Origin of the sequence: Nocardia puris (assembly GCF_036051655.1) — a bacterium.
GTDB lineage: Bacteria > Actinomycetota > Actinomycetes > Mycobacteriales > Mycobacteriaceae > Nocardia > Nocardia puris.
This window is the reverse complement of the sequence record NZ_CP107943.1, coordinates 5784187-5840401: the sequence shown is the minus strand read 5'-3', so window position 1 is coordinate 5840401 and position 56215 is coordinate 5784187. Positions and strand designations below refer to the sequence as shown.

The following is a 56215-nucleotide window of genomic DNA, read 5'->3' as shown; positions in this document are numbered from 1 at the left end:
TCCTCCAGCAGCCGGTAGCAGGGCTCTTCGGCGCCCAGGGTGGCGACCGCGGCGGGCGCGGTGCCCTCGTCGGATTCGCGGGTGCCCACGTCGAGCGAGGTGCTCTGGTAGGCGTTGCCGGCGATGAGCGCCTGGGTGATCTCCTCGAGGTCCACCTTCAGCTCCTCGGCCAGTTCGCGCGCGGTGGGCATGCGACCCAGGCGCTGCGAGAGGGTCTCCGTGGCGGGGCCGATCTGCTGGCGCACCTCTTTGAGGCGGCGCGGCACCCGCACCGACCAGGTGCGGTCGCGGAAGTGGCGGCGCACCTCGCCCATGATCGTGGGCACGGCGAAGGCCAGGAAGGAGTTGCCGCGCGCGACGTCGAAGCGATCCACGGCCTGCACCAAGCCGAGCCTGGCGATTTGGTGCAGGTCGTCGAACGCCTCGCCGCGCCCGGCGAAGCGCCGCGCGACGTGTTCGGCCAGCGGCAGGCAGATCCGCACGATCTCCTCGCGCAGTCCGGCGCGGTGCGGGTCGCGCTCGTCGAGCGCGGCGAGCTTCTCGAACCACGGTTCGACCGACTCGTAGGTGTCATCGCTCACGGTGGTTTCCGTCGATTCGCGATTCATCCGAAGGACCTCGTTTCCACTGAATTCGACTTCCCCCGGGATACCCGGCCGGGCCGTTACCGAAACGTGATCAGAGGTTCGTTATCGGGCGAAACGGACACCGGAGCGCCCACTACCTGCGCGAACACCGGCTCAAAATTTTTGCGACCCCACGGTTTCATACCGCCGAAACGGGCGATGCCCCGCGATTCGGGGTACCGAACCACGGGGCATCGCACCGGTCACCGTTTGCCGCTGCGGGCCCGCCTGCGCGCCTCCTGCATTTCCTGGAGTTCGCGCTCGAGCGCGTCGGCGATGCGGAACTGTCCGGTGTCGTAGATGCCGGTGGAGCGCACCACCTCGTGGTAGGCGCCACCCGGATCCGGCGGCGGCACCGTGCGCTCCTTGCCCGCGCGCGCCGGTTCGGCCGGGGCCTCGCGGCCGGGCGCCTCCGTCCGCGCGGTCTTCGCCGCGGACGTGCGAGCGGACACCTTCGCGACGGTATCCTCCGCGCGAGGAGCGGGTTCGGGCGTCACCGCGGTGCGGGTCGCGACCTTCGCGGCGGGCTTCGGCGCGGAGCGCACGGGTTCGGTCACCGCCGCCGAAACAGGCTCGGACGCCGCGGACTTCACCGGGGTGGGTTCGAACACCTTCTCTGGCACCGGCTTCGCAGTGATCGGTTCGGGCGCGATCGGTTCGGGCGCTACCGGTTTCGGCGCGGCGGGCTTCGGGGTGGCCGCGACGGGCTCGGCGGCCGCCGCAACACGCTTCGCGGCCGGCGCGACGGACTTCGCGGTCTTCGAGGCGGCGACGGGCTTCGGCGTGGCCGATTTCGCGGCCACCGTCTTCACGCTCTTCGCCGCCACCGTCCGCACCGGCTCGGGGTCCACGAATTCGGGCTCCACCGGCTCACTCTCGGCGACGGTCGGCCGGGTGGCGGCCGAAACCCGGCGCGGCTCTTCGGCTTCCACCTCGCGCCGCCCGGATTCGGCTGCCACGACGCGCTTCTCGGCGACCGGCGCCGGGTCGGGCATCTCTTCGGCGAAGTCCTCGACGGCGTCGTCGACCTCGTCCGGCACCTCCTCGTCGAGCACCTCGACGTGATCCTCGGCCGCGGCGAGCGCCTGGCGCGGTTCGGGTGGCGCGACGAGTTCCGGCGGCGGGGTCGGCCGTAACGAGATCAGCCTGCGCCGGATCTCCTCGGCCGGGTCGGGCAGATCGCGAATCTGCTCGGTGGCGCGGGCGATGGCCAAACCGTAACGGGCGCTTGCCGCGTCGTGGATGAGCAGCGCCACGCCGATCATCACCGGCGCGATGGCATGCGTGCCGACCTCGTACCACTCCCCCGCGCGCACATACGGGTAGGTGTTCAGACCGACCGTCAGGCCCAGCAGCGCGATCTCGGCCGCGGCGACCTGGCCGCGGTTGTCCATGACGCCCCACTCGGCCACCTTGTTGGTGCCGATCATGATGATGATCAGGCAGACGCTGATCATGCCCTCGAGCAGGTAGCTGAACCAGAACAGCGGATCGCTGGGCCCGCCCGGCGCGATGTTCTGCTGCACGTTGACCGCCGACCACAGCATGCCCGCGCCGACCACGCCGGCCAGTGCCCGCAGCGACCACGCGCGATGCCGGTAGAGGGAGGCCAGTTTGGCGTGGGGGCTGGATTCGCGCCGCTGAGCGGCGATCGCCTTGCGGGCGACCAGCAAATCTCGCATATCGGCCTTCGCGATCTCCTCCGCGGTGAGCCTGGACCGGTCCGAGGCGGACGCGGCGGCCTGCACCTCTTTCCAGCGCTGCGCGCGTTCCTGCTCCCTGATCCGTTCGGCGAGTTCGCGCTCGGCGTGGAGTTCGTCCTCCGACAGCGCCTCGGTCAGGGCCGGGTCGAATTGGTAGGCGAGCCGGCCGCGCGCCTTCTCGACCCGGCGCGCCAGCTGCGTGACCTCGTCCTCGATGGGGTGCTCGATGGTCACAACGACCTCCGCCCCGGGAGATCCGATGGCAGGCAAGTGATCACGAGTGTGAGCAGCACCCCACATTCATAGTCCATGGGGGCGTGTCGGCAAAACTGTAGGTTTGCCGAATTTCGAATCGCCCCGGCGCGTCGGCCCCGCCGGACCCCGCGAACGGCACGCGAGGGTGAAACGATGCGTCCCGCGAGACCGACAGAGGGGTTGACAGACGGAAAGGGGCTCCACCATGGTCCGACGTGTTCTCGGCGGTGCTTTCGCCACGGCGCTCGCCGCCACCGCCCTCACCCTGGCGGCGGGTACGGCCGAGGCCCGTCCCGCCGACTGCCGCACCACCAACACCGGCACCGGCGGCACTTCCGAATGTTTCGGCGGCGACGGCAGGCACCGCGTCCAGGTCGACTGCTTCGGCCTCACCGGTCTGGCCATCGCCCAGGGCATCACGTTGCCCTGGATCGGCGGCTGGAGCCAGCTCGGCCCCGTCTCCCCGGTCGGCACCCCCTCCCACCAACCCTGCGCGGGCGGCGGCATCCCCTGGGAACTCGGCGTCTCCACCGACGTCCGCGGCCTCTGCGAATCCCGCGACCCCAGCTGGCCCGAACACTACGTCCACTGGCTCCCCTGCTGAAGGTCGCAGATGATCCTGCCGCGCAACGACTTCCGCGTCAGTCGAGGTCCACGCCGGGGAGGCGGCGGGTGCCGGTGCGGATTTCGGCGATGAGATCGTCGTAGGCCCAGCTCAATTCGTGGAGGCGCTGCTGGGAGTCGGCGAGGCGATCGTCGCAGCCGCGGGCCAGGGCCAGGTAGGTGAGGACGGCGAGTTGGGCGAGGCGGTCGACGACGGTGCCGACGCTTTCGGTGTGCAGGGGCGCTTCCGGGCTCGGGGGTGGGGTGAGCAGGCCGACCCAGCGGTCGATCTCGCAGACGAGCCGGGCGCGCTGCCAATCGATATCGGACGTCTCGGCGGTGCCGGCCTCGCGCTGCTCGTGCAGCCGGGACAACTGGTGGGCGGCCGCCAGCAGCGGATCGTCCTCGTCGAGAACGCCACACACGGCCCGCAACACCAGTTCTCGTGACGGCAGCGCTGTTCCGCCGCCCTCGCTCGTCACCACCCGCACCACCGTTCTGCCGACCGACGACCCCGACATCGCACCTGCACTCCACGTATACGCGCCGCCTGCGTCCGGCGGCGAACCTCGCGTCGACTCCCCCTGACATTCGTCCCAGGAGTCGCGCTGGATAGGTCCCCGCCGCGCGCATCCCCATTGCCGCCCAGTCACTTCCGGCCGCGCGGCCACCTGCGGCGTGTCGGCCGGAAGCGACCTCCGGCCGGGGCGTACGATGTGAGGTCACGTCCGACGGCCCGTCCCCCGGCGGGCCCGTGGTTCGCCAGAAGCGGAGGTGATCGCCAGTGGCCGACCGGATCCGCGTCCGCCCACTCGACCGTTCCACTCCGGTGCGCCCGTGCTGAGGGCGCCGGTCGTCGTCGGCATCGACGCCTCGGAGGATGCCCTGCACGCCACCCGGTGGGCGGCGATCGACGCGGCGCTGCACGACGTCCCGCTGCGCATCGTGCGCGCGGTCGGCGAGCCCGACGAGGCCGACGCCGAGGAGTTGCGCGCCCACCGCGAGCGCTACCTGGAGAACGCGCGCGACGCGCTGGCGATCGCCGCGGAGGTGGCGACGGCCGCCGCCGAACCGATCACCGAGATCGAGGTGACCGCCGACCTCGTGGACGACGCCCCCATTCCCACACTGTGCGCCGCGGCGACCACGGCCCGGCTCGTAGTGGTCGGTTCCCGCGGACTGGGCGCCTACCACCGCAGCCTGCTCGGTTCGGTGAGCACCGCGCTGGCCAGGCACGCACCCGGTCCGGTCGCGATCGTCACCGGTCCGCCGCCGGACCGGACGGCTCCCGTGGTGGTGGGCGTGGACGCGTCACCCCAGAGCGCGCGGGCGGTCGCGCTCGCCTTCGACGAGGCCGCGCGCCGCGGCGTCGAACTGGTCGCCGTGCACGCGTGGACCCGCTACCTGCGCCACGCCGAGGTCGCCGACTCCCAGCGCGAGGGCGCGCGACTCCTCGAGGAGAGCATCGCGCCCGCGCTCGCCGAGAACCCCGAGGTGCGGGTGCGGCGGGTGGTGGCCGAGGACCGCCCGGCGCGGCGGCTGCTCACCGAATCGGCGCACGCGCAGCTCGTGGTGGTGGGCAGTCACGGCAAGGGCGGGTTCGCGGGGATGACGCTCGGCTCGACGTCGCAAGCCCTGTTGCACAGCATCGACTGCCCGCTCATCATCGCCCGCCCGGAGCACTGAGACCGAAGGCTCAGGCGGCGATCCGCCCGGACGCGGCGGACACGCGCACCGCGGCCGCCTCCGATCGGTGCCGGGACCGGAGGAACTCCACCCGCTGACCCTCGACGAGGGTGCGGTAGCCGGCCATCTCGATGCACGAGAAGTCGACGTAGACGAGGGCGCGCGGGTCCCCGTCGGCGGTGATGAATCCGAAACCCTTCGGTGCGTCGAACCACGCGACCGTGCCGCGTGACCAGCTCACCGTTCCCGACCGTGCCGGCGTCATGGGCTCACCTCCGGTTGCGGGCCGCCCCGGTTCGAGCAGCCGGTGCCAGCGGGTTTCCCACTCACCGGAGATTGAAACAAAAATAGCCTCTGACCTGGGGTGATCAGTCCAGCACCGCGGTGGCCTCCACCTCGACCAGCAGATCGGGCTCGCCGAGCGCGGCGACGCCGAGCAGGGTGATCGGTTTGACCGGGTCCACGCCCAGTTTCGCGGCGGCGCGCGCGACGCCCTCGCCGAGCAGCGGGTACTTCTCGGCGTTCCAGTCGACCACGTAGATGGTGAGTTTGGCGACGTCGTCGAACGAGCCGCCGACCTCGGCCAGCGCGGTCGCCACGTTCAGGTACGCCTGCTCCACCTGGGCGGCGAAATCGCCCTCGCCGACCTTGTTGCCCTCGGCGTCGCGGGCGACCTGCCCGGCCAGGAACACCAGCCGCGACCCCTGAGCGATCGAAAGCTGGCGGTACACATCGGGTTTCGGCAATCCCTCGGGATTGACCAGGGTGACGGCCATGACCGCTCCTTCATGTCGGATCGATCCGCTTCACGCGGCTCGTTCTATAGCATAGCTATGTTATGTATCATCGGTCCATGCCTCGGGCGAGAAATCCGGAGATCCGCGCGCTGCTGCTGGAGCGGGCCGCGGCGATGTTGCGGCGTCGCGAGGCGGTCACCCTGCGCGGGCTGGTCGCGGGCACGACGGTGTCGACCATGGCCGTCTACACCTACTTCGACGGCATGGACGGGCTGTGGAAAGCGTTGCGGCAGGAGGGTTTCGTGCGCCTCTCGGCGAAACTGAGCGAGGTGCCCGAGACCGCCGATCCGGTGCGCGATCTGGCCGCGCTGGGGGCCGCGTATCTGGACAACGCACTGGAGAATCCGGACCTGTACCGCGTGATGTTCGACGCGGGTTTCGAATTGGAGGACACGGCGGCCGCCGACGCGAGCTTGCACAAGCTCGTGGTCGCGGTCGGCCGGGCGACGGCGGCCGGACGATTCCGCGAGGACGTGGACGCGCTCGAACTCGCCACGCAGACCTGGGTGGTCGGCCACGGCCTGGCCTCGCTCACCGCCACCGGCCCGCTCCCCCACGAGGCGCTCGGACTCGCGGTGCCGATGCTCACAGCCCTGTTCGTCGCGGCGGGCGACGATCCGGAGTGCAGCCGGGCATCGGTGGAGTCGGGGTGGGTGCTCGGCGCGACGGCCGACGCTCACCCGCCTGGAGGGTGAGCGACCGGGCGTCGAACCGTCAGTCCCCGAACAGGATTCGGCGCGCCACCGCCCGCGCCTCTTCCGGCGTGGTGGTCGACAGCACCGCTTCCCCCGCGCGGCGGCAGGCGTCCTGCGTCACCGTGGCCAGCGTCGCCCCGACGGCGGCGACGGCCGGCGCCGCGGCCGACAGCGACGTGACGCCCAAACCGGTGAGGACGCAAGCCAATACGGGATCGGCGGCGGCCTCGCCGCAGACGCCGACCGGCTTGCCCTCGGCGCGTCCGGCCGCCGCCGTGCGGGCGACGAGTGCGAGCACGGCGGGCTGCCACGGATCGGTGAGCGCCGCCAGCTCGGGCGACATGCGGTCGGCCGCCATCGTGTACTGGGCCAGGTCGTTGGTGCCGATCGAGACGAAATCGACGCGGGCCAGGATTGCCTCGGCCAGCAGGGCGGCGGCGGGCACCTCGATCATCACGCCCGCCACCAGATTCCGCGCCCGCGCCCGCGCGGCGAAATCCTCGGCCTCGGCCGGGGTCGCGATCATCGGGGCCATCACCCACGGCCGGGCGGTCCGGCCGGCGCCGGCGGCCGCGACGGCGTCGAGCTGGCGGTCCAATATCCCGGCGTCGCGGGCGGCGATACGGATGCCGCGCACGCCCAGGGCCGGGTTGGCCTCGTCGGGGTGGGTGGCGAAGCGCAGCGGCTTGTCCGACCCGGCGTCGAGCGTGCGCACCACCACCTTCCCGTCGGGGTAGGCGTCGAGGACCTCGCGGTAGATCGCCTCCTGTTCGGCCACGGTGGGTTCGGAATCCCGGTCCAGGAAACACAATTCGGTGCGAAACAGGCCGATGCCCTCGGCGGCGGTCTCCCCCGCCGCGCGGGCGCCCGCCCCGTCCTGCACGTTCGCCAGCACCTCCACCCGGTGGCCGTCGGAGGTGGCCCCGGGCCCGGTCCACGCGGCGTTGCGCACGACGATCGCGCGATACTCCGCGACGAGGCGCGCGGCCTCGCGCGGGTCGGGCCCGACGGTCACCGAGCCCGCGCCGCCGTCCACCAGGACCTCGGCCCCCACGGGCACGTCGTCGAGCCCGGCGACGCCGACCACGCAGGGGATGCCGAGCTGGCGGGCGATGATGGCGGTGTGGCTGGTCGCGCCGCCGAGCGAGGTGGCGATGCCGACGACCAGCGCGGGATCGAGCCCGGCGGTGTCGGCGGGGGCCAGATCCTCGGCCAGCAGCACGGACGGCCGCTCGGGCGTGGGCACGCCGGGCTCGGGCGCGCCCGCCAGCTCCGCCACCACGCGGTCGCACACGTCGCGCAGGTCGGTGACGCGTTCGGCCATCAGGCCGCCGAGGCGGGTGAACAGCGTGGCGAACTCCTCGGTGGCGGCCGACGCGGCGGCCGGGGCCGGGTCGCCCGCGTCGATGCGTTTGCGCGCGGCCGCGAGCCAGCCCGGATCGGCGGCCATCGCGGCGTTCGCGGCGAGCACCTCGGCGGCGGCTCCGCTCGCGGCGGCGGCCCGTTCCCGCAGGCGGGCGGCGACGGTGGCGGCCGCGGCGCGCAGGGCCTCCGCCTCGGCGTCGCGATCGGATTCCGGAATCGGGCCCGTTCGGACATCCGCGGACACGCGGGGCGCGGGCCGCACGACCGGGCCCACGGCGATGCCCGCGACCGCCGGAATACCGGTCAGCACCATCTCCACCTGCTGAGATTCCATCGTCATCGTTCTCCTCCACACCGCTGTCGAGCGAGCCGGGCGGTCATGCGACCACATCACCGTTGTGATCCAGACTACGCCAAACCCTTGACAAAGCAACACACACGGGCATAAAACAACATGAAACAACATCTACCTCGGAGGCTCGGATGTACGCGGAGGAACGGCAACAGGCCATCGCCACCCTGGTGGGCCACCGTGGCCGCATTGCGGTCGCCGAACTCGCCGAGCTCTACGGCGTCACCACCGAGACCGTGCGCCGCGACCTCGCCGTCCTCGACCGCATGGGCCTGGTGCGCCGCGTGCACGGGGGCGCGGTGCCCGCCGCCGCGCTCACCGCGATCGAACTCGGCACCACCGAGCGCGAGCACTCGCAGACCGCGGAGAAGGAGCGCATCGCCAAAGCGGCGCTGGACTACCTGCCACCCACCGGCGGCAGCGTCCTGTTCGACGCGGGCACCACCACCGCGCGCATCGCGGCGCTGCTGCCCGCCGATCGTGACCTGGTCGCCGTCACGAACTCGATCCCGATCGCCGCTCGGCTCGGCGCGCACACCGGCATGCAGTTGCACCTGCTCGGCGGCCGGGTCCGCGGCGTCACGCAGGCCGCGGTCGGCCCGGAGACGCTGCGCATGATCGCCGACCTGCGGGTGGACACCCTGTTCCTGGGCACCAACGCGCTCACCACCGCGCACGGCCTGTCCACCCCCGATTTCGACGAGGCCGCCGTCAAGCGCGCGATGGTCGCGGGGGCGCACCGCGTGGTGGTGGTCGCCGACTCCACAAAGATCGGGCGCGAGGATTTCGTGCGCTTCGCTTCGATCGACGAGGTCGACGTGCTGGTCACCGATTCGGGGCTGCCGTCCTCGGTGCACAGCGAACTGGAACAGTGCGGCATCGAGGTGGTGGCGGCATGATCGTCACCCTCACCGCCAATCCCAGCATCGACCGCACGGTCACGCTGTCCGAACCGCTGCGGCGCGGGGCCGTGCACCGCGCGACCACGGTCAGCACCCACCCGGGCGGCAAGGGTGTGAACGTGTCGCGCGTGGTCGCGGCCGCGGGCGCCGCAACGGTGGCGGTGCTGCCGGGCAACGCGGGCGACCCGCTGCCCCGCGCGCTGACCGACGCGGGCATCGACCACCGTCTGGTCCCGTCCGACGGGCCGGTCCGGGTGAACCTCACCCTCGCCGAACTCGACGGCACCACGACGAAGATCAACGAACCTGGCGCGACCCTGGACGCCGAGCGCCTGGACGAACTCGCCGCAACACTCGAGACGCTGGCCGGCACGGCCGAGTGGGTGGTGCTCTCCGGCTCCCTGCCGCCCGGCGTCGATCCGGCCTGGTACGTCTCGCTGGTGCGCCGCCTGCGCGGCACGCGCGTGGCCGTAGACACCTCCGACGCCCCGCTGCGCGCGATGGCCGGCGAGTTCGACCGTGCCGCACCGGATCTCCTCAAGCCCAACGCCGAGGAGCTCGCGCAGCTCACCGGCGGCGACCCGCACGCGCTGGAGGACCCGGCCGCCGCCGCCCGCGCCGCGCTCGCCCTCGTGGCACGCGGGGTCGGCGCCGTGCTGGCGACGCTGGGCGGCGCGGGCGCGGTGCTCGCCGACGCGCACGGCGCCTGGTACGCCACCGCGCCCGCCATCACCCCGCGCAGCACCGTGGGCGCGGGCGATTCGGCGCTGGCCGGGTACCTGCTCGCCGATCTGGCGGGCGCGGGTCCCGCCGACCGGCTCCGCCACGCCGTCGCCTACGGCAGCGCCGCCGCCGCGCTGCCGGGCACGGAACTGCCCGCACCGCGCCACACCGACCCCGGCGCCGTTTCCGTGACGGCGCTTCATCCCCTGCCCCACCTCTGAAGGACACTGCCATGAGCGAACGCAGAGAGCGAATCATGTGCCAGCGTGCGTCACGCATGCCGAAGCCGAGCGCTAGCGAGGCGCAGACATGAGCGATCCGATCATCACCGCCGATCTCGTGACGCTCGACGCCGATCTCGGCGCCACGAAAGACTCGGTCATCACCGCGCTCGCCGCGCGGCTGACCGAGGCCGGACGCGCCGGGGACGCGTCCGCGCTCACCGCCGCCGCCCTGGCGCGCGAGGCGCAATCGGCGACCGGGCTACCCGGCGGGATCGCCATCCCGCACTGCCGCGCCGAGACCGTCACCGCCGCCTCGCTGGGCTTCGCCCGGCTGGCGCCGAAGGTCGATTTCGGGGCGCCCGACGGCCCGGCCGATCTGGTCTTCCTGATCGCCGCGCCGGAAGGGGCGGGGGCCGAGCACATGAAGCTGCTGTCGAGCCTGGCGCGGGCGCTGGTCCGTCCCGAATTCGTGAGCCAGTTGCGTGCGGCGGCAGTACCTTCCGAGATTGTCGCGCTGGTGGAGGGCGTGATCGCGCCCGCTCCGGCGCCCGCGCAGGCCGCGGCGCCCGTTGCCGAGCCCGCCGAAAAGGCCGCCACCACAACGACTCCGGCCACGGAACGCACGGTCGTCGCGGTCACCGCCTGCCCGACCGGCATCGCCCACACCTACATGGCCGCCGACTCCCTCGTCGCCGCCGGCTCGCGCGCGGGCGTGAAAGTCCTGGTGGAGACCCAGGGTTCGAGCGGGAGCACGCCCCTGCCCGCCGACGCCATCGCCTCCGCCGACGCGGTCGTGTTCGCCACCGACGTGGGCGTGCGGGGCCGCGAACGGTTCGCGGGCAAACCCGTGATCGAGTCCGGCGTCAAACGCGCCATCAACGAACCCGACGCCATGATCGCCGAGGCCGTGCGGGCGAGCGAGAACCCTTCGGCGGCCAAGGTTTCCGGCGACGCGCCGGCCGAGGGCGAGGAGGGCGCCGAGACCCTCGGCTGGGGCACGCGCCTGCGGCAGGTCCTGCTCACGGGCGTGAGCTACATGATCCCGTTCGTCGCGGCGGGCGGCCTGCTCATCGCGCTCGGCTTCCTGCTCGGCGGTTACGAGATCTCCGAATCCGCGGGCACCATCGTGCTGGACAATTCGCTCACCGAGCTGCCCGCGGGCGGGCTGGCCACCTACTTCGGCGCGGTGCTGTTCCAGCTCGGATCCCTGGCCTTCGGCTTCCTGGTGCCCGCGCTGGCCGGCTACATCGCCTTCGCGATCGCCGACCGGCCCGGTCTCGCACCGGGATTCACGGCGGGCGCGGTCGCGGTGTTCGTCGGCGCGGGCTTCCTCGGCGGCCTGGTGGGCGGTCTCATCGCCGGATTCACGGCGCTGTGGATCGCGCGACGGCCGGTGCCGCAGTGGGCGCGCGGGCTGATGCCGGTGGTCGTGGTGCCGCTGTTCGCTTCGCTGATCGTCGGCGTGATCATGTTCGCGCTGCTCGGCAAGCCGCTGGCGGCCGTCACCAGCGGGCTCACCGACTGGCTGAACGGGCTGTCGGGCACCTCGGCGGTCGCGCTCGGCGTCATCCTCGGCCTGATGATGTGCTTCGACCTGGGCGGCCCGGTCAACAAGGCGGCCTACGCCTTCGCCGTCGCAGGCCTGTCGGTCACCGATCCGGCCACCCTGAGGATCATGGCGGCCGTGATGGCCGCGGGCATGGTGCCGCCGCTGGCCATGGCGCTGTCCACCCTGCTGCGCCCCAAGCTGTACACGCCGGCCGAGCGGGAGAACGGCAAGGCCGCCTGGCTGCTGGGCGCATCGTTCATCTCCGAGGGCGCCATCCCCTTCGCCGCCGCCGACCCGCTGCGGGTGATCCCGTCGATGATGGCGGGCGGCGCGGTGACCGGGGCGCTGATCATGGCCACCGGCACCACCCTCAGCGCGCCGCACGGCGGCATCTTCGTCTTCTTCGCGGTCGGCGGCATCGCCTGGTTCGTGCTGGCCCTGGCGGCGGGCACACTGGTCGGCGCGCTGTGCGTCACCGCCGCCAAGGAGTTCGCCAAGCCCCGCCCGGTCGCGCAGCCCGCGCTCACCACCGTCTGACCCCGCCCACCCCGCAACCCACAGGAGAACACCATGCCGAGCACCACCGTCACCGTCGGCTCGTCCATCGGACTGCACGCCCGTCCGGCCGCGCTCATCGCCGAGGCCGCCACCGCCGCGGGGGTCCCCGTGACCCTGTCGCTCGTCGGCGGCGAACCCGTCGACGCCAACTCGGCGCTGATGATCATGACGCTGGGCGCCACCCAGGGCACCGAGGTCGTCGTCGCCAGCGATGATCAGGCCGCCCTGGACAAGATCGCCGAGCTGGTCGCCGCCGACCTCGACGCCTGACCCACCCCCGCGAGCCCCGCCGCCTCCGCCCTGGGGCGGCGGGGCCTTCTCGTTTCGCCCTCTCCCGCCTCTCCTCGGGCCGCACTGGATCGGTTTCCTCGGCACCCGAGGTCCTGAGCCCGACCGGCGTCAAGGTGACCTTCGCGCGGCGATCTGCAGGCCGGGCAGGGCCACCCAGCGAATCCGCCTGCAATCGCGGTGATCGTAAGGACTTCTTGGACGATCCGGCGCCGAACACGGCCGCGCCGACCAGGAACCGGTCCTCGCGGAAGCTCGCGATCACCAAGTGCTCGGTGCTCCAGCCGACCGCCTTGGCGGCGAGCACCATGGTGTTGCCGTTGACCAGGGCCGACCCCACGGCCACCGCCGTCGCGCCGGGGTGGCGCAGGCAGCCGCGCGTCATGATCGCCAGGCCGGAGCGCAGGGTGCGTCCGTCGCGTCGCGTGTCGTCGGCCCCCGCCAGCGGTGCGCCCCTGCCGAAACTCATCGGACTCGACACCCGGAGGTCGATCTGTCCCCGCTCGCCACCATGCCTCCTCCGGACCAGTGTCATTACCTTCGGCAACGACCCGGAGCAGCATGATTCCAATCCCTGACCGATTTGTCCGATATCGCGCGGTGTCCGGTGACGAATCGGGGGCCACATCGTTCGTGCCCGGAGTGCGAATTCGCCGATCCGGGCGTTTTCTGTGACTTCGAGGTTCAGGAATAGCCGGTATGTTCCGTATCGTTGAACGAGGATCGGGTCCCGAAAACAGAACCCGATCGCTGGTCAACGGTGACTTGTGAGGTGTGATCGTGGTGTCGAAACCTGTGGAAAGCCCCGAGGGCGGACCGATTGTCCACGGCGTCGCCGACGCGCGCTACGAGCGTGTCGTCACGGCGTTCTCCCGCCTGTTCGGCCAGAACCGCGGCGGCGGCGCCCTCGCCGTCTACCGGCACGGCGAGCCGCTGCTCGACATCTGGACCGGCACCGCCGACAACACCGGCGAAACCCCGTGGACGGAGAACACGGCCGCGCTGTCGTACTCCACCTCCAAGGGCATCACTTCGACCGTGATCCACCTGCTGGCCGCGCGCGGGCTCATCGACTACCAGGCGCCGGTGGCGGAGTACTGGCCCGAGTTCGGCGCGAACGGCAAGAAGTCGATCACCGTCGCCGAGATGATGAGCCACCGCGCGGGCCTGTCCCGGGTGGGTCCGCTGGCCAAGAACCTCGAGGAAATGCTCGACCATCACCTGATGGAGGAGCGCCTCGCCGCCGCCAAACCCGACCGCTTCCGCGGCCTGCCCGCCTACCACGCGATCAGCTTCGGCTGGCTGGCCGCGGGCTTGGCGCGCGCGGTGACCGGCAAGGGCATGGGCGAGCTGTACCGCACCGAACTGGCCGAACCGCTGGGCGTGGACGGCCTGCACTTGGGCACCCCGCCCCCGACTTCCCCGACCACGGTGGCCGGATCGCACGGTTCCCCGGTGCCGTTCGGCATCCCGCGCGCCGAGGACGTGCTGCGCGCCGCGTCGCTGGGACCGGTGCCCGGCCTCGGTTTCGTGCGCGCGATCTACACCCCCGGCGTCGGCAACCTGTCGTCCGGTGAGGCCCCCGCCATCCTCCGCGGGGAGATGCCCGGCGCCAACGGCGTGTTCACCGCGCGCGGCATCGCGGCCGTGTACAGCCTGCTGGCCGGTGAGAACCCGCGGATCTCGCGGGGCCGCGTGCGGGCGCTGTCGCGTATCCAGACCATCCTGCCCGACCGCAACCTGTTCCTGCCGATGGGCTGGCGGCTCGGCTACCACTCGCTGCCGGTGTTGGGCGCGCCCCGCGCGTTCGGGCACATCGGTTTCGTCGGGTCGGCCGGCTGGGCCGATCCGGAGAGCGGCCTGTCGGTCGGGTTCGTGCACAACTGGCTGCCCGAGGCCGCGCGGCTGCCCCGCGACCAGTTCATCATCGCGAGGCTGTTGACGCCGATCGTGAAGTCGGCGGCGAGCGAGGCGGACGCGGGTCCGGCGGATCTGCGCAAGGCCGGTTGAGTTGCGTGTGAGGGCCCGGCGAGCGCCGGGCCCTCACAGCATCGACCGATGGATCGAGATTACCTGCGCACCAAGGTTTCCCGCTCCTCGACCGTCCGGCTCATTTGACGTTCACTCGGATATGCACCGCGCCTTCGGGTTCGGTGGCCTGCAACGCCTGACTGATCAGCGCGCTGATATCGACCTGCGGGATCGAATACACGGCGGCGTCGGCCAGCGGTTGCAGCATGGGCGCCAGCGGCGCGAGATCCGGTCCCACCACGTCGATCCAGGCCTTCAGCCGCTGGAGGAACGGCACCAGCCCGTTGCCCTCCAAGTACATCTCCGGGGATTCGCCCGTGCGGGCGAGCCGGCCGACGGCTTCGGCGATCTCGTCCACCCGGCGGCCGAACTCGATGAAATCCGGTGTCGCCGCGCGGAAGGCAGGGTCGGCCCACGACATATCGGTCGCGATCGACTGGAGATCGGTGAGCATGGTGCCGATGGCGGGTGAGCGGCTCATGATCACGGCGGCGAGCAGATCGGTGGAGCGCGCCAGGCCGGGCGTGATCGATTCGGTGCCCTCCAGCGCGAGGCCGAAGGTCTGGATGAACTCGCCGATCGCTTCCGGGTCGAGCTGGTTCATCGCCTGCGTCACCAGCCGCGCGACTTCCGGGGTGGAGATAGGTGCCTGGATCCGAAGCCCTTGCAACACTTGACCATCCGACACGACAGGCCCGCCGCCCGAGGTGGGCCGGAATTCGATATAGGGCTCGCCGAGCGCCGACAGCGCCTCGATGGTGATATCGCTGTCCACCGGCAGATCACTGTCGCGGCCGACCCGGAACTCGACCCGCACCTCCCCGGCGCCGCGCCGCACGCCGGTCACCTCCCCGACCTCGACACCCCGGTACAGGATCGGTGAACCCGTTTCCAGCCCACTGGAATTGGGCAGCACCAGCGTGGCGTGCACGTCCTCGCGCAGCGGGTCGACCCGCACCACGCCGAAGGTGAGGTACGCGATCCCGAGCACCGTGATGAGGCCGATGGCCGAGAAGGACAGCGCCGACGACAGTTTCACCGCACCGCTCCGATCATGCGCAGTGTCCGGACGATCTGATCCACCTGATCGTCGGTGGACACCTGCCCGTCGGTGGACACACCGACCACGTTCACCTTCGGCCCGCGCTCGACGAACGGGATGATGCGATCCCGGATCAGGGCCACCAGCGCGTTCAGGTTCGACGGCGCGTCCAGGTCCAGCGGCCGGGAGGTGAAGGCCAGCGGCACGAACGCGCGCGCCGCCGCGTCACCGGACTGCGCCAGCGGGGCCAGCCACACCAGCGAGTGCGCGACATTGCCCAGCGCGCCGAGCACGCCGACCACGTTGACGATGGACTCCACCGAGGCCGAGATCTGTTGCACGGCGGGCTCGGTCAGCATCTCCGCGGTGCGCTCCCCCATCCCGTGCACCACGGCGGCATCGGTGCTCAACCCGTTCAGGAAGGCGTCCACCTCGGCCAGGTTGGCCGCCAGGTCCAACGCGTTCGCGCCGACCACGCCCGAGATGCGCGCCGTCTCCTTCGAATCCGGCGGCAGCACCGCGTTCAGGCTGTTGATGATGTCCTGGAACTGGCCGATCGCGCCGCCCTGGACGAAGGTGGCGATGCCCGCCATGGTGTCCTCGATCTGGGTGGCGGGAATGGTCTGGGCGCGCGGGAGCGTGTCACCGTCGGCGAGCGTGTCGGCGAACCCGTCGGGCGGGGTGAGCAGCGCGATGTGGATGTCGCCGAGCACCGTCTCCTGCCGCAGCTGCGCGATCGTGGTGCGCGGCAACCGCACCGAGTCCTCGATCTCGGTGTCCACCATCACGTATCCGCCGCCACCGGAGGCCTCGCCCGGGTCCACGACCGACACCGTCGTCACCGTGCCGACCTGCGCGCCGTTGGCCATCACCCGGGCGCGCGCGGGCAGGTTCAGCGCGTTCGCGAACTCGATGCGCACCTGATAGGTCGGGCCCGAGACACCGGCGCCCGGCACCGGGACCGACGAAGGATCGAACGCGCAGCCACCGGTCAGCAACACCGCCGTGAGCAGCATCGCCCCCGCGCCGCGCCGCAGTCGCCGGGTCATACCCATCACCTCGCCCCCGTCATCGCCAGCACCCACTGCGCGAGGTCGACCTGGGGCCTGCCGTCCGCGCCGGGCGCACACCGCCCCGGCGAGACCGCGTTGATCAGCGCGCACATCTGGTTCGCATCCTGTTCGGGTAGCGCCACCCGCGGCGGCGCGTAGGTCAGTCCCGGCGCACCGGGCCCGGCGACGGTGGTGAACGCACCGGTCAGCGCCGGTATCTTGGTGATGATGTCGCGCAGCGCGTCGACGTTGTCGCCCAGCAGCCGCACCAGCGGCACCGCCGCGTCCAGCACGTCCAGGATCGGATCGCCGAACAGCGTGGTGATGTCGTTGAGCATCGGCAACAGCTTCTGGAAGCTGTCGATGATCTCCACCGTCCGGTTGAACAGCTCGTTGTTCACGTTGTCCAGCACGTCCGACAGGCGCAGCATCATGGACTTGATATCGCCCCAGCGCCCCGCCACCGTGCTCGACAGCGCGGCCAGCGAATCGAGCAGCCCGGCCAGGTGCCCGATGGCGGCGTCCGGGGAGTGCAGCGCGGTGCCGAGTTTGCGGATGATCTCGTTGAGCTGCGGCCCGGTGCCCGCGGTCGCCGAGTTCAGCGCGCCGATGCCGCGCGCGAGCGCGTTCTGCTCGGAGTCCTGCGGACCGAGGAGTTCGCTGGAGAGTTCGGCGAGCGCGCCCAGGGTTTCGGTGAGGCTCTTGGGCGTCAGCGTTTTGGTGATGCACTCCGCGGGGTCGCGCAGTTGTTCGGAGGGGTCGACGTTCACCAGCGCCAGGTCGCGGTCGGCGACCACGGTGTCGGACACGGTGGTCGCCGAGGCGGCGGCCGGCAGGGAATAGGCGGCGTCGACGGTGAATTCGACGCGCACGTGCTCCGGCGACGGCGTGATGGCGGTGACCTCGCCGACCGGCATGCCGCGCATCGTCACGTGATTGCCCACGTACAAGCCGATGGTGTCGGGCATGAGCGCGCAATAGGTTTCGGTCTTCTTGAACGGCTGGAACGCGACGACGTAGCCCACCACGACCAGCACACCGATCGCGAGCGCACCCGCCACCGACATGAATCCGCGGGATCCGAGGAAACGCAGCAACATCAGCAGACCCTCCCCGGCACCGGCACGCACACACCCTCGGGCACCTCGATCGTCGCGCCCGAATGATCCACGCGCACACCGCCTTCGGGCGGCAAGTACGTCCCGACACGTTCGCCGAGCGCGTGCACGTCGTCGATCAGCGGCTGCAACTGCTGCCCGAGCCGCTCCAGCTCCGGAACCGCCGCCGCGAGTTGCTGGGCCATCGGCTTCAGCGTCGTCTCCCACGCCGGTTGCAGCGCGGCGAGCCTGCTGATCACCCGATCCAGTGCTTCGACGGCGGTGCGCACCTCGGTGCGCTTGTCGGCGAGCACCGTCTCCAGCACGTTGATCCGCTCGACCAACCTGCCCAGCTCCCCCTTGGCCTGGTACACCGCGCCCAGGTATTCGTCGGCGAGCGCGATCGCCCGCGACACGTCGGCGCGCTGCTGATCCAGCACATCCACGAAATGCTCGACGCCGTCGAGCGTGCGGCGCAAGCTGTCGGGGCTGGCCTCGAGCGAGTCGGCCATGGCGGTCAGATTGTCGCGCAACGTGTTTCCGTCGATCTCGCGCAGCGGCTGGGCGGCGTCCTGGAAGGCCTGGACGAGGCTGTAGGGCAGGCGGATCCGGTCGGCGGTGATCATCCGGTCGCCGAGCGGCTCCTCGCCCGCCGGGAACAGCGCCACGTAGTGCCCGCCCACGATGGTGAGCATGCGGATGTCGAGGGAGGTCTCGCTGCCGAGGAACACCGACGAGTCCACCGAGAACGTCATCAGCACCCGTTCCGGTTGCAGCTCCAGCGATTCCACCTTGCCGACCGAGATGCCGGCCAGGCGCACATCGTCGCCGACCCGCACCGACTGCGCTTCGGTGAGCTCCGCGGTATAGGTCTCGCGCCCGAACGGCACCGTGTACAGCACCGCCACCGCGACCATGCCGAGCACCACGAGCACCGCGCCGAGAATGCCGAGCCGCAGATCGTGGCGCAGCTTCGCCTGCTCTGTGCGGCGAGGGCGATCACCGCCGAAGGCCTTGCGCACCTTGGTCATCGGTTGCATACCGACACCTTCTGCCCCGCGACGAGCACCGCGAACGCGGCGGGCAGCTCGGCCGAGCCCCGGCTGCACGAGAGCTCGGTGCCGGTCTTGGCGGGCAGCGACTCCCGCAAGCCCGCGATCAGTCCGGGCAGGCTGCTCAGGATCTCCACCAACTCCTGCGGATTCGGGAACAGCTTCCGAACGATGTTGTCCACGTCGGGGTTCGCGTCCTCGGTCAACCCCAGCGTCGCCAGCAGCGAATCGACGGGATCGAGCACCGGCGGCGCGGTGAGCGCGAAGTCGATGAGGCCCTCGACCTTGATCTGCAACGAGGTGAACACGTCGGCGACCTTGCCCAGCAGGGTGACCAGATGCGGTGAGCGCCCGCCGATCTGGTCGGAGATCTCGGCCAGATTGCGCATCAGCACCGAGATCACCTGCTGGCGATCGGTGGCGTAGGTGCTCAGCATGCCGATGGCGTCCAGCGCCGGGCCGATGCCGGTGCCGTCGCCCTCGATGACGGCGAGCATGCTCTCCCCGAACTGGTTCAGCGATTCTGGGGAGAGCGTCGCCAGCACCGGCTTCAGCCCGTTGAACAGACCGGTCACGTCGAAGGACGGGATGCTGCGGTCGGTGCCGATGGTCGAACCCGCGGGCGTGCGCCCGGTGGGCGTGCTCTCCTGCTGGAGATCGACATACCGCTGCCCCGTGAGGTTCTGGTAGCGGATGGCGAAGCGGCTGTTCTCGTAGACGGGCGAGGACCGGCGCACCGTGATGCCGACGCGCGCCTGGTTCCCGTCGAGGTCGATGGACTCGACCTTGCCCACCTGCACGCCGAACATGCGCACGTCGTCGCCGGTCTTCAGGCCGTTCGCGTCGGTGAACAGCACGTCGTAGGAGTCGGAGGCACCGCCCACCGGCCGTTGGATCGCACTGATGATCAACACCAGCACACCCACCATCGCGGCGGCGAACACGGCGAGCCGCCACGCCGCTCCGCGCACCGAGGTCATCGCACACCTCCACCGAGAACCGGGGCCAGCACGGGGAAACCGTTCAGGTCCACATCGACATTGAGCACGGGGCCGTCCGGCGTGTCCGGCATCGCCGCGCGCAGCCGGTCGATCAGCGCGCGCAGTTCCGCGCTGGACCGCTGCGGGTCCGACACGGTGCCCGCGGCCGCGTTCAGGATCGGCGCCAGCAGCGCCGTGTAGCCGCCGAATCCGGCGTCGGCGCTGTACATCGCGTTCTCCAGCGACGGGAAGATGTCCTCGATCACGGCCGTGATGGTGGCGTCGATATCGGGCCGGTCCTCGCGCAGCGTCTGGATCCGGTACACCTGATCGATCACCTGCAGGACCGCACCGATGAACACGCCGCCCCCGTCCAGCGCGCGCCCGTACTGGCCGAGCTGCAACGACATCGGCAGCGTCTGGACGTCGGCGACCGTGCGCGACAGCACCACCATCGACTGCAACAGCGGGGTGTAGGCGCGGATGTCGCCCGCCAGCTGCGCGAGCACCGACGCCAACTGCGGGGTGAGCACTTCGCCGCTCACCTGCGAGAGGCTGCGCAGCAGACTGCCCATCGTGGCGTCGTAGGCGCGATCGGCCTGCCCGCCGGTCATATCGATGACCTTGCCCGAGCGCAGCGGCGCACCGCCCGAGCCCGGCCGCAGCGCGATCTCGCTGATACCGAACAGGTTTCCGGTCGCGTAGTCGACGCGCAGGCTGTCGTCCAGCCCCTCGAGCAGGTCGGGGTCGAGCAGCAGACTGATCCGCTGCGTGCCCGCCTCGGCGGGCGCGACCTCGGTGACCTCACCGACCAATACGCCGTCGGCGCGGACCAGCGTCCCGGCGACGATGCCGTCGCCGATCTGCTCGGTGTGCAAGGCCAGGCGCATGCCCTCCTCTTCACGGGTACCGCTGTACACGCGCCAGCCGACGATCACGAGCGCCAGCACGAGCAGCAGCGCGAGTGCGGTGCGCGTCGACTGCTTCTTGTCGATCGCGACACCGGGCATTCCGTAACTCGGCATCCCCTACCCCGGGAAAGTGATCGCGGTGCTGAAGCCCCACAGCACGATGGACAGGACCATGTCGACGGCGATGATCGCCACGAAGCTGGCGCGCACCGCCCTTCCGGACGCGATGCCGACCCCCTCGGGACCACCGGTGGCGAAAAAGCCGAAGTAGCAATGGATCAGGATGACCACGGTGCCGAAGATGGCGACCTTGATCACCGCGGCGATCACGTCGAATCCGGACACGAACTGGAAGAAGTAGTGGTCGTAGACGCCCGCGGACTGGCCGTGCACGAGCGTGATCACACCGCGACAGGCCAGGTAGGCCAGGATCAGCGCGATCAGGAAGGTCGGCACGATCGCGATGGCGCCGGCGATCACGCGGGTGGTCACCACGAACGGCACCGACCTCAGGCCCAGCGCCTCGAGGGCGTCGATCTCCTCGGAGATGCGCATCGACCCGATCTCCGCCGTCATCCGGCAGCCGGCCTGCGCCGCGAAGCCGACCGCCGCGGCGATGGGCGCGAGTTCACGGGTGGTGGCGAAGGCCGAGATCAGGCCGGTGACCGGACCCATGCCGAGCATGTCGAGGGTCGCGAAGGATTCGACGGCCACCGAGGCGCCCATGACCAGGCCAAGCACGATCATCATCGGCACGGTGCCGCCGCCGACGATCACCGAGCCGCGGCCCCAGGTCATGTTGGTGATGGCGCGCATGGTCTCGGCGCGGTAGTGGGTGACGGTCAGCGGAATCGCGCTGAGGGTCTGCCAGATGAACGCCGCGGTGAAGCCCAGTGATTCGAGGGGATGCCAGGACGCGAGCGCGCGCGCCTTGCGCACGACCTTGCCGAAACCGCCTGGAACGTAAGGGGATACGGCCATCACGCCAACCTCGTCGGCAAGAACATCGCCGTCACCTGCGTCAACAACAAATTCACGCACACGATCGACACCACCGACAACACCACCGCCGCATTCACCGCATCAGCCACACCCCGCGGCCCACCCTTCGCCTCCAACCCCCGCTGACACGCGATGATCACCACCAAAAACCCGAAAATCAACGCCTTCACCAACGACACCCACACATCCGCCGCCGTCGTGAACGAACCAAACGTCGCCCAATACGACCCCGGCACCACCCCCTGCCCACCGATCGCCACCGCATACCCCGCCAACACACCCACAAAAATGATCAACACATTCAACAACGGCGCCACCAGCAACATCGCCACCATCCGCGGAATCACCAACCGATGAATCGGCGAAATCCCCATCGTATGCAACGCATCGATCTCCTCCCGAATCGTGCGCGCACCCAAATCCGCCGCGATCGCCGCCGCCCCCGCACCCCCCAACAAGAACCCCGTCGCCATCGGCGCCCCCTGCTTGATCACACCCAAACCACCCGTCGCCCCCAACAACGAATCCGCCCCCAACGAATGAATCAGATTCCCCACCTGAATCGACACGATCACACCGAACGGAATCGCCATCAAAATCGCAGGCACCGTCGTCACCGTGACCAACCGCCACGCCTGAACCAACGTCTCCCGCCACTGGAACTCCCGGCGCACCAAGTCACCCACCGTTCCAGCCACCGACTCCTGCGCCATCCCCACCGCACGACCGAACGTCCGCAACGACGACACCACCGTGTCCGAGAAATTGTCGCGAACTACCCGCAACACTGGCGAGCCCGGCTTCTCGAACGGGGGAACCTCCGGCGTTTGCCCGGTGCCGCGGAAAGTTCCCACCAAAGCCTGCCGTCCTTCCCGCCCGCTGAAATCTGTGACCCGAGCCATAGTCGAGCCGGTGTCCGAATCTATGCGCTCACCGGAGGACTGTCACTGCACGTCGGCAAGAAGATCACCCCGGCCGATTAGTGCCCGAAGACTAACTCCCCGGTGCTACCGGATTGTGCACCACACGCGGGCGTCCCGTCCCCGATTTCGGGACACCGGCATCCTGCGTTACCGGCGCCGGGCGCGGCAGGCAATTTGCAGCAATCGGGGCGGGCGACCACAATGCCGCCATGTTCGATCCCCAGCACCACCTCACGATCGACGCACCGATCATCGGCCGCATCCTCCCCCGGCTTCCCGACCTCCTGGACGCCTTGTTCGAGGCGGGCCTGGCGGCGGTCCCCGGCACAGAAGCGTTGCCCCAGGGGCACTTTCACGACGAGCTCATGCCAACCATCGTGCAGATGACCGCAGCGGTCCTCCGATCGATCGAGGAGCAGCGCTCGCTCACCGCCGAGGAGTTCGACGACGTCGTCGGCGCCACGGTGCGGCAGCTCGCCGAAGACCGGATTCCGCTGAAGCTTCTGATCCGGTCGGTGTACGGCTGGTCGGTCCGGCTCTGGCAGGAGGCGCGGACGGCGGCCGAACCCGAGGATCTGCCCGACCTCTTCGCGTTCTCCGACCGCTTGCTGGAAATCGCCACGCTCCTCACCATGGCGATGGCCGAGGCGCACACGGAGGTGGAACGATCCATCTACGGCACCGAGCGCGAAGCCCGGCGCGCCCTGTGCGCGGCCCTGCTGAAGGGCGCCGACACCACCGAACTGGCGGCGCGCGCCGATATCACCGTGGCCGAGACCTACGACGTGCTCGCCCTGCGTATCGGCCGTTTCGACAAGACCGTTCCACTCGCCGTGAACGCCGTGACGCGCAAGCGAGTCCGGCTGGTGCAGCAGGCCTTGGACACCCTCGCCGGCACCACCGCGCTCAACACCTTCGACGGCAACAACGGGGTCGCGCTGCTGCCCGCCCTCGCGCCGTCGGCCCAGCACGCGCCGTATGCGAATCTCGCCGCCGATCTCGCCGCGAAAGTCGGCGCGGACGTCATCGTCATCGACGCGGGGACCGTGCCGTCCGCCGATCTCACCGCGGCCGCCGCCGAGGCCTCCGAGATCGGCGGGCTGGCCCAAGCTCTCTCGCGACCCACCGGTACCTACCTCCTCGACGACTTCATGCTCGAATACCAGCTGACGCGGCCCGGCCGGTCGCGGGATCGCTTGGCGCAGCGCATCATTCCGCTCGTCGCGCATCCGCATCTGATCGACGCGCTGGAAGCGCACATCAAGCACGGTTCCGACCGCAAGGCGGCCGCCGCCGAGGTGCATCTGCATCCGAACAGCTTCAGCTACCGGCTGCGCCGCATCGGTGAGCTCACCGGATTCGATCCGTCCGACCCCGGGGAATCGCGCCTGCTGGCGGCCGCGCTGACCGTCTACCGGCTCTATCCGCCTCAGACGGTGATCGAGAACGACGCGCCTTCCTGAACTCCTTGTTTGTTTCGGGAGACAAATCTCGATGGCCCGTTTCTCCCACCGGTGCAGTGACACCGACCCAGACGGTTGTCGATACTGAGCCTCGACCACAGCACCGCGGCGTGCGGCCGCGCCGGTGACACGGCCGCCGCGCACTGCGCGTAGCCACGCGAAAAGCACTGGGCCACAAGCGGATCACCACACGCCGATGACGGCGTGCGGGCCGCGCGGCGAGGTGACACCGTACCGAGGAGCTGCCCGATGACGTCGCAGACCGCGCATTCGCCGCGCACGACGTCGCCGACGGCCTCCCCCGGCGGGCCCCACGCGCTCGGCGTTCACGCTTGGTGCGATCCGCTCGGAACGGCGGCGGTGCGCGCCAGCCGGGGGTGTCGCACCCGAGCCGCCCGCCGGCGCCGATCCGCACGGCTTCCAGCTCACCCCGATGTCGGGCGGCGAGATGCCCTGTCCCGACACGGAACTCACCGCCGACCGGCTCGCGGCGAGTTGCCTGCCATCACGGATGCCTGTACTCCACCCCGCGATCGTGCCGGAATCCGCCGAGATCGACCGCCTCCCACACCGAATCACTTGCCGGGCTACGAGCCCGCACCGCGTAACCGAGTTCAACCGACCATGAGGAGAACCCCTCGAATGAGTGATCCGAGAAGCGAGTTGCGGGCCGTGCTCGCCGAACCGCGCGAGATCATCGACCGCCTCAGCGATGAGGAGGCGACGACACTGCTCGCGTCGCTGCGGCGCGCGCAGACGCGGCAGCAGCAGAGCCTCGACAGCGCGATCAACAGCGCGCTCGAGGTGTTGCCGCGCCTGGTGCGCATCCCCGCGCGCAAGATCCTGTTCGGGAGGTAGGACCCATGACCGATCTGCGCACCCGCGGGCAGTTGCGCATCCTCGCCCAGACCCTCGACGTGGCCCCGGAGGAGCTGGCGAGCCTCGAGCGCCTCGGGGCCCAGGACCTGCGCGAACTGCGCGAACGCATCTCCGATCACCTCTTCGACGCGCACGCGGCCACCTTCGCCCGCGTCAGCAAACTCGCGCCGCTCGTGCCCAACGCGCTGGCCGCCAAGGTGGCGCTGAAGGCGATCCCGCCCGAGGTCGGCGGGCGCGCCGGCGGCGCCGTGGGACTGGACCACCCCGATCGCGCGGCGGGCCTGCTCGCCGAACTCACCGCCGAGTACATGGCCGACGCCGCGCCGTTCCTGGACCCCAGGGCCATCCCGGTGCTCGCGCCCCGGCTGCCCGCCGAGGTGCTGGTGCCCGGCGCGAACGAGCTGCTGCGTCGCAAGGAGTACACCACCGCGTCGCGTTTCGTGGAGTACGCCACCGACGAGCTGATCCGCGGTTTCGAGCGCGGCATCACCGACGACGTGGGCCTGCTGCACACCGCGGCGCTCACCCCGTCGACCGACCGGCTCAACGACATCGTCCGGGTGCTGCCCGAACAGCGCAGGCTCCGGATTGTCCGCGCCTCGCTCACCGGCTCCGACGACACCCTGGTCGCCGGCATCTCGGTGCTCTCCCGGCTGGAATCCCCCCTGGCCGAGGAGATCACCCGCGATTTCCTGTCCGATCTGGACGAGGCGGCCGTCGACCGCGTGCTGGCCGTCGCCGTGCGCGAGGGCGCGGTCGAGGAACTGCTCTTCGCCCTCTCGGCCGTCGACGACGCCCTGCTCCAGCCCCTCGCCGACGGCCTGTCCCGTGGCGGCGGCAACCTGGTCGGCGCGCTCCTCGACGGCGCGGAAAGCCCTGCGGCGCAACGAGTCCTGCGCGCGTTGGGCGACCGCCTGGACGACCCGACCCGCGAGCTGGTCGCCGAACGGACCGGCCCTGCCGAATGAGCGCAGCGGGTGGCGACCGATCGGCCGCCACCCGCCTCCGGCTAAGCCTCCATCACGGCGAAATCGCTGATCCACCGCCGAATGGCGCCCAGCGTCCGCGCATCGACCGTGCCGGCGATTCCGGCTATCCTGGCGGTGCTGATCGTCCGTGGCTGCTCGGTCATGGCGAAGGAAGCTTTCAACCCGACCGCCTCGCCGCGCAGCCGGACATGATGCGGCCACGCGCGATCGGTGGTGGTCACCGGGACCACGATCACCAGATCGCGCACCGCTCGCAGATAGTCGGTGGTGGAGATGATCACCGCCGGCCGACGCCCCCTCTGCTCACGACCTTTGGTCGGCGAGAGATCGGTCCAGACGACATCACCCGGCCGGAACCGCGACGCGGCGCTCACTCGGCGTCGTCCAGTCCGTCTTCGAGCGCTCCGTCCCACGCCGCGACTTCATCGGCGTACTCCGTATCCGCCGCCGCGTACGCGGCGGCGACGGCGGCGAATCGCATCCGGCGATCATGCTCGTCGAGCAGATTGGCGATGGTCTGCGAGACGGTCCGCCCCTCCGCTTGCGCCAGCGCGCTCACCCGCTCACGCACCGCCTGCTCCACCTTCATGGATGACATCGCGGAACTCATGGCACACCTCCTGGACTGGATACACCAAGGATACCCAAGAGTCATACCCACGTGGATACCCGAAGTGGTAGCTCCGGGCCGCGGCCAGTGGACGGCGGCCAAGTCGTCCGGCGGTTCACCCGCGCGCCGCGCCCCTCGCCCGGGCGCCGCTCGACATCACACCGAAAGAGGGCGTCGGTGCATGCCGATCGGTTCGATTTGTCCTACTCTCGGTGGCGTCGGCATCCGCTACAGAAGAGAGATCATGAAACGCGCCTCGCGCAAACACCGAAAACCCTGCCCGCCCCCGGATGATCCCCCTCCGCGATCTGCCCACCGGGTGATGTCGCGGTGACCGTGGTGAGCATCCTCCTCGGCATCGTGGTCGTGCTTCTCATCACGGCCCTGACCGGATACTTCGTCGCTCAAGAATTCGCCTATATGGCGGTGGACCGATCCCGGCTCAAAGCCAGAGCCGAAGCGGGCGACAGCGCCTCGGCGCGCGCCCTGACCGTCACTCGCCGCACCTCCTTCATGCTGTCCGGCGCCCAACTGGGCATCACCGTCACCGGCCTGCTCGTCGGCTACGTCGCCGAGCCGCTCATCGGCCGCGGATTCGGTGAGCTGCTCGGCGGGGTGGGCATCCCGACCGCCGTCGGCGTCGGGATCGGTGCGGTTCTGGCCATCGCCTTCTCCACCATCGTCCAGATGCTGTTCGGCGAGCTGTTCCCCAAGAACCTCGCCATCGCCAGGCCCGAACCGGTGGCCCGCTGGCTGGCCATGTCCACCACCGTCTACCTGCGCCTGTTCGGCTGGCTGATCTGGCTGTTCGACCAGTCCTCCAATGCGCTGCTACGCCTGCTGCGCATCGAGCCGGTCCACGACGTCGAGCACTCGGCCACGCCGCGTGACCTCGAGCACATCGTGGCCGCCTCGCGTGACGCGGGCGAGCTGCCGCCGGAGCTGTCCACCCTGCTGGACCGGATCCTGGACTTCCCGACCGTCACGGCCGAGCACGCCATGATCCCCCGCGCCCGCGTCGACACCGTGCACGTCGACGAGCCGGTGGCCGACGTACTGGTGCGCATGAGCACCGGGCATACCCGCTATCCGGTGGTCGGCGCCTCCAGCGACGACCTGCGCGGCGTGATCCACCTGCACGACCTGCTGGGTGGACCGGCCACGGGCACGGCGGGCGACCGCGCGCGGCCCGCGGTGCTGGTGCCGGAGTCGGTGCCGCTCACCCAGGTGGTCACCGAACTGGGCGCCGCCAAGGAGGAGATGGCCTTGGTGGTGGACGAGTACGGCGGGTTCGCCGGCGTCGTCACCATCGAGGACATCGCCGAGGAACTGGTCGGCGAGATCGACGACGAGCACGACACCGGCACCGAGTCCCCGATCGTGGAGGCCGGGGACGGCTGGCTCGTCGCGGGCGACCTGCACCTCGACGAGGTGGAGCGCCTGCTCGACCTGGCGCTGCCCGAGGGCGACTACGAGACCATCGCGGGCCTGGTCATCGCCGCGTCGGGCAGCCTGCCCGAGGTCGGCGAACGTGTCGAGATCCCGCTGCCGCCCAATGGCCACGAATTCCTCACCGACGAACCGCCGCCACGGCGCACGGTGATCGCGGAGGTCAGAGCGGTCGACAAGTACGTGCCGTCCTCGGTACTGCTGACCGTGCGGGAGGTCGACGATGAGTAATCCCGTCGTCATCGTCGTAGTCACGATCGGTTTGATCGCGTCCAGCGCGTTCTTCGTCGCGGTGGAGTTCGCCCTCATCGCCGCCCGCAAGCACCGGCTCGAGGACGCCGCGGCTACCAGCCGTTCGGCCCGGGCGGCATTGCGCAGTTCCACGGAGCTGTCCGTGCTGCTGGCCGGCTCGCAGCTGGGCATCACGGTGTGCACGCTAGCGCTCGGCGCGATCACGAAACCGGCGGTGCACCACTGGCTGACACCTCTGTTCGAGACGTGGGGCGCGCCGCTGTGGGCGGCCGATGTGGCCGGATTCGTGCTGGCGCTGATCATCGTGACGTTCCTGCACTTGGTGGTCGGCGAGATGGCACCGAAATCGTGGGCGATCGCGCATCCGGAGAAGTCGGCCACGCTGCTGGCGATCCCGATGCGGGCGTTCATGTGGTTCACCCGTCCGCTGCTGGTCGCGTTGAACCACGCGGCGAACTGGTGCCTGGTGAAGGTGGGCGTCACCCCGGTGAACGAGGTCGAGTCCGGTCAGGACCCGGCCGCGCTGCGCCACCTGGTGGAGCATTCCGCGACCGCGGGCACGCTCGACGAGCGTTACCACGGCAACCTCACCAGCGCGCTGGAATTGGAGCAGCTCACGGTGGGCGATATCGCACGGGCCGACACCACGCCGAGCGCGGTCACCCCGAGCGCCACCGCCGAGGACATCCAGACGGCGTCGCGCACCACCGGCCACCTGCGCCTGCTGGTGCGTGACGGCGCGGCGATCCGCGGCTTCGTGCACGTGCGCGACAGCCTCACGGCCGCGCCGGGCACCACCGCCGTCGACCTGCTGCGTCCGGTGACCACCCTCACCGCGACGACGCCGGTCTACGAGGCGCTGCGCACCATGCGGGAGACCCGCAACCATCTCGCCGTCGTCACCACCGACGCGGGCGAGCTGGTCGGTCTGCTCACCATCACCGACGTCCTGCAGCGCCTGCTGCCGATGGCGTCGGATCAGGAGGCCGTCGGCGGCTGAGTGCCGCCGCGCGACAACCGCGAGCCGGCGCCCGGTTCCTCGCTCGAGGGGCCGGGCGCCGGCGCGTTGCCGGCTCGAATGCCGGGGCGGTCACCCGGCACACACGCCGACGCGTTCACCGGCACGCACACCGACGTGGTCGCCGGCTCGCACGCTGGGTGCGGGCACCCGGTCGATCGCGGAATCGCTTCGGTCCGCCCGCGTTCGACACGGCCGGTATCAGCGGCTGAGGATGGGCACCAGGTAGGTGCGGGCGAAGGAGTCGAGCCGTTCGGCGGACTCCAGGTCGATCGCGCCCACGGGTTGCACGATGAGGGAATGCACTACGCGGCAAGCGATTTCGACACGATCGGTGAGATCGGGGTGGTCGGGGCACAGGCCGCGTTCGACCGCGCGACGCAGGATCGCGACGGTCGTGGTGACCGACATCAGGAAGGGCGGTCCGCCCTCGGTGGTCACCTGCCCGAGCAACCGTTCCGGCTCGAGGGCGAGCAGGCGCTCGATCAGCGGGTGCGTGCGCCAGCGCGTGATCACGGTGACGAACACGTCCGCGACGATGTCGTCGAGGGTTTCGTGCCGTTCTGGGATCTCGTCGAGTTCGGTGAGCAACCGCCGCACCTCGCGCGCGGTCACGGCGCGCACCACGTCATCGCGGGAACCGATGCGCCGGTAGACCGTCACGCGATCGACCCCGGCCCGGCGCGCGATGTCCTCGATCGTCGACTTCTTCACGCCCACCCGCTCGAACTGCGCCAGCGCCCCGTCGAGAATGCGCTCCTCGATGGTGTCGGCGGCGGACACATCGGGCGAGGTCTCGGCGGGGGAAGGCACGGCTCAACGGTAACAGCAGCCGAGGCTTCTGCAACAAACACGAATGATTTGTGGCTGCAACATTGCCATGAAATATGTTGCTTTGTTAGCGTAGATCCATGGCTGACGACAGCGCGACGAGGCGCTCCTATCAGGACGAAGCCCACGCCATCCACGCGCGTGACGTCCACTTCGACTTCTCCACGGTCCCCCTGCACTACATCCCCGGCGAGGTGCTCGCGACGCACGTCACCAACGTGATGCACCTGGTGCTGCCGGAGGGCGAACGTGCCATGGCGGCCTGTCTGGCCGAGGCGATGCCGCTCATCGAGGACGAGCGCCTGCGCGAGGAGGTGGCCGGGTTCATCGGCCAGGAATCCATGCACGCGAGCAGTCACGAGGGTGCGCGCGACCATCTCCAGTCGCTCGGCCTCGATGTCGCCTCGTTCGTGGCGAAGGTGGCCTGGCTGGCCGACAACGTGCTCGGCGATCACGGTCTCAGCGGCGCGGCCAAACGGGAGTGGCTGAAGGAACGGCTCGGGTTGTTCGCGGGCATGGAGCATTTCACCGCCGTGATCGGCGAGTGGCTGCTCGAAGCCGACGCACTGCCGCGCGCCGGGATGCACCCCACCATGCTCGACTTGGTGCGCTGGCACGGGGCCGAGGAGGTCGAGCACCGCAGCGTGGTGTTCGACGCCTACATGTACGTCGACGGGGGCTACGCGCGCCGCGCCCGCACCGGGCTGCTCGCGAGCGGACTTCTGTTGCCGCTCTTCGTGATATCGACGGCATACCTGTATCGCAAGGACCCGAGCCCGGCGAAGGGGAAGAACTGGCTGTACCAGTTCGCCAGCGCCACGGTGCGCGGGGTGATCCCGAGTTTCACCACGTTCTTCACCGAGATGCCGCGCTACCTGCGCCCGGGATTCCATCCGTCGCAACTGGGTTCGATGGACAACGCCCTGCGCTACCTCGCGCATTCACCGGCGGCGCGGGCATGACCGCGCCCGGCGCGGTGGCGACGCGGGGACTACGCGCCCTGAGTGCCGCCCTCGGCGTCTACAAGCGGGTGGTCACCACACCGGCGCTCTCCCGGCCGAATCCGGTGCGCCTGCACGGTTTCGACATCGACGTGGTGGTCGCCACCGTCTCCCCTGAGGCCGAGGATGTGGTGAGCCTGACGCTGGCGCGTCCCGGCGGCGCGGCGCTGCCGTCGTGGCGGCCGGGCTCGCACATCGACGTCTTCCTGAATTCCGGTCGGCAGCGCCAATATTCGCTGTGCGGCGACCCCCGCAATCGTCGCCGGTACCGAATCGCGGTGCGCCGCATAGCCGACGGTGGCGGCGGTTCCCTGGAGATGCACTCACTGCGACCGGGCGACCGGCTGCGCATCCGCGGGCCGCGCAATGCGTTCACCTACGTCGAGTCCGCGCCGTCGTATCTGTTCCTCGCGGCGGGCATCGGCATCACGCCGCTGTTGCCGATGGCGCGCGCGGCGGGAGAACGCGGCAGGCTCGTCTACTTGGGTCGCTCCCGCACGACCATGCCGTTTCTCGGGGAGCTGCCCGCGGGTGCGGTCGTGCGCCCCGACGACGAGTCCGGCCTCGCCGACATTCCCGCGCTCCTCGCCGACGCCGCACCGGGCGCGGCCATGTACGTCTGCGGTCCGCCGCCGGTGCTGGAGGCGGCGCAGCGTCACGCGTTCGCCCTGAACCCCACGGGTTCCCTGCACACGGAACGCTTCTCGGCGCTGCCGGTGGTCGACGGGCGCGCCTTCGACCTCACCCTGGCCCGCTCCGGCCACACGGTCCGGGTCGGCGCCGAGGAGACCGCGCTCGATGCGATCCGCCGCGTGCGGCCCGGTGTCGTCTATTCGTGCAGGCAGGGCTTCTGCGGCACCTGCAAGGCCGGCGTGCTGGCGGGTGCGGTAGACCATCGCGACCGCCTCCTGCCGGAGGACGAACGCACCGACCGCATGCTCACCTGCGTGTCCCGCGCCGCGGGCGACGCGCTCGTCCTCGACCTCTGATCCCATCCACACCTCCCGGAGGCAGGTCGATGACCGCAACATCCGACGGCGTCGTCGCCGTGCCGCACGAAAGGATCGGCCGACCATGACCGAACACCACCACATCGTCATCCTCGGGGCGGGATTCGGCGGCATCGGCCTGGCGATCAAGCTGCGCGAAGCCGGTTTCCGCGATCTGGTACTGCTGGAGCGCGCCGCCGACCTGGGCGGCACCTGGCAGGCGAACACCTATCCCGGGTGCGCCTGTGACGTGCCCTCGCACCTGTACAGCTATTCGTTCGCACCGAATCCGAACTGGTCGCGCACCTACGGCAAGCAGCCCGAGATCCTCGCCTATCTGCGCAGGGTGGCCACCGACCACGATGTGGTGCGTCACATCCGGCTGAACACCGAACTCCTGGAAGCGCGCTGGGACGAGGACGCGGCGGTGTGGCGCCTGCGCACGTCGCGGGGTGAACTCACCGCCGACTACTTCCTCTCGGCGGCCGGTGTGTTCACCGAGGCGAAGTACCCCGACCTGCCGGGGCTGGACTCGTTCGCGGGCAAGACATTCCACTCGCTGCACTGGGATCACGAACACGACCTCACCGGCGAGCGGGTCGCCGTGATCGGCACCGGTGCGTCGGCGGTGCAGTTCATCCCCGAGATCGCGCCGAAAGTGGCCGCGCTGACGGTGTTCCAGCGCTCGGCGCCCTGGATCGTGCCCCGGATGGATCGCGGCACACTGGACCTCGAACGGCTGCTGCTACGCCGTGTTCCCCTGGTGCGCAAGGCCATTCGCGGCACCTGGTACGTGCTCATCGAGGGTTTCGGCCTGGTCGGGTTCGTGGACAACCGTTTCCGCCATCCCTACGAACTCCTGGGCCGTGCCCAACTGCTCCGTCAGATCCGCGACACGCGTCTGCGTGAGAAGGTCACGCCGGACTACGTGATCGGTTGCAAGCGCGCCATTTTCGCCGACGCCTACTTCCCCGCATTGGAGCGCGACAACGTCGAGGTGGTGACCGACGGCATCGCCGAGGTCCTCCCCCACGCGATCCGCACCCGCGCGGGCGCCGAGATCCCCGTGGACACCCTGATCTTCGGCACCGGGTTCACCTCCACACCGACCGCCTACGAGCGCATCACCGGCCGCACGGGGCGCAGTGTCGCCGACCTGTACCGCGAAAGGCCGCAGACCTATCTCGGCACCGCGCTGAGCGGGTTCCCGAACTTCTTCTGCACGCTCGGCCCGTTCGGTGTCGCGGGGAACCAGTCCGCGATCTACATGATCGAATCGCAGATCGCCTACATCGTCGACGCATTGGTCACCCTCCGTGCCCGGGGCGTGCGGCGCGTCGAGCTGCGCCCCGCCGTGCAGAACGACTTCGTCGACGAAATGGCCAGGCGCAGTAGCGAAACCGTGTGGCTCACCGGTGGATGCCAGAGTTACTACACCACTGCCGACGGGCAGAACGCCGGACTGTATCCGAGTTGGAGTTTCGAGTATCGCCGGCGCACGAAACACTTCGACATCGGGTCCTACGACGTCGATATCGTCGCGGAACGGGTTGGTGTCCAGTGAAACTCGCGCTTCCGTTGACGCGCGGCGGGTTCGACGTCGCGGGCAAGACAGTCCTCATCACCGGCGCCGCGCAAGGTATCGGTTATGAGCTTGCCACCCTGCTACACGATCGCGGAGCCTCGGTCGCCGTGGTCGATATCGATGCAGTCGCCGCACGCCAGGTGGCCGAAGACCTCGGCAGGCGCGCCCATGCCGTCGAGGCCGATGTCGGCGATCGTGCCGCGATGGCCCGCGCCGTATCGCAGGTGATCGACCGGTTCGGCCGCTTGGACGTGGTCGTCGCCAACGCCGGTATCACCCCGGTTCCGGCGACCGTGCGGACCATGGACCCCGCCGATTTCGATCGCGTCCTGCGAATCAACCTCACCGGCGTGTTCAACACCGTGCACCCGGCGCTGAACCACATTGTCGAGCGGCGCGGGCACGTGGTGGTGGTGTCCTCGTGCGCGGCGTTCGCCCCCGGCATGGGCGGCTCGCCCTACATGATGAGCAAGGCCGCGGTCGAGCAGTTCGGCCGCGCGCTGCGGGTGGAACTGGCCGCGAGCGGCGCCAGCGCGGGCGTGGCGTATTTCGGCGTGGTCGACACCGCGATGACGCACGCCATGCTCGACGCCGACGACCTCGGCCGCCGCCTCGACGCCCTGCTGCCGTGGCCGCTGAACGTGCGGATCACCGCGACCGAAGCCGCCCGCGTCCTCGCCGACGGCATCGCCCGCCGCGCCCCGCGCACCATCGCACCCGCCGGCTGGCAGCCCTACGCCCTGTTGCGCGGCGCGATCAACGTCGCGCTCGACGCGAGCCTGGCCGCCGACGCGACGGTGCACGCCCTACTCCGCGAGATCGAGCGGCAACGCCTCGGCGCAGCGCCCCGCCTCTTCCCGATGCCACCGCTCGACTCCCAAAAGCCCACCCCGTGAACGCAACTCGTTACGCGACAGCGACCGCCGCTTTCTCGCACACCACCTCGATCGATCCGGACGCGGAGGCGAAGCGCGCCCGGTTCCTCACCGGTCTCGACGCCGACTGGATCGCCACCGGGGCGCGGATGGTGCTCGCCACCGCGATCGCCTCATAGCCGCCCGGGGAGTCTGCGAGTCCGCTCACAGAGCCGTACCGCCCCGCGCGCTACCGCCGATAGTGAAACGACGTTACGCAAGACGCCTCGGAGCTAGGAGACGAGAAACCTATGGCAGGTCGGCATCGTGTGATCAACCAGCGGGCGAGTGTGCTGCGCGGACTTCCGATCGCGGCGCTGCCGGTCGCCGCGAGCCTCGGGATCGGCGGGACCGCGCAGGCCTACACCGCGCCGCCCCCGGTGGTCGAGTCCGCGGCGGAGGTCTCCGCGCCCGATGTCCGGCCCGTCGCGGCGACCGAAGCGGACGCCGCGGCGTCCGCCTTCGTCCCCGCCGCTGCGGCGGCGAGCCCAACGGTTACGGCCGACGAGGTGGCGTTCGCCGAGCCGGTCGAAACCACTGCGGCGCAGCAGATTTCCTCCACCCCTGCCGCGCAGCCGATCTCGACCGCCCCGGTGGTCGCGCAGCCCATCGCCGACGCGAACCAGAACGGCCTGTTCCTCGGCTCGGTGATCGGCCAGGTCGCGGGCGGTGTCGGCGGCGCCCTGGTCGGCGGGGCGGCCGGCGCCACCCTCTCGACCGCGCTCGCCCTGCCCACCGCGGGCACGGCGGTGCCGATCGGCACGATCGGCGGCGCGGTCGTCGGCGGCGTGATCGGCACCTACGTGGGCTACTACGCCGGTTCCTTCCTCGGCGCGGCGGTCGCCGAACAGGTCCCCCACCTCATCCCCAACGTCCTGCCCTGACCTCGGCCCGACGCGGTGCGCCGATCCCCTGCGGGCGACCGCGCGGCGCTCACACCGGGCGCCGCGCCACCACCGCGAAATTCAGCGGGATCCGGGGTGCGCCGGGCGGGAGTTCCCACCCGCGCTCACTCGGTACCAGATCGGGGAAGCCGGGCCAGTCCATGTAGGGCAGTTCGGCGACCGCCTCGATGCGCAGGCCCGCGCCCAGGAGCGCGCCGATGATCTCGCCGAGGTCGTGGCGCCATTCGTGGTTGGTGGTGCTGGCGATCTGCCCTTCGGAACCGGCCGTGTACGTGCCCGAGTCGTCGTAGGTGCGCACGCCGCCGCCGGCCAGGTAGTCGTCGGTGATGGTCCATGGCTCGAAGTCCATGGCGCCCAGGATCGGATGGTCGTCGCGGATGACGAACACTCCGCCCGGTTCGAGCAGGTCGCGGATCGAGCGGGCCCAGTTCGCCAGCTCGGGCAACCATACGATCGTGCCCGCGCTGGTGACGATCACGTCGAAGCGGCGGTCGATCAGCGCGGAGGCGAACCGGGCGTCGCCCTCCACCCAGGTGAGGGCGCGCCCGTCGGCCTCGGCGATGCGCGCCGCGTGGCGCAACGAGTTCGGCGAGAGGTCCAGGCCGTGCACGTCCACCGCGCCGAGCCGCGCCCAGGACACCGTGTCGGTGCCGATGTGGCATTGCAGGTGCAGCAGCGACCGTCCCTCGATGCCCGAGGCGGGCAGGTGCGGGGCCAGCACCGACAGATCGTTGCGCACCACCACGGAGATGTCCGTGGGGTCGGCGAGAAACCCCTCCACGTCGTACATTTCGGAGCGCGCGTGCACGTCGGCGCGATCGTCCCAGTTCGCCCGGTTCGTGGCGATGGCGTCGGTGTCCCGCATGACAGGTCCCTTCCGGAGTCGGCTTCCGGCGGGATACTTCCGTACCGAAACATCTCACGCGAGCGATTTTCCGGACAGCGCGCGCCGACCACACCCGCGACCGGTCCGCAACACCTTCCACCGGCCCGGATACGATGCCCGGGTGCCCAGAACGCCCGACGGCGGTGCCGAGGACCGGATCATCGGCGTCGTGCTGGACCTGCTCGAGACCGACGGCTACGACGCGGTGCAACTGCGCGAGGTCGCCCGCCGCGCCCAGGTCTCGCTCACGACGGTCTACCGGACGTTCCCGACGCGCGAGGACCTGATCCTGGCGGCGGTCGAACACTGGATGGCCGCCAACGCCTACGGCGACATCCCCTCCCCGCCCCCTGGCGAATCGCTGCGCGACGGGCTCGTGCGGATGGTGCGCTACATCTTCGTGCCGTGGGACCGGAATCCGCGCATGTGCGCGGCCTACGTCCGGGCCAGGTCCGGTCGCAACGGCGAGCGCCTCGACCGTCAGGGTGTCGAGGCCATCCTGCCCACCGCGAGCGAACTGTTCGCCGGTGTCGACCCCGACTACGCCGCCGATATCGCCTTCGCCCTGTCGAACCTCACCTACGGCCTCCTCAATCGCATCGCCGACGGGTCGCTGGAGGTCGGCGAGATCCTGCCCGCGCTCGAGCGGTTCATCGACCGCCTGACCGGCGACAACGTCCCCTACACCCACCGGTCCGGCGGCCCGGACGCACAGACCTTCACCATCGGCGAAGCGCTGCTCGGCCCGTACGTCCCCCGGTCGAACCGGGACTGACGCCGCCTGGTCGGCCCCCTCCCGGCACCCCGTTCTCCGCGAGTAGTAACTATGTTACCGTTCCGTCGACCCACCGAGCGGTGGGTCATACCTTCTGTGGAACGTGATCCATGACATCCGGGCGACGGCGCCCGGACCGTCGACGAAAGTTGAACTGATGCACCAGCATTGGCGTCCCCGGTCGCGCACGCGACTGCGGGCGGCGGCCGCGGCTCTCGCCGCGGTGTGCGCCGCGGGCCTCACCCTGATCGGCACGAACGCACCGGCCGCCGCCGACCCGGTCGGTCCGTTCTACACGCCGCCCGCCCAGATCCCGGCCGAGCGCGGCGCGATCATCAAGACCGAGCCGATGCCGCTGCTGGCCACCCCGCCCTCGGCCGACGGGTGGCCGCGCCAGGCGCAACGCGTCATGTACACGACGCGACTCCAGGACGGTTCGCCGGTCGCGGTCACCGGAACGTTCATCGACGCCGGCGGACCGTGGCAGGGCGCGGGCCCGCGCCCGACGGTGATCGTGGGGCCCGGCACGTCCGGCCAGGCCGACCGGTGCGCGATGTCGGTGGCGTTCTCCACCGGGATGGCGCTGTTCACCGAGCCACCGGGCCTGTCGGCGAACCAGGAGCTGCCCTCGTCGGCCGCGTGGCACGCGCTGGGGGCGCGAGTGTTCGTGACCGACTACATCGGCCTCGGCACGCCCGGCATCCACACCTTCGCCAATCGCATCGAGGGCGCCCACGCCATCCTGGACGGCGCCCGCGCCGCCCACCGGCTGGCCGGCGTCGGCCCCGAGACGCCCGTGGTGTTCTGGGGCTATTCGCAGGGCGGCGGCGCGGCGGCCGCGGCGGCGGAGATGCAGCCGAGCGACGCGCCGGAACTGAATCTCAAGGGCACCTGGGCCGGGGGGCCGGTCGCGGACCTGGCGGCCATCCTGGACACCATCGACGGCGCGCTCATCGGCGGCGCGATCGGGTTCACGATCAACGGCATGCTCGCCCGCTACCCCGACCTGCAGCGCGCGGTCGACCGCGTCACGAGCCCGTCCGGGCGCGCGATGCTGAACACCCTCAGCGAATCCTGCGTCGGCGACCTGATTCTGAAATACCCGTTCCTGCATACGAGTTCGCTCACCCTGGACGGCCGCAGCCTCTCCGAGCACCTGCACGCCATCCCCGAGGCGGCGCCCGCGCTCGCCGAACTCCGCGTCGGCACACTGAAACCCACCACGCCGGTGCTCGTCACCAGCGGAATCAACGACGACACCGTGCCCTACGGCCAGGCTCGCCGCCTCGCCGAGCAGTGGTGCGACAAGGGCGCGACGGTCACGTTCCGCACCAACCACCTGCCCCCGATCCTGCCCGGCACCACGATCCCCAACCACTTCGGCCCCGACCTCATCGACGGCTACGGCCCGGACAACGCCATCATGTACCTGCTGGACCGGCTGGCGGACAAACCGATCTCGGAGTGCACCTTCGACTGATTCGTACCGAATGACCCGGCGCGAGACCGCTTCCCCGGACAGCGCTCTGACACGCTCACCGCGCCGGGCGACGGTGTCGATCAGGAACGCGCCGATGGCGGTCGAGCCGGTCGGCGGGTGCGCGTGCGGCTCGATCGCGCACCGAAACACGCTGCGCACCAATTGATCACGTGCCTGACGCCCGGGACCCATGGACGCACCAGCGCGTCACCGGAGATGGCACGGCACTCTCTCCCGGCTCAAACACGCTGCACACCAACTGATCACGCGCCCGGCACCCGGGACCGATGGACGCACCGGCGCGTCACCGGCGAGGATCCGGCTACCCCTGCGGACTGCTCCTACCATCCGGTGTGGCCGAGCAGGGCCGCGCACCGTCCATCGGTCCGAGGCGTTTCAGGCCGCGCCCAGCCGTTCGATTCGGTTGTCGCGGTTCAGGATTCGGGCGGCAGTATCGGCGGCGCGAAGACGTCCTCGAGCGGGGTAGGTCCGGTGTAGCGGCGGCAGTTGCAGCGCACCCATTCGCGCAGCCCGTGCGGGGCCCGGCGGGAGATCTCGGCGTGACAGGTGCCGGTGGCGCGGTCGTGCAGCGCCAGGTCGTGGCCGCAGCCGCAGCGCGCGGGGAGTGACCGCCGCGCCGCGCGCGTGTGCCGCCGGTGGCCGAAGCGGCCGACGACCCAGCCGAGGCCGAGCAGACCGGCGCCCACCGCGAGACTGAGGGGATCGAACACTCTTGCAGTGTAGGTAGCCGAGGCGACCGCTCGCATGTTTCGTCACCGAACGCTTATTTTCATCACGCATGCCGGACCGCGAGAACTGTCGAAAACAACCAATCTCCACCCTGATCGACAAGACGGAGCTCGCCCGGTTGACATCAAGCGCACTTCAAGAACCAAGCGGTGATCCGAGGTAAGGCATGCCTTACCTCACCGGCCAGTGCGCCCCGCTCGACAGGCGACCGCACGCCACAGGAGGAACGCAGCAGACCATGGGCACCTCGACCACGGCACCCGCCTCCCCGCCCGGCGACGACCAGCCCTCCGGACTCGCGAACACGGGCGCCCTCGCGCGGCTGCTCGCCACCGTCCGGCCGCGCTTGATCGCCTGCGGCATCCTCTCGGCCCTCTCCGCCGCCGCGGGCATCGTGCCCTATATCGCCGTCGCCGAGATCGCCCGCGTCATGCTCGACAACCCCACCGACGCCGCGGCGACCGTGTGGACGTGGGTCGGCGTCGGCTCCGCGGGCGCGGCGCTGTGGTTGCTGCTGTTCGTGCAGTCCTCGCGCCTGGGTCACTTCGCCGACGCCGCGATCCTGCACGACCTGCGGGCGCGGATCGTGCGCCCCCTCGGCGCCCTGCCGCTCTGGTGGTTCCGCGCACAGGGGTCGGGCCGGTCAAACGCGCGATGACCGGCGATCTGGAGGAGATGCACGAGGTCATCGCGCACTCCCTCGGGCAGCTCACCGGGGCGGTCACCGTCATGGTGGTCGGGGCGGGCTATCTGATGGTCGTCGACCTCCGCATGGCGCTCGTCGCTCTGAGTGTGCTGGCACTGATGGGCCCGTTCTATCGAATCTCCATGCGCTCCATGACAACCCATATGAAGGCAACCCATATGAACCGGCTGATCGCCGCCGAGGGCGGGATCAGCGCGGCGAGCGTCGAGTACGCCGACGGCATCCAGGTGGTGAAGGCGTTCGGCACCGGCGGCCGCGTCCTGCGCCGCTTCGACCACGCGGTGGAGGCTCGAAAACGAGTTGTTCGCTGGAACGTCGCGCCCCTACAATCGCGCGTACTCGGCTCGACGGGAGGGAGCCCGCTCATGGCACCGTGGAAATCCAGGCGCCGCCTCAGATTCTCCGTGATGCTCACGTTTCTCGGTGGACTGATCTTCGCCGCGATCCTGATCGCGATCGGCCTGCCCGGCGACCGCGAGGTCCTGGTGTGGGGCGGCAACGAAGTGTCGTCCACCGACGAGTGCATCGAGATCGGCGGCGCCGGTCGCCGTGACTCGTGCGGTGATATCGCCGACACCGAGGTGCGCTACCAGGAGCCCAACGGCTGGCTGATGGCCTTCGGCGGACTCGTGGGCGCCGCGACGCTCGGCACCACCGGGTCGCTGATGCGCAAGGGCCGCAGGTATTACACGATCGACGGCGACGGCGCGGAGTCCCGCGCGGAGCTCGAGCCGGTGGCCCTGCTCCACGGGCTCGGCGAGTTCCGTGCGGCGTTCTTCGCCTCGCGGGGCGCGCTCGTCAACGATCGCGAACTGCTGATCGGCCAGTTCGAATCCGGCCTCGTGCGCTACGACATCGACCAGCGCCCCGGGGGTTACCGATGGGACGAGATCGAATCGGTGCGCACTCGCACCACGACGCAGTTCGAGGAACGCAAGTACAAGGGCACCGAGTTCGAGCACGTCCTCACCTTGGCCGACGGAGCCGTGATGCGCACGCAGGGCACTTACCGTGACCCGCAATGGGATTCGAACGCCGACGCGTCGAACCCCGTGTACCGCTTCGCGGTGCTGATCCAGGCCGTCAACGAGGTCGTGTCGGCCGTGCGGCTCCCCGCGGCGCGCGAGGAGCTGGCCAAGGGCGGATCGCTCGACTTCGACGACATCGTCGTCACGACACAGCATTTGCGCTACCAGGGCAGCGCGACACCGTGGGCGGTGGTGGGCGCGGCCGATATCAAGAACGGGCAGCTCACCTTCCCGCACATCGATCGCCGGTCCCCGGTGGTCCGGAACAAGAGCGTCGGCAAGATCCCGAATCTGCCGCTACTGCTGATGCTCAGCGACGAACTGCGCCAGTCGGGATCGCGCAGAACGGCCTGACGAACCGCGCGGGCGAATGCGTCACGCGCGCACCGGGTTTTCCACGAGTTCGGCCAGCTGACCGGTGACGGTCCCCCACCCGTACTCGAAGCCCAGTTCTTCGTGGCGCGCCCGCGCGGCCGGGTCACCGTGGCGGACGAGCACGCGGTAGTCGGTGCCGCCCGGATGGTCGGCCAGGGTGATCTCGGCGGTCATCGGCACCGGAGCGCCCTGGGCGGGGCGCCGATCCCCGTCGAGGGCGTTGGTGAACACCAGCCGCTCTTCCGGCTCGACCAGCAGAAAGCAGGCGTCCAGGTGCGGGACGAACGTCTCGCCGTCCTCGCTCATCCTGGTCACGAACGCACCAGCCGGGCGCACCTCGAGGCGGTCGACGCGGCACCGGGTCGGCGCGGGCAGCCACCACTGCGCCAGGCTCGCCGGATCGGTCCAGGCCCGCCAGACACTGGCCCGCGAGGCGCGGATGACGCGGTGCAGGGTGAGGTCGAGGTCAGGATTCATCGCTGTTCTCCTTCGGGTCGGTGAGGAACTGCTCGAGGCGATCGGTTCTGGCCTCCCACAGCCGCCGCTGATCGGCCAGCCAGTCGTCGACCAGCGCGAACCGCTCGCGCTCGAGTTCGCACACCCGCACCCGGCCGGTCTTCACCGTGCGGATCAGCCCGCTGGTCTCCAGCACGCGGATGTGCTTCATGAACGACGGCAACGTGATCGGCACCGCCTCGGCCAGTTCGCCCACGCTGGCCGGCCCCGCGCCGAGGCGGTGCACCACCGCCCGGCGCGAAGGATCCGCCAGGGCCGCGAACACCCCGTCCAGCGCTTCCGAATACTTAGCCATGTAGCTAAGTATTCCGAAGCGGGCGTCGCGGCGCAAGCCCGGCGCGCACAGATCCGGTTCTGCTCGCCCTACGCTGTTCATCACCGGAGAACTCGCGCACTCCCGCGAATTCACCGAGGACGCCTACTGTGCCGCCGTGACCACAAGGAGATGATCGTCGTACCCGCCGCGGGCCACTTCGACCTGTGCGACCGCGTCGACCTCACCGACGTCTGAACCCGGCGCCGCACCGGACCGCCGCGAGCACCCGACGAAAGGAAAGGCCCATGGTCGGCAACGACAGGGCACGCGACCACAACCGCACGGGGACCCTCACCCTCGCCCTGGTCATCCTGATCATCGCCCTCACCACCTACCTCGACTCACTCGCCTGCTGACCCGCATTCCCAGCCCGGGCGTACCGAATAGATCGCGAGCGCGGTCACCCAAGCCGTGATCCCTGGCCCCGCACCGAGTCGCCGCACTGGGGTCGAAACGCCGCAGGTCGAGAACGTAGTGGAAGCCGATCCCCCTCGGCGCCCGCTGTCCCATGTGTTCCGGCGTCGAGGGACTCGTCGGTCGCCCATCCGGTCGCGCCGCGAAGACGCTTCGAGATCGGCTGTCGTGGAGATCATTTCATCCACCGCCCAGTCCCAGGGCGGATGCACCGCGGCAGCATCCGCCTGACCCACGCCATCGATGTCGCGCCGGGCGCTGAATGTGGGTGCGGCACGCTCGGATCATCGCCGGGCGATGATCGCTGAGCCCGCCCCGTCCGGCATCACGAGGCGTTGCGGAACGGGATCCGCCAGGCCGATGCCGACGCCGGCGAACGCGAAGACCCGGCCGACCACCGACATGCTCGCCGAGAACCGCGCGTTGGAGCAACGGGTCGCACAGTTGGCGGGCAACGAGATATTACGTTCTGCGAGTGCGTATTTCACCTCGGAGCACGGCCTGATCCGGCGGTGATCATGCGGTTCGCTCAACTGAGCAGTCAACACCCGGTCGAGTTACCGCTACGGGTCCTGGGCATCGCGTCCTCGACCTCTACGAGTGGCGCGAACGCGCGCAGCAGCCATCACAGCGCCGGGTCGAGGACGAGACGCTGCCGGCCGAGAGTATGGATATCCACATCGGTTCCAGCGGCACCTACGAGTCACCGAGAGTGCATGCGATGGTGCGGCGCAGAGGAATTCGCGTCGGCCGCACACGAGTGGAGCGGTTGATGCGGTCCTGGCGTCCACAGGGAGCCGCGGCCCGCCGACACTCAGACCTCCGCGCGCCGGCGCTCAGGAAGACTCCTTGCCCGTCGTGTGGTCGAACCGTTCCCACTCGCTCGCCCACGCCGCGTGGCGGCGCCGGTCCAGCAACTGCCGGGCGCCCCACGCGATCACCAGCGCACCGCCCACTGTTGCGCTCAGCGTCACAACGCCGGCACTGATCCCGGCCGACACCGCGGTACCGGGTCCGGCCGGCGCGGGCACCGGCTGCCCGTCGCCGGAAAGCCAGACCACCAGGCTGTCACCAGCCGAAGCGGACGCAGAGGTGTCGACGACGGCGGTGCCGCCGTGGCCTGCCTCGGACCACCCGACACGTGCGGTGTACCGCTCGACGGCGTAGCCACGTGGCCCGATCGTCACCGAGCGCGCCGGGGTCTCCCACACCGTCGCGGTGACCGATGTCAAGCGTGCTCTCTCGTCCCGAAGCCGTTCTTCCGCAGCGGAATAGGACGCCGTCCCGACCGCACCTGCCAAAGGTATCGCCGCCAGCACCACGGCCACGAGCAGGACCCACAGCGCAGACTCCCCTCGATCCGACGGCCGCATCAGCGGATTTCGGCTCCACGGTCGCCGATTCCACCGGCACGCCATCGACGGATACCACCCCGGCACCGCCATCACCTGCTTCGCCCGTGACCGCGCGGGGTGATCAGCCGGTCACCTGTATTCGCGTTCAAGATGACTGCTCCTCACTGGATTCGACATGTCACGTGTCCATCGTCCGGAGACGCCACCGAATCGAAGTAGGGCCGTTGGTCCTGCCGAGACCGGACCGTTGGTCTTCTGGCACTGCCCGATGGGGACCAGGACGGTCCAACGTCCTGCTACGAGGGGACGAAGTGCCGTATCGACGGACTTTCCCCGCGCCAAGAATCAGAACCAGGAAATTCCCACCGAGAAGGAGTCGTCATGAGCTGGACAGTCACCGCGGTGCTCATCGCCGCGATTTTCGCGGCCATGGTCATCGTCACCACCTATCTCTCCACCAAGAAACCCTGATCTCGCGGCGAGAGCGACAGGCTTCACGCACCGAATCGAGACCGCGGTGAACCCGATCGAGTCACGAGCGATTCCTCCCGCCGCACCTTCCGTGGTCGCAGCGAGGCCGGCCGGGGCGGTGAGTGCGCACGGGCGGTCGTCGAGGCCGCCCGTTGGCCGAGCGATGGGCCGAGCGGTCCCGCACGTTCCCGATGTGCGGATAACCCGGGGGTCCACCGGTACGGTCCCGCCCACCATCTCCTCCAATGGTCTCGGACCGCTCGGCTGGTGGTGGGCAGCCGGGGCATTCCGGGGGCTTCTACTCGGTTCGACAACACTACCCTTGCCAAACATGCCCGCTGAGCCGTGATGGTCGTTCATCCTCGCTGATCGGGGAGGCGACCCGCGGCCGAGGCCAGCAGCTCGGAGATGCCGCTCTCGATGCCCTCCGCGAGCACGTCGATGTCGGGGGTCGTGTCGTAGTCACCGGTGATCCCGAAGACGAGCCGATCCTCGTAGCTCAGGATCGCGATCGTGGTACGCAGTCGCATCGCGATCGGGATGCACGGCAGGATCTCCAGTACCGGACACCGATTCACGGTCAGCCGCCGGTTCGGGCCGGGCACGTTGGTCGCCAGGGCCGTGACGCTGCGCTGCGGGAAACGCCCCGCCAGCCGGAAGGCCAGCGCGACGACCGCGTAGGGCAGCGACTCGGCCACCACCAGCATCGACCGTTCGGCGTCGGCCTCCCCCCTGGCGCGGTGATGCGCGACCCGGGCGTGGACCGCGGCGAGCCGCGCGACCGGATCGGATTCCTCGACGGGCAGGTGCGGAATGATGGCAGACACGCGATTGTCCAGCACGTGGTCGGCGGTACTCTCGCGGACCGAGACCGGGATCAGGATGCGCACCCGCCGCGCGGCCGGGTCTTCGCCGCGCCGGATGAGCAGCGTGCGGTAGGCCGAGGTGATCGCGGCCAGTGCCACATCGTTGACCGAGGCCGAGTACGCGGTCCCGACCTCGCGCACCTCGGTCAGCGACGCCCGCGCGACGACGTACCGTCGTTGCCGCCCGATCGGGCCGTTCAACGAGGACGACCCGCTCGGCGCGACAGCGGCGAACACCACCGGCACGAGGCTGCGCGCGGTCGAGATCGCCCACCGCGGCGCCGCCACGGGCAGGCGTGCCACCCTGACCGTCAGATCGAACCACCTGGCGGCCGGCCCCCGGGACTTCGGCGATGCCTCCGCCGCGGGCTCGTCGTCCACCGGATCACACAGCCGCTCGAACAGGGTCATCCCCGAGATCCCGTCGACCATGGCGTGATGGGCTTGCACGATCAGCGCCCAGCGATCACCCGCCAGGTGCTCGACGACGACGCACCGCCACAGCGGGTGGTCGCGGTCCAGGCGTTCGGCCAGCTCCGTGGCGATCACCTCACGCAATGCCGATTCGTCGTTCGGCTCGGGCAGAGCGGTCCAGCGAACATGATGGGCCAGGTCGAAATGGGGGTCGGCCTCCCACACCGGCGCCGCCACGTCCCACCGCGACCCCCGCACCCGCTCGCGAAGGCGCCCGACGCGGTCGAGGCACGCTGTCAGCCAGTCGGTGAACTCCGACCGCGTCGGCGCCGGTCCCGCCATGACGGCCACGGCGCCGATCCCCAGGCTGATGTGCCGGTCGGCGTCCTCCAACTCCAGGAATCCTCCGTCCAGGGGATGCAACTCGCTCATCGGTCGACCTCGCGGTAGGTGAACATGCCGTTCGCCACGGCGCGCGACGGCGTACGGCCATTGGAACCATTCTCGCGCGTGGCCATCCGAACCGGACAGAGGCGATGGTCCGCCGAAGACCTCGCGGTGGGCATGTTCGTCGCAGTGGCTTCGGTCCGTGCGGTGGGGGCACCTCGACCCTGCTCCCGTCGCAGGGCCGCGAGCGAAGCTGGCAACCGAGGCCGTGCCCTCACCCGGCCCGACCGATCAGCGCCCGCGGGCCGGACGTGAACGGCCTCGCACCGTCGACTCAGCGGAAGGAGGCCGCCACGCAGACCGCGGTCGACTCCCGAGGACCGACGGATGCCTATCGCCGGGACGGGGGCTTCGCCGCGGTCGGACTCGCTCGACACCGAAATGGTGATGGGTCGAAGGTCTCGCCGCTGATCGCGCCGGTCACTGCCTCGTGACCGCGCCACTTCGGTGCCATTGGTCCCCGCGAGACGGGCATACCGGCTCTGCTCGGCGACGACCTGTGCGCGCGAAGCTGGCACCATGACTCCCACACCTTCTCCCCGCGTCGCGATCCTGTTCGCCACCGCGCAGGGCTCCACCCGGGACATCGCGGAATTCATCTACGAGGAACTGATGTCACGTGGCGCGCACGCGGAACTGTGCGACATCGAGCACGCGCCGGACCTGACCGGCGTCGGCACCGTCGTCATCGGCAGCGCCATCCACAACATGGACCTGCTCCCCGGGGCCGATGCCTACATCCGCCACAACCTGCCGACCTTGACCGGTAAGGATGTCCGGCTCTTCACGGTCGGACTCGGGCCTGCCCTACGCGGCCCGGTCGGCCGGTGGGCCGGACGCCAGATCCCGCGCAAGATCGCCGCCGTCCTCGGCATGCTGCACCCGCGCGACTACACCGCCTTCGCCGGCAAATACGAACGCGAAGGAGTGTCCTGGCGCGCCAGAGCGATGTATCGGCTCCTCGGCGGCGCCCGCTACGGCGACCTGCGCGACTGGGATGCCGTGCGGCGCTGGGCAGGCACCATCGCCGACAGCCTGGAACTCCCCCGCTCCTCGACCATCGACACCGCACATCCCTGATCGAGCCGGACGCTCGCACCGCGGGCGTCGCGGTGAATTCCGCGCGCTGCGCGGTGGCGAACGATACGAGCCCGTCGAGCACAACCCGATGATCGGCTACCGAGGCTGCTACCGGTACATCCGCGAACCCGACCTCTTCACCGCCGAACTCTCCGCGCTCGCCGACGCCCGCCACGACAACCCGAATCTGCACATCATGATCCCCTTCGTGCGGACCAGGTGGGAACTGGAAGCCTGCCTGGAAATCGTCGACGCCAGTGCGCTCGGCAGACAACGTGGCCCGCATCGCTGGTGATGGCCGAGGTGCCCTCGGTGCCGCACTGGCTGCCCGAATACGTCGGCCTCGGCATCGATGGTGTCTCCATCGGCGGCAACGACCTGACCCGGCTGATGCTGGGCGTCGACGGCGACTCCGAGGAGTGCGCCGAGCTGTTCGACGAATCGGATCCGGCTGTGCTGGAAGCCATGTCGCGCATCATCGGCGTAGCCCGCCGCCTTGGCGTCACGTCGTCGCTGTGCGGCCAGGCGCCCTCGAACCGGCCGGCGTTCGCCGAGCACCTGGTGCGCATGGGCATCACGTCGGTATCGGTGACGCCGGACGCCGTCGCGGCGACGCGCCAGGTCGTCGCGTCCGCGGAACGCCGCGTCCTGCTCGATCACGCGCTCGCCGGCACCAACCACCCGTCACGCCCGGCGTGACCACTCCCCTTCGAACACCCGACACCGAAAGGCTCGATCATCCTGCTCGGAGCGGCGGCGCTCGAGCTCGGCGCGGCAGGCATCCGGGTCTGCTCGGTGCACCCGGGACCGATCCACACCCCGATGACCACCGAGCTGGACCCCGGTATCGCGGCGGGACAACCACTTCCACGCTTCGGTGAGCCCGAAGAGGTCGCCGCGATGGTCGGCTTCATCGTCACCGAGGCGACGTTCTCCACCGGATCGGAGTTCGTGCTCGACGGCGGCGCGACCGCCGGCGCCGCGCTGGTCCTTCCTTCATGAACTCCGCACGATGGGCGGCAGGCCCGCCGCCCGCACGAGTCTACGAGACCCACACGGTGTCGTGCTGCTGTGCGGCGCGCGGGCCTGCATGACGGAGAAGAAGCCGCCGCGCACCGACTCCACGTTTCGCCGATGTGGCGGTCCGGCGCGAGGTCGAGGTGTTCGGGCCGCGCGAGCGGCTCGCCCATCGGTCACAGACCGCGCAGTTGCTCGTCGTCGGTAGCCGGGGTCGTGGTGGCTTCCGCGGTCTGCTCCTCGGGTCGACCAGCGACCGGCTGGTCCACCACGCCGAGTGCCCGGTCATGGTCGCGCACCACGACTGATCGGTGTGGGCTCGGGTCCTTGCGGTTCGGTTCGTCCGCCGGAGGCCAGGGGTCGGCGCCACCCGTCGACGCGGTCGCGGCGCGAAACGCCGCGACCGCTGTCGCCAGCGTCGGGAACAACCGTTCGGCACCGATCCGTCCGGTCAGCCCGCAGGCGTCGAGATCATCGCGCAGATCCTGTTTCACCCGGGCCATCGCGAAGACCACGCCGCGCCCGGACAATTCGGCACGCACCTGCTCGACGGCGTCGAGCGCGGTCAGGTCCACCTCGACGTTCGCCTCGGCGCTGAGAACGAACCACCGGAGTTCCCTGCCGCCGGATTCCGCCGCTGCCAGCGCGCGTTTGCGGAAGTCCTCCGCATTGGCGAAGCACAACGGCGCGTCATAGCGGTAGATCACCAATCCAGCGATCCGTGTGGCGTCGGGGTAGTCGTCCACATCGTGCATCCCCGCCAGGTGGGGGACGAAGCCGAGCACCGCGTCATGCGCGTGGGCGATCCGTCGTAGCAGGTCCGACACGGACAGGGCGATCGCGACCAGGATGCCGTAGAGCACACCGAGTGCCAAGACGGCAACCACGGTCCCCACCGCGAGTAGGAGTTCGCTGCGGCGGAAACGCGCCAGCCGAGCGAACTCCGACACGTCGATCAGCCGCAGCGCGGCGTAGACCACCAGCGCACCCAGCGCGGCGACGGGGAATCCGGCCAGCACGCCGGTCGCGCCGAACAGCACGACCAGCACCGCGGCACCGGTGACCAGGGCGTAGAGCTGGGTCCGGGCCCCGAGCAGATCAGCGATGGTCGTGCGACTGCCGCTACAACTCACCGGAAAGCCGTGGGTCAGCGCCGTGGCCACGTTCGTCGCACCCAGGGCCGCCAGCTCGACATTCGGCCGCACATGGTCACCGTGCCGTGCCGCGAACGCGCGACCGGTCAGCGCGTTGTCGGAGAATCCCACCACCGCGATACCGACGGCGGGCAGCAACAACGCGGAGACGTCGGCGAACTCCAACTCGGGAAGACCCGGTACCGGCAGCCCGGTCGGCACGCTGCCGATCACCGCGATACCGAATCGCTCCAGTGACAACGCCGATACCGACACGGCCGCCGCCAGGACCGCGATCAACGGGCCCGGCGCACGCGGCAGCCACCGGGCCATGGCGAGCAACGCCACCAGTACCGATCCCGCCAGCAGCGCCGTCGCGGGATGCCACTGGTCGATGCCGGCCACCAGCGAACGCGCCTGCGCGAACACCGTGTCACCCTCGACCGGCACTCCGGTGACTCTCCCCGACTGCCCCACGATCATCAGGCCCGCGGTGCCGGCCAGATAGCCGACCAGCACCGGGTGCGACAACAGATCCGCGAGCACGCCCAGCCTGATCAACGCGCCGAGCAGGCACAGCGCGCCGACCAGCAACGCGAGCAACCCGGCCAGCGCGGCGTACCGCCGGGGGTCGCCGCCGGCCAGCGGCGCCAGCGCCACGGCGGTCAGCAGCGCGGTGGTCGACTCCGGTCCCACCGACAGCTGACGCGAGGTCCCCCACAGCACGTACACGGCCAGCGGGGCGATCGCCGCCCACAGCCCGACCACCGGCGGCAAGCCCGCCACCGTCGCGTACGCCATCACCTGAGGGATCAGATACGCCGCCACGGTCACGCCCGCGACCACATCCGCGCGGAGCCACGAACGCCGATAACCCCGGAATTGCCGCAAGCCCGGCAGCAGACGCGTCACCATCGTTCCGGTCTCGACGGGGCAATCGGGCCGCGGGATCGCATGGACCGGTCCGCACCGAATTGTCGGAGGGTACGGCCGATCTCGGCGCCCAATCGCTCGAATCCGGCGCCGGACACGGCACCACGGACGCACCGTCGCCTCGGGCCCGAGGAGGAACCGTGACGAGTGATCCGATGAACCCACGACCACATCCGTCCTTTCCGCTCGCAGGCGCCACAGCGGCGTCGAGCGCCCAACATTCACCGCCGGGGCCGTACCCGGAACCGAGCCGAAGGTCCTCGCCGGGACGGTCACTGGTCCCTGAGGTGCGCGCGACTCCGCATGATCGACGGTGCGGGCGGGGCCGGATCACCCTGTCGTGGCCGAACGCAGAACAGCCAGCCGATCCGCGTATTCCTTCGCGTCGATCTCGCCGCGGGCGAAACGCTCCGCCAGGACATGTTCGGCGCCCGGCGGCGCCGGGTGCGCACGACGCTCGTTGTCCACCCGGAACAGATACCGCAGGGCGAGCACGAAACCGGCGATCAGCAGAGCCCAGAACAGGACCATGCCGAAGCCCATCCAAACGTAGCTCCAGCCACCGACATCGTGGTCGTACCAGTACATTTCAGTCTCCTTCCGTGCCCCGGACCGCGCGGCGCAGCGGTTCGCCGGTAGTGCAACCATGACCCTTCCCGCCACTGCGGGGTAAGGGCCGATAGGCCCCTTCGAGCAGTGCCGATTGCCCCCGATGACTTTGGTCGAAGCTGCTGGGGACCAACGCCTCTCACGAGGAAGCGGGCAGCGGCGAGACAGTGTGTCGACACACCGCGGACACCGTATCCGGTCTGCGGACAGACATCGGAGGAACCACCGTGAGTGACAGCGTCACCGGCGCCGCGTACCACAACAAGCCGGGCCAGAGCCTCGCCGATCCCTACAACATTCCCGGGATCCTGCTCTTCTTCACCGGGATCGTCGGACTCGCCTCGACCTTGACGGCCGCGGGTTACGGCTTCGGCGGCTGGACCACGCTCGGGGCGATCGCGACGGCGACGAGCTTCACCGGGAGCATCGCCGTGTTCGTCCTCGAGCACGAGCGGCTGCGCAGGCTCGCCGCCCGACGCTGAGTCCGCCCGCACGCAGAAGCTGACATGAGCACGACGGCTGGGCAGTTGCTCCTGGTGGTCGCCGTCGTGTTCGCGGTGAACCTGCTGCCGGCGTTCGGGCCGCCGAACGCCCTGCTCGTGGTGTTCTTCGGACTCAACGGGAACCTCGATCCGGTCCCGCTCGTCGTCTGCGCCGCCGTCGCCTCGGGTGCGGGCCGGTATGTCCTCGCCGCCGCCACCCGTCGCGCCGGCGGCCATCTCGGCCCGCGGCGCACAACCAACCTGCGGGCCGCCGGTGACCATCTCACCGGTCGTCGTGGCCGCAAATTCGCCACGATCGGGGTATTCCTCGTCTCACCGCTCCCGTCGGCGCAGTTGTTCGAGGCGGCCGGGCTCCTGGGTCTGCGCCTGTTTCCGCTGACCGCCGCGCATGTCGCGGGACGAACAGTGAGTTTCTCGCTGTACCTCAGCGCCGCCGAGGTCGCCGAGCGCAGTCTCGGCGAGACCCTCACCGCCTCGTTCACCACGCCCTACGGCATCGCCGTACAGATCGTGCTCCTGGTCGGCGTCGTCATGCTGGCCCGCGTCGACTGGACCGGGTATCTCCCGGTGACGACAGCACATCCAGCACAGACCCACCGGGCCGGTGAGCACCGATGGCCCTACCCACCCCCGTCGTCCTCGCCGCGTAGCCCGGCGAAGAAATCCTCGGAGAAGTAGGGCCGGTGCACCAGGGCAGCCGCCGCCGTCGCGATGGCGAGCAGATCGGCCGCGATCGACAGCGCGGTGACCGGCGAAGGCGGACGACAGCCCGTCTCGGAGGACCTCGAAGACGGTCGGCGCGGTCGCTCCGCCGAGGTCGGCCCGCAACAGACTCACGCCACGACGATCGCCATCGCCCGCACTGCGGGCCACGGGACCGCGGACAGGCGTCGTAGAAGTCGGTCGATCAAGTCTGGGTCAGACAGGACGCCGGACACCTGACACTCCTCCTGCTCAGGGCGGGTCGACATCGAGGGCCGGGCCGTCGCCGCCGAGGGTTTCACCGCCCTGAACGCACGCCTGCGTCGTTGTCGCTCATCAGCGACTCCGCGACGGGACGTCGTGGCGTTTCCGGCGACTTCCCCGCGCTCGTCGGCGCCCGACGAGGCGGCCACCGCGCACGGTGGCCGCCTCGGGTCAGCCCTGCTCCCGGTCGCGGACGACGATCATCGGAATGTCGACCGAGTGCAGCAGGGCGTTGCTCGTGGAGCCCAGCAGCATGCTGGTGAATCCACCGCGTCCGTGACTACCCACCACCAGCAACTGAGCCGAAGCGGCCTCCCGCAGCAGGGCGCGGACCGGGCGGTTGGCGACGACGACGCCGCGCACCGCCACATCCGGATAGCTCTCGCGGTAGCCCGCCAGCGCCTCGGAGAGTTCGGTTTCGGCTGTCTGCCTGCCCGTTTCCCAGCCGAACGCGGGCAGATCGGCGCTGGAGTCGTCGAACGCGTGCACCGCCACGAGGTCGACCTTGCGGCGCGAGGCCTCCTCGAACGCCAGTCGTACCGCGGGCACGCTGTTGTCGGACCCGTCGACGCCGACCAGCACCGGCAGCGCGGCAGACACCGGGTCCGTCGCGACGATGCCCTGGACCACGGCGACCGGGCAGTGGGCGTGACGCGTCACGGCGGTACTGACCGAGCCGAGCAGCCCGCGCTGGAAAGCGCCGATGCCGCGGCTGCCGACCACGAGCATCTCCGCCGTGGTCGACCGGTCGATCAGCAGCGGTGCGGCCCGTTCGAACGCGACCTCGGTGGTGATCGTGAGGTCGTCCTCGGGCACCGCCGCGCGGGCCACCCGCGCCGCTTCCCCGACCACTCGCTCGGCGTCCACCCGGAGCCATTCCAGATCCGCCTCACCCAGCGACATCCCCGGGCCGAAGCCTGTCTGGATCGCCGCCGAGGTGAGAATGTGCAGCGGCAGGCGATGCAGCGCCGCTTCGGCCGCCGCCCACGCCGCGGCCTGATAGGAGTTGGCGGAGCCATCGACCGCGGCCAGCACGGGCCGGGGTCGATGGTCGGTGGGCCGCACGGTCTTCTCGGTCATGGTCGAGCCTTTCTGGGGGTCACCGGCCCGTCGCGGGCGTCGACATCCAGCATTCCCGCGACCGCCCCGCGGAAGTCAGGGGCCAAAGTCATTGGTGCGACGGCCGATCGGTTCCGATTCCGCTCCGTGGTCGCGGTGTCACCGCGGCATCAGCTGTGCTCGGGTGCTTGCCGTTCCAGCAGGCGGATGCCGGTCACGATGTCGGGATCGATCGTGATGACGGTGTCCATCATGCCTTCCACCCAGGGCCGTAGCCGCCGCTCGTAGCTCGCGATGCGCCCGGGGCCGCAGACGGCGCGGGCCAGTCCGGTCACCGACACCGACCATCCGACGCGGCGCACCGGATCGATCTCGTCGGCGCCGTAGGTGACCACCACCGGCGAACTGTGGGCGGCGAGCCTGTCCTTCTCGTCCACAGCAGAAGGGCAGACGACCACCGGGTCTGGTGGTCACCCGGGCGTCGACCCTGTCCGGCTGGAATCGGCGCGGATGCGGGACGGTGAAGATCCCCCGGTGCGGGAGCAGCGCGACCGTGCCCGCACCCGGGACGAGCGCGAGCCCGACGTTCGGCGAGGACCGCGCGGCAGCGCATCGCCCTGTCGAGACCACCGCCCTGATCGGCCGTCCGATCGCCGGGTACGACGACGCGCGCGGCCAACTCTGATGCTCGAGCGCGGCGCCCGCGCACCTGCGATCTCCACGGTGCGCTCCGACAGCGACGGCCACCGGATGTCGCGGCGCCGAACCTGCCGGCTCCGCCGCGCAGATCCTGCTCGCATCCCGGCCAGGGGCCAGGCGGGGCATCGTCGGGGCCGGCGGTAACCGAGGCCGGGCGGCTTTCCCGGCTCACGGCTCGGTTCGACGGCGAACGCGCTGGTCCAGTGCGCCCGCTGCCCCGTCCTGGTCATCCATCCGGGCTCCGAGTGAGGAGCGTACGGCACCCTCGGCGTCAGTGATGTTCGGACGTCAGTGATGTTCGGGAAGCATCAGGTCCTCGACGGGGCGACGAGGCGTCACGGCCGGTGGATCCCCGGTATCCCGTGCCCATCCCACGCGCAGGACAGCGTGCGGGAACGCGGTGCCGCCCAGTACTTCGGTCCGGATGAAGTCCCGCCGCGACTCGAGCGGCTGCGTGAGCAAGCATGTCGCCAGACCGATGTTGGTGGCGGTCAGCAGCACCGCGCTGATCGACTCACCGGCACGCAACCTCGACAGCGCATCGTCGCCCGGTGTACCGGCGAGGAAGAACTCGGCGTAATCGACGACCGCGGCTTCCATGCTCTCCGCGGAACCGGATGCGGTCGGCGGCCACGGCGTCCTGCGCCCGGTGCGCCCCTCGCCGAGCGCTCGGCGCGGCGGTGGGACCTGTGCGAGCACAGATCCGCTCGCACAGGTCACCGTCGGTCGACGCGAGCTCGCGTACTCCGCGAGGTGTACGCGGTCGCTGTCGGAGACGAGCCGCACGATGCCGCCCAACGCCGCCGCGCGCTCCCGGAACAGGCCCAGATATCCGGCCGGTATCGGCCTGAGCTGGTAGGGACGATCATCACTGCGCCGCTCGGTGATCGCGTCGCGCAGCGACTTCTCCAGCATCGTGGGGCGATGCGGCACCAAGCGAAGTGACGCCAGCAGACCGGGTCGGGCGGGATCCGGCAGCCGACGGACCACCGTGGCCCACCCGGCCGCCGCGAACGCCACACTCACGTGGTGCAGCGCGATGCCACACCCCAGAAGCGCGTCGCGCGACGCGGGATCGGTCGCGAACGTCGAACAGCGCGGATCGAGGTGGAGGTGAACGCCCTGATCGGTCACCCGCCACCGCCACGGCTGGGTGTTGCGCCGGGACGGCGCACGCCCGGCGAGCGTCAGTGCCGCTGTGACTGTGCGGCGGTCGGGCATTCCGGGGTCCATGGGGTGTCGTCCTTTCGTAGACGTATCCCACGGTGCCATCGCGCCCCGAGCGGAGTTAGAGCACGAAGGCACCGTCCGAGATGACTTCGGGCCGATATCCCAGCTCACCGCCGGCTCCGCTCCGGTGGCGGAGGCCGCCCACCCCGACGACGAGCTGTCGCCGAATATCGGATGCGAGTGCAAGTCGCTGAGCGCGGACTTCTCGCGCGGCGAGGCTCGATGGACCGTATGCGTGCAAGTGGCGAACGACCAGATCGTGACGATGACCTGCCGACTCCGGTTCAGCGCGGCGGGCTGCCACTCCTGCGAGCGGGCGCACGCGCCGCATTTCGACGTCGCACTTCGACCCGCTTCGACCCCGGGGACGAACGGCGGCGCGCGGTCCGCGACGGCGACCTGCTCTGGTTCAGGGCCATCCGCGAGGGCAGGGCGGCGAGCGCGGCTACGACACCGTGGACCGGTCGCGCCGACCGGTCGGTCGAGCATCGGCCACTACTCGACTTCCCTGCGGCCGAGTCCGCCGGGCCGCGGACGCGCTCCCCGAACAGGACTCCTCCGGCCCACGGACCGTGCCGCTGGCCGACGCCTCCGACCTGGCGCACTCGCGCACGGGACCTGTCCACGACCCGGCCTTGGAATTCGTCCGATACCACGCGAACTCGGCCGCCACCGCGCGCCGGTGCCATCGGCCGCGCCAGAGAGCACGGTCGCGGAGAAGGCGGCCGGCCGGCAGCTCACGAGGACCGACCGCGACGCCCGGCCGCGGTCAACGCGATGAGCGCCGCGCAGCTCACCCATTCGTTCGGCAACCGGCGGCTGGTCGGTCCCCAACCGACCACAGACGACCCGCCGCCTGGCTGCGCGGAGCTGACCCGATAGAACT

Annotated in this window: 56 protein-coding genes and 5 pseudogenes (2 of these 61 running past the window's edge); 31 read left to right on the top strand and 30 right to left on the bottom strand. The window is 70.2% G+C overall.

Annotation, left to right across the window (positions count from 1 at the left end):
- Positions 1 to 608, bottom strand: partial view of an RNA polymerase sigma factor SigF gene (locus OHB21_RS26965; RefSeq protein ID WP_067514434.1) — the 5' portion only. It extends 205 nt beyond the left edge of the window; only the first 608 of its 813 coding nucleotides appear in the window; its start codon is at positions 606 to 608; the stop codon falls past the left edge of the window.
- Between the two features lie 221 nt (positions 609 to 829).
- Complete coding sequence (locus OHB21_RS26960; RefSeq protein ID WP_195124093.1) at positions 830 to 2563, bottom strand: hypothetical protein; 1734 nt, start codon at positions 2561 to 2563, stop codon at positions 830 to 832.
- A gap of 226 nt (positions 2564 to 2789) precedes the next feature.
- Between OHB21_RS26960 and OHB21_RS26955 the strand changes: the two genes are divergently transcribed.
- Positions 2790 to 3188, top strand: a complete 399-nt coding sequence (locus OHB21_RS26955) for a hypothetical protein (protein WP_067514430.1) — start codon at positions 2790 to 2792, stop codon at positions 3186 to 3188.
- Positions 3189 to 3225: 37 nt separating this feature from the next.
- Here the strand turns inward: OHB21_RS26955 and OHB21_RS26950 are convergent, their stop codons facing one another.
- Entirely contained in the window at positions 3226 to 3708 is a 483-nt protein-coding gene (locus OHB21_RS26950) for a DUF4254 domain-containing protein (RefSeq protein WP_084538227.1), read from the bottom strand.
- Positions 3709 to 4024: 316 nt separating this feature from the next.
- On the opposite strand from OHB21_RS26950, the gene OHB21_RS26945 reads away from it, so the two are divergent.
- Positions 4025 to 4873, top strand: coding sequence for a universal stress protein (locus OHB21_RS26945; RefSeq protein ID WP_195124092.1), 849 nt, complete (start codon positions 4025 to 4027; stop codon positions 4871 to 4873).
- Between the two features lie 10 nt (positions 4874 to 4883).
- On the opposite strand, the gene OHB21_RS26940 is transcribed toward OHB21_RS26945, so the two are convergent.
- Together OHB21_RS26940 and OHB21_RS26935 are read right to left on the bottom strand one after the other, a co-directional pair.
- On the bottom strand, positions 4884 to 5138 hold the full coding sequence (locus tag OHB21_RS26940; protein WP_067514425.1) for a cold shock domain-containing protein: 255 nt from the start codon (positions 5136 to 5138) through the stop codon (positions 4884 to 4886).
- A 103-nt stretch (positions 5139 to 5241) separates the two neighbouring features.
- Positions 5242 to 5649, bottom strand: coding sequence for a RidA family protein (locus tag OHB21_RS26935; RefSeq protein ID WP_067514423.1), 408 nt, complete (start codon positions 5647 to 5649; stop codon positions 5242 to 5244).
- Between the two features lie 77 nt (positions 5650 to 5726).
- Here OHB21_RS26935 and OHB21_RS26930 point away from each other — a divergent pair, with 77 nt between their 5' ends.
- Positions 5727 to 6365, top strand: a complete 639-nt coding sequence (locus OHB21_RS26930) for a TetR/AcrR family transcriptional regulator (RefSeq protein WP_067514421.1) — start codon at positions 5727 to 5729, stop codon at positions 6363 to 6365.
- 19 nt (positions 6366 to 6384) lie between these two features.
- Here the strand turns inward: OHB21_RS26930 and ptsP are convergent, their stop codons facing one another.
- Positions 6385 to 8070, bottom strand: a complete 1686-nt coding sequence (gene ptsP, locus OHB21_RS26925) for a phosphoenolpyruvate--protein phosphotransferase (protein ID WP_113974981.1) — start codon at positions 8068 to 8070, stop codon at positions 6385 to 6387.
- Positions 8071 to 8213: 143 nt separating this feature from the next.
- Between ptsP and OHB21_RS26920 the strand changes: the two genes are divergently transcribed.
- From OHB21_RS26920 to OHB21_RS26900, 5 genes are all read left to right on the top strand, one after another.
- Positions 8214 to 8981: a DeoR/GlpR family DNA-binding transcription regulator gene (locus tag OHB21_RS26920; protein ID WP_067514879.1), complete on the top strand. Its 768-nt coding sequence runs from the start codon at positions 8214 to 8216 to the stop codon at positions 8979 to 8981.
- Complete coding sequence (locus OHB21_RS26915) at positions 8978 to 9928, top strand: 1-phosphofructokinase family hexose kinase (protein WP_195124091.1); 951 nt, start codon at positions 8978 to 8980, stop codon at positions 9926 to 9928. Before OHB21_RS26920 ends, OHB21_RS26915 begins: the two co-directional genes overlap by 4 nt.
- Positions 9929 to 10016: 88 nt before the next feature.
- Positions 10017 to 12017, top strand: a complete 2001-nt coding sequence (locus OHB21_RS26910; protein WP_195124090.1) for a PTS fructose transporter subunit IIABC — start codon at positions 10017 to 10019, stop codon at positions 12015 to 12017.
- Positions 12018 to 12050: 33 nt separating this feature from the next.
- The gene (locus OHB21_RS26905) at positions 12051 to 12308 is read left to right on the top strand and encodes an HPr family phosphocarrier protein (protein WP_067514588.1); all 258 of its coding nucleotides are present in this window, start codon (positions 12051 to 12053) and stop codon (positions 12306 to 12308) included.
- Positions 12309 to 13106: 798 nt separating this feature from the next.
- On the top strand, positions 13107 to 14336 hold the full coding sequence (locus OHB21_RS26900) for a serine hydrolase domain-containing protein (protein ID WP_324191936.1): 1230 nt from the start codon (positions 13107 to 13109) through the stop codon (positions 14334 to 14336).
- A gap of 100 nt (positions 14337 to 14436) precedes the next feature.
- Here OHB21_RS26900 and OHB21_RS26895 read toward each other — a convergent pair whose 3' ends face one another.
- Genes OHB21_RS26895 through OHB21_RS26860 form a run of 8 tightly spaced genes read right to left on the bottom strand, consistent with a single transcriptional unit; the run spans position 14437 to position 22347 of the window.
- A complete protein-coding gene (locus OHB21_RS26895) occupies positions 14437 to 15396 on the bottom strand; it encodes an MlaD family protein (protein ID WP_195124089.1) in 960 nt (319 codons plus the stop codon).
- On the bottom strand, positions 15393 to 16448 hold the full coding sequence (locus OHB21_RS26890) for an MlaD family protein (protein ID WP_195124088.1): 1056 nt from the start codon (positions 16446 to 16448) through the stop codon (positions 15393 to 15395). The genes OHB21_RS26895 and OHB21_RS26890 overlap by 4 nt, the downstream gene beginning before the upstream one ends.
- Positions 16449 to 16453: 5 nt before the next feature.
- A complete protein-coding gene (locus OHB21_RS26885) occupies positions 16454 to 17581 on the bottom strand; it encodes an MlaD family protein (protein WP_232331948.1) in 1128 nt (375 codons plus the stop codon).
- Positions 17551 to 18588, bottom strand: coding sequence for an MCE family protein (locus tag OHB21_RS26880; RefSeq protein WP_228788426.1), 1038 nt, complete (start codon positions 18586 to 18588; stop codon positions 17551 to 17553). Before OHB21_RS26880 ends, OHB21_RS26885 begins: the two co-directional genes overlap by 31 nt.
- Complete coding sequence (locus OHB21_RS26875) at positions 18576 to 19580, bottom strand: MlaD family protein (protein WP_067514595.1); 1005 nt, start codon at positions 19578 to 19580, stop codon at positions 18576 to 18578. The genes OHB21_RS26880 and OHB21_RS26875 overlap by 13 nt, the downstream gene beginning before the upstream one ends.
- On the bottom strand, positions 19577 to 20590 hold the full coding sequence (locus OHB21_RS26870; protein WP_195124087.1) for an MlaD family protein: 1014 nt from the start codon (positions 20588 to 20590) through the stop codon (positions 19577 to 19579). Before OHB21_RS26870 ends, OHB21_RS26875 begins: the two co-directional genes overlap by 4 nt.
- 18 nt (positions 20591 to 20608) lie before the next feature.
- A complete protein-coding gene (locus OHB21_RS26865) occupies positions 20609 to 21472 on the bottom strand; it encodes an ABC transporter permease (protein ID WP_113974979.1) in 864 nt (287 codons plus the stop codon).
- A complete protein-coding gene (locus OHB21_RS26860; RefSeq protein WP_328436190.1) occupies positions 21472 to 22347 on the bottom strand; it encodes an MlaE family ABC transporter permease in 876 nt (291 codons plus the stop codon). Before OHB21_RS26860 ends, OHB21_RS26865 begins: the two co-directional genes overlap by 1 nt.
- Before the next feature lie 278 nt (positions 22348 to 22625).
- On the opposite strand from OHB21_RS26860, the gene OHB21_RS26855 reads away from it, so the two are divergent.
- The 3 genes from OHB21_RS26855 to OHB21_RS26845 all read left to right on the top strand — a co-directional run bounded on the left by OHB21_RS26855 (position 22626) and on the right by OHB21_RS26845 (position 25726).
- Positions 22626 to 23879: a PucR family transcriptional regulator gene (locus tag OHB21_RS26855; protein WP_195126753.1), complete on the top strand. Its 1254-nt coding sequence runs from the start codon at positions 22626 to 22628 to the stop codon at positions 23877 to 23879.
- A gap of 642 nt (positions 23880 to 24521) precedes the next feature.
- Complete coding sequence (locus OHB21_RS26850) at positions 24522 to 24737, top strand: hypothetical protein (protein ID WP_067512484.1); 216 nt, start codon at positions 24522 to 24524, stop codon at positions 24735 to 24737.
- 5 nt (positions 24738 to 24742) lie between these two features.
- Complete coding sequence (locus OHB21_RS26845; RefSeq protein WP_195126752.1) at positions 24743 to 25726, top strand: hypothetical protein; 984 nt, start codon at positions 24743 to 24745, stop codon at positions 25724 to 25726.
- 41 nt (positions 25727 to 25767) lie between these two features.
- Here the strand turns inward: OHB21_RS26845 and OHB21_RS26840 are convergent, their stop codons facing one another.
- The gene (locus OHB21_RS26840) at positions 25768 to 26121 is read right to left on the bottom strand and encodes a type II toxin-antitoxin system PemK/MazF family toxin (protein WP_067512488.1); all 354 of its coding nucleotides are present in this window, start codon (positions 26119 to 26121) and stop codon (positions 25768 to 25770) included.
- Positions 26118 to 26357 (bottom strand): hypothetical protein, encoded by a 240-nt coding sequence (locus OHB21_RS26835; protein ID WP_067512490.1) that lies wholly within the window; start codon positions 26355 to 26357, stop codon positions 26118 to 26120. The genes OHB21_RS26840 and OHB21_RS26835 overlap by 4 nt, the downstream gene beginning before the upstream one ends.
- Positions 26358 to 26687: 330 nt before the next feature.
- Between OHB21_RS26835 and OHB21_RS26830 the strand changes: the two genes are divergently transcribed.
- Together OHB21_RS26830 and OHB21_RS26825 are read left to right on the top strand one after the other, a co-directional pair.
- On the top strand, positions 26688 to 28037 hold the full coding sequence (locus OHB21_RS26830; protein WP_067512491.1) for a hemolysin family protein: 1350 nt from the start codon (positions 26688 to 26690) through the stop codon (positions 28035 to 28037).
- The gene (locus OHB21_RS26825; protein ID WP_067512494.1) at positions 28030 to 29058 is read left to right on the top strand and encodes a hemolysin family protein; all 1029 of its coding nucleotides are present in this window, start codon (positions 28030 to 28032) and stop codon (positions 29056 to 29058) included. Before OHB21_RS26830 ends, OHB21_RS26825 begins: the two co-directional genes overlap by 8 nt.
- A gap of 219 nt (positions 29059 to 29277) precedes the next feature.
- Here OHB21_RS26825 and OHB21_RS26820 read toward each other — a convergent pair whose 3' ends face one another.
- A complete protein-coding gene (locus OHB21_RS26820; RefSeq protein WP_324192289.1) occupies positions 29278 to 29889 on the bottom strand; it encodes a TetR/AcrR family transcriptional regulator in 612 nt (203 codons plus the stop codon).
- Between the two features lie 98 nt (positions 29890 to 29987).
- On the opposite strand from OHB21_RS26820, the gene OHB21_RS26815 reads away from it, so the two are divergent.
- The 6 genes from OHB21_RS26815 (at position 29988) to OHB21_RS26790 (ending at position 35280) form a co-directional block, all read left to right on the top strand.
- Positions 29988 to 30869: a metal-dependent hydrolase gene (locus OHB21_RS26815; RefSeq protein ID WP_067512497.1), complete on the top strand. Its 882-nt coding sequence runs from the start codon at positions 29988 to 29990 to the stop codon at positions 30867 to 30869.
- Positions 30866 to 31897, top strand: a complete 1032-nt coding sequence (locus OHB21_RS26810; RefSeq protein WP_195126751.1) for a PDR/VanB family oxidoreductase — start codon at positions 30866 to 30868, stop codon at positions 31895 to 31897. Before OHB21_RS26815 ends, OHB21_RS26810 begins: the two co-directional genes overlap by 4 nt.
- A gap of 85 nt (positions 31898 to 31982) precedes the next feature.
- On the top strand, positions 31983 to 33461 hold the full coding sequence (locus OHB21_RS26805) for a flavin-containing monooxygenase (RefSeq protein WP_067512501.1): 1479 nt from the start codon (positions 31983 to 31985) through the stop codon (positions 33459 to 33461).
- Positions 33458 to 34378 (top strand): short-chain dehydrogenase/reductase, encoded by a 921-nt coding sequence (locus OHB21_RS26800; RefSeq protein WP_195126758.1) that lies wholly within the window; start codon positions 33458 to 33460, stop codon positions 34376 to 34378. The genes OHB21_RS26805 and OHB21_RS26800 overlap by 4 nt, the downstream gene beginning before the upstream one ends.
- The gene (locus tag OHB21_RS26795; protein WP_195126750.1) at positions 34375 to 34536 is read left to right on the top strand and encodes a hypothetical protein; all 162 of its coding nucleotides are present in this window, start codon (positions 34375 to 34377) and stop codon (positions 34534 to 34536) included. Before OHB21_RS26800 ends, OHB21_RS26795 begins: the two co-directional genes overlap by 4 nt.
- 111 nt (positions 34537 to 34647) lie before the next feature.
- Entirely contained in the window at positions 34648 to 35280 is a 633-nt protein-coding gene (locus OHB21_RS26790; RefSeq protein ID WP_195126749.1) for a hypothetical protein, read from the top strand.
- Between the two features lie 49 nt (positions 35281 to 35329).
- On the opposite strand, the gene OHB21_RS26785 is transcribed toward OHB21_RS26790, so the two are convergent.
- Positions 35330 to 36166 (bottom strand): class I SAM-dependent methyltransferase, encoded by an 837-nt coding sequence (locus tag OHB21_RS26785; protein ID WP_195126748.1) that lies wholly within the window; start codon positions 36164 to 36166, stop codon positions 35330 to 35332.
- 142 nt (positions 36167 to 36308) lie between these two features.
- On the opposite strand from OHB21_RS26785, the gene OHB21_RS26780 reads away from it, so the two are divergent.
- On the top strand, positions 36309 to 36962 hold the full coding sequence (locus tag OHB21_RS26780) for a TetR family transcriptional regulator (protein ID WP_067512509.1): 654 nt from the start codon (positions 36309 to 36311) through the stop codon (positions 36960 to 36962).
- Positions 36963 to 37119: 157 nt separating this feature from the next.
- The gene (locus tag OHB21_RS26775; RefSeq protein WP_195126746.1) at positions 37120 to 38442 is read left to right on the top strand and encodes a lipase family protein; all 1323 of its coding nucleotides are present in this window, start codon (positions 37120 to 37122) and stop codon (positions 38440 to 38442) included.
- A gap of 434 nt (positions 38443 to 38876) precedes the next feature.
- Here the strand turns inward: OHB21_RS26775 and OHB21_RS26770 are convergent, their stop codons facing one another.
- Complete coding sequence (locus OHB21_RS26770) at positions 38877 to 39173, bottom strand: hypothetical protein (RefSeq protein WP_067512511.1); 297 nt, start codon at positions 39171 to 39173, stop codon at positions 38877 to 38879.
- Between the two features lie 257 nt (positions 39174 to 39430).
- Between OHB21_RS26770 and OHB21_RS26765 the strand changes: the two genes are divergently transcribed.
- Positions 39431 to 39850, top strand: a complete 420-nt coding sequence (locus OHB21_RS26765) for a hypothetical protein (protein ID WP_228801691.1) — start codon at positions 39431 to 39433, stop codon at positions 39848 to 39850.
- On the top strand, positions 39847 to 41280 hold the full coding sequence (locus OHB21_RS26760) for a DUF6585 family protein (protein WP_228801690.1): 1434 nt from the start codon (positions 39847 to 39849) through the stop codon (positions 41278 to 41280). Before OHB21_RS26765 ends, OHB21_RS26760 begins: the two co-directional genes overlap by 4 nt.
- 21 nt (positions 41281 to 41301) lie before the next feature.
- On the opposite strand, the gene OHB21_RS26755 is transcribed toward OHB21_RS26760, so the two are convergent.
- From OHB21_RS26755 to OHB21_RS26745, 3 genes are all read right to left on the bottom strand, one after another.
- Positions 41302 to 41778, bottom strand: coding sequence for an SRPBCC domain-containing protein (locus OHB21_RS26755; protein ID WP_067512513.1), 477 nt, complete (start codon positions 41776 to 41778; stop codon positions 41302 to 41304).
- Complete coding sequence (locus OHB21_RS26750) at positions 41768 to 42112, bottom strand: ArsR/SmtB family transcription factor (protein ID WP_067512515.1); 345 nt, start codon at positions 42110 to 42112, stop codon at positions 41768 to 41770. Before OHB21_RS26750 ends, OHB21_RS26755 begins: the two co-directional genes overlap by 11 nt.
- A gap of 719 nt (positions 42113 to 42831) precedes the next feature.
- Complete coding sequence (locus OHB21_RS26745; protein ID WP_195126745.1) at positions 42832 to 43080, bottom strand: hypothetical protein; 249 nt, start codon at positions 43078 to 43080, stop codon at positions 42832 to 42834.
- A 134-nt stretch (positions 43081 to 43214) separates the two neighbouring features.
- On the opposite strand from OHB21_RS26745, the pseudogene OHB21_RS37625 reads away from it, so the two are divergent.
- Positions 43215 to 43316 (top strand): annotated as a pseudogene (locus OHB21_RS37625) (IS3 family transposase); the annotation flags it as partial.
- A 67-nt stretch (positions 43317 to 43383) separates the two neighbouring features.
- On the opposite strand, the gene OHB21_RS26740 reads toward OHB21_RS37625, so the two are convergent.
- Positions 43384 to 43965 (bottom strand): Rv1733c family protein, encoded by a 582-nt coding sequence (locus tag OHB21_RS26740; RefSeq protein ID WP_438944320.1) that lies wholly within the window; start codon positions 43963 to 43965, stop codon positions 43384 to 43386.
- A gap of 764 nt (positions 43966 to 44729) precedes the next feature.
- Positions 44730 to 46085, bottom strand: coding sequence for a wax ester/triacylglycerol synthase family O-acyltransferase (locus tag OHB21_RS26735; protein WP_067512519.1), 1356 nt, complete (start codon positions 46083 to 46085; stop codon positions 44730 to 44732).
- Between the two features lie 534 nt (positions 46086 to 46619).
- On the opposite strand from OHB21_RS26735, the gene OHB21_RS26730 reads away from it, so the two are divergent.
- From OHB21_RS26730 to OHB21_RS26715, 4 genes and pseudogenes are all read left to right on the top strand, one after another.
- Entirely contained in the window at positions 46620 to 47180 is a 561-nt protein-coding gene (locus tag OHB21_RS26730; RefSeq protein WP_067512521.1) for a flavodoxin domain-containing protein, read from the top strand.
- 25 nt (positions 47181 to 47205) lie between these two features.
- Positions 47206 to 47879: pseudogene (locus OHB21_RS26725) on the top strand (putative PEP-binding protein); the annotation flags it as partial.
- A gap of 42 nt (positions 47880 to 47921) precedes the next feature.
- Positions 47922 to 48182 (top strand): annotated as a pseudogene (locus OHB21_RS26720) (SDR family oxidoreductase); the annotation flags it as partial.
- A gap of 122 nt (positions 48183 to 48304) precedes the next feature.
- Positions 48305 to 48505: pseudogene (locus OHB21_RS26715) on the top strand (universal stress protein); the annotation flags it as partial.
- 81 nt (positions 48506 to 48586) lie between these two features.
- Here OHB21_RS26715 and OHB21_RS26710 read toward each other — a convergent pair.
- Together OHB21_RS26710 and OHB21_RS26705 are read right to left on the bottom strand one after the other, a co-directional pair.
- A pseudogene (locus OHB21_RS26710) lies at positions 48587 to 50245 on the bottom strand (SulP family inorganic anion transporter); the annotation flags it as partial.
- A 348-nt stretch (positions 50246 to 50593) separates the two neighbouring features.
- Complete coding sequence (locus OHB21_RS26705) at positions 50594 to 50851, bottom strand: SHOCT domain-containing protein (protein ID WP_067512527.1); 258 nt, start codon at positions 50849 to 50851, stop codon at positions 50594 to 50596.
- A gap of 248 nt (positions 50852 to 51099) precedes the next feature.
- Between OHB21_RS26705 and OHB21_RS26700 the strand changes: the two genes are divergently transcribed.
- Both OHB21_RS26700 and OHB21_RS26695 read left to right on the top strand, forming a co-directional pair.
- Positions 51100 to 51354, top strand: a complete 255-nt coding sequence (locus OHB21_RS26700) for a hypothetical protein (protein ID WP_067512529.1) — start codon at positions 51100 to 51102, stop codon at positions 51352 to 51354.
- Positions 51355 to 51378: 24 nt separating this feature from the next.
- Positions 51379 to 52053 (top strand): hypothetical protein, encoded by a 675-nt coding sequence (locus OHB21_RS26695; RefSeq protein ID WP_195126744.1) that lies wholly within the window; start codon positions 51379 to 51381, stop codon positions 52051 to 52053.
- A 459-nt stretch (positions 52054 to 52512) separates the two neighbouring features.
- Here the strand turns inward: OHB21_RS26695 and OHB21_RS26690 are convergent, their stop codons facing one another.
- Both OHB21_RS26690 and OHB21_RS26685 read right to left on the bottom strand, forming a co-directional pair.
- Positions 52513 to 53421: a universal stress protein gene (locus OHB21_RS26690; RefSeq protein ID WP_195126743.1), complete on the bottom strand. Its 909-nt coding sequence runs from the start codon at positions 53419 to 53421 to the stop codon at positions 52513 to 52515.
- A gap of 149 nt (positions 53422 to 53570) precedes the next feature.
- Positions 53571 to 53837, bottom strand: a complete 267-nt coding sequence (locus OHB21_RS26685) for a hypothetical protein (RefSeq protein WP_067512534.1) — start codon at positions 53835 to 53837, stop codon at positions 53571 to 53573.
- Between the two features lie 116 nt (positions 53838 to 53953).
- Here OHB21_RS26685 and OHB21_RS26680 point away from each other — a divergent pair, with 116 nt between their 5' ends.
- Positions 53954 to 54085 carry a hypothetical protein gene (locus tag OHB21_RS26680; RefSeq protein ID WP_267465341.1) on the top strand — a complete coding sequence of 44 codons (132 nt, stop codon included), beginning with the start codon at positions 53954 to 53956 and terminating at the stop codon, positions 54083 to 54085.
- A gap of 302 nt (positions 54086 to 54387) precedes the next feature.
- On the opposite strand, the gene OHB21_RS26675 is transcribed toward OHB21_RS26680, so the two are convergent.
- Both OHB21_RS26675 and OHB21_RS26670 read right to left on the bottom strand, forming a co-directional pair.
- Entirely contained in the window at positions 54388 to 55440 is a 1053-nt protein-coding gene (locus OHB21_RS26675) for a nitroreductase family protein (protein WP_232331862.1), read from the bottom strand.
- A 626-nt stretch (positions 55441 to 56066) separates the two neighbouring features.
- A protein-coding gene (locus OHB21_RS26670; protein ID WP_195126742.1) for a hypothetical protein crosses the window boundary here: on the bottom strand, positions 56067 to 56215 show its 3' portion. It continues 850 nt past the right edge of the window; only the last 149 of its 999 coding nucleotides appear in the window; its start codon lies off the right edge, out of view — the gene reads right to left on this strand; its stop codon occupies positions 56067 to 56069.

Excerpts from the sequence above, each read along its gene's own strand:
- OHB21_RS26920 (WP_067514879.1), top strand. The coding sequence starts at position 8,214 with ATGTACGCGGAGGAACGGCAACAGGCCATCGCCACCCTGGTGGGCCAC.
- OHB21_RS26875 (WP_067514595.1), bottom strand. The coding sequence starts at position 19,580 with ATGACCTCGGTGCGCGGAGCGGCGTGGCGGCTCGCCGTGTTCGCCGCC.
- OHB21_RS26705 (WP_067512527.1), bottom strand. The coding sequence starts at position 50,851 with ATGTACTGGTACGACCACGATGTCGGTGGCTGGAGCTACGTTTGGATG.
- OHB21_RS26790 (WP_195126749.1), top strand. The coding sequence starts at position 34,648 with ATGGCAGGTCGGCATCGTGTGATCAACCAGCGGGCGAGTGTGCTGCGC.
- OHB21_RS26750 (WP_067512515.1), bottom strand. The coding sequence starts at position 42,112 with ATGGCTAAGTATTCGGAAGCGCTGGACGGGGTGTTCGCGGCCCTGGCG.
- OHB21_RS26905 (WP_067514588.1), top strand. The coding sequence starts at position 12,051 with ATGCCGAGCACCACCGTCACCGTCGGCTCGTCCATCGGACTGCACGCC.
- OHB21_RS26940 (WP_067514425.1), bottom strand. The coding sequence starts at position 5,138 with ATGACGCCGGCACGGTCGGGAACGGTGAGCTGGTCACGCGGCACGGTC.
- OHB21_RS26935 (WP_067514423.1), bottom strand. The coding sequence starts at position 5,649 with ATGGCCGTCACCCTGGTCAATCCCGAGGGATTGCCGAAACCCGATGTG.
- OHB21_RS26785 (WP_195126748.1), bottom strand. The coding sequence starts at position 36,166 with ATGCGGGACACCGACGCCATCGCCACGAACCGGGCGAACTGGGACGAT.
- OHB21_RS26765 (WP_228801691.1), top strand. The coding sequence starts at position 39,431 with ATGGGCACCTCGACCACGGCACCCGCCTCCCCGCCCGGCGACGACCAG.
- OHB21_RS26870 (WP_195124087.1), bottom strand. The coding sequence starts at position 20,590 with ATGCCCGGTGTCGCGATCGACAAGAAGCAGTCGACGCGCACCGCACTC.
- OHB21_RS26735 (WP_067512519.1), bottom strand. The coding sequence starts at position 46,085 with ATGAGCGAGTTGCATCCCCTGGACGGAGGATTCCTGGAGTTGGAGGAC.
- OHB21_RS26825 (WP_067512494.1), top strand. The coding sequence starts at position 28,030 with ATGAGTAATCCCGTCGTCATCGTCGTAGTCACGATCGGTTTGATCGCG.
- ptsP (WP_113974981.1), bottom strand. The coding sequence starts at position 8,070 with ATGACGATGGAATCTCAGCAGGTGGAGATGGTGCTGACCGGTATTCCG.
- OHB21_RS26855 (WP_195126753.1), top strand. The coding sequence starts at position 22,626 with ATGTTCGATCCCCAGCACCACCTCACGATCGACGCACCGATCATCGGC.
- OHB21_RS26810 (WP_195126751.1), top strand. The coding sequence starts at position 30,866 with ATGACCGCGCCCGGCGCGGTGGCGACGCGGGGACTACGCGCCCTGAGT.
- OHB21_RS26845 (WP_195126752.1), top strand. The coding sequence starts at position 24,743 with ATGACCGATCTGCGCACCCGCGGGCAGTTGCGCATCCTCGCCCAGACC.
- OHB21_RS26695 (WP_195126744.1), top strand. The coding sequence starts at position 51,379 with ATGAGCACGACGGCTGGGCAGTTGCTCCTGGTGGTCGCCGTCGTGTTC.
- OHB21_RS26690 (WP_195126743.1), bottom strand. The coding sequence starts at position 53,421 with ATGACCGAGAAGACCGTGCGGCCCACCGACCATCGACCCCGGCCCGTG.
- OHB21_RS26755 (WP_067512513.1), bottom strand. The coding sequence starts at position 41,778 with ATGAATCCTGACCTCGACCTCACCCTGCACCGCGTCATCCGCGCCTCG.
- OHB21_RS26915 (WP_195124091.1), top strand. The coding sequence starts at position 8,978 with ATGATCGTCACCCTCACCGCCAATCCCAGCATCGACCGCACGGTCACG.
- OHB21_RS26950 (WP_084538227.1), bottom strand. The coding sequence starts at position 3,708 with ATGTCGGGGTCGTCGGTCGGCAGAACGGTGGTGCGGGTGGTGACGAGC.
- OHB21_RS26835 (WP_067512490.1), bottom strand. The coding sequence starts at position 26,357 with ATGAGTTCCGCGATGTCATCCATGAAGGTGGAGCAGGCGGTGCGTGAG.
- OHB21_RS26930 (WP_067514421.1), top strand. The coding sequence starts at position 5,727 with ATGCCTCGGGCGAGAAATCCGGAGATCCGCGCGCTGCTGCTGGAGCGG.
- OHB21_RS26775 (WP_195126746.1), top strand. The coding sequence starts at position 37,120 with ATGCACCAGCATTGGCGTCCCCGGTCGCGCACGCGACTGCGGGCGGCG.
- OHB21_RS26880 (WP_228788426.1), bottom strand. The coding sequence starts at position 18,588 with ATGCAACCGATGACCAAGGTGCGCAAGGCCTTCGGCGGTGATCGCCCT.
- OHB21_RS26865 (WP_113974979.1), bottom strand. The coding sequence starts at position 21,472 with ATGGCCGTATCCCCTTACGTTCCAGGCGGTTTCGGCAAGGTCGTGCGC.
- OHB21_RS26760 (WP_228801690.1), top strand. The coding sequence starts at position 39,847 with ATGACCGGCGATCTGGAGGAGATGCACGAGGTCATCGCGCACTCCCTC.
- OHB21_RS26910 (WP_195124090.1), top strand. The coding sequence starts at position 10,017 with ATGAGCGATCCGATCATCACCGCCGATCTCGTGACGCTCGACGCCGAT.
- OHB21_RS26815 (WP_067512497.1), top strand. The coding sequence starts at position 29,988 with ATGGCTGACGACAGCGCGACGAGGCGCTCCTATCAGGACGAAGCCCAC.
- OHB21_RS26805 (WP_067512501.1), top strand. The coding sequence starts at position 31,983 with ATGACCGAACACCACCACATCGTCATCCTCGGGGCGGGATTCGGCGGC.
- OHB21_RS26730 (WP_067512521.1), top strand. The coding sequence starts at position 46,620 with ATGACTCCCACACCTTCTCCCCGCGTCGCGATCCTGTTCGCCACCGCG.
- OHB21_RS26740 (WP_438944320.1), bottom strand. The coding sequence starts at position 43,965 with ATGGCGTGCCGGTGGAATCGGCGACCGTGGAGCCGAAATCCGCTGATG.
- OHB21_RS26850 (WP_067512484.1), top strand. The coding sequence starts at position 24,522 with ATGAGTGATCCGAGAAGCGAGTTGCGGGCCGTGCTCGCCGAACCGCGC.
- OHB21_RS26890 (WP_195124088.1), bottom strand. The coding sequence starts at position 16,448 with ATGACCCGGCGACTGCGGCGCGGCGCGGGGGCGATGCTGCTCACGGCG.
- OHB21_RS26955 (WP_067514430.1), top strand. The coding sequence starts at position 2,790 with ATGGTCCGACGTGTTCTCGGCGGTGCTTTCGCCACGGCGCTCGCCGCC.